This is a genomic window from Paenibacillus sp. JNUCC 34 (assembly GCF_058269055.1).
This window is the reverse complement of record NZ_CM177770.1, coordinates 5,902,501-5,957,500: the sequence shown is the minus strand read 5'-3', so window position 1 is coordinate 5,957,500 and position 55,000 is coordinate 5,902,501. Positions and strand designations below refer to the sequence as shown.

Here is a 55,000-nt window from a genome sequence, read left to right as displayed (position 1 = left end):
CCGGTGCTGGAAGGTTAAGGGGAGTGGTTAGGAGCAATCCGAAGCTATGAACCGAAGCCCCAGTAAACGGCGGCCGTAACTATAACGGTCCTAAGGTAGCGAAATTCCTTGTCAGGTAAATTCTGACCCGCACGAATGGCGTAACGATTTGGGCGCTGTCTCAACGAGAGATCCGGTGAAATTTTAATACCTGTGAAGATGCAGGTTACCCGCGACAAGACGGAAAGACCCCATGGAGCTTTACTGCAGCTTGATATTGGATTTGGGTACGATCTGTACAGGATAGGTGGGAGCCTAAGAAACAGGAGCGCAAGCTTCTGTGGAGGCGCCGTTGGGATACCACCCTGATCGTATCTAGGTTCTAACCTAGTACCGTAAACCGGTGCGGGGACAGTGTCTGGTGGGCAGTTTGACTGGGGCGGTCGCCTCCTAAAGAGTAACGGAGGCGCCCCAAGGTTCCCTCAGAATGGTTGGAAATCATTCGAAGAGTGCAAAGGCATAAGGGAGCTTGACTGCGAGACCTACAAGTCGAGCAGGGACGAAAGTCGGGCTTAGTGATCCGGTGGTACCGCATGGAAGGGCCATCGCTCAACGGATAAAAGCTACCCTGGGGATAACAGGCTTATCTCCCCCAAGAGTCCACATCGACGGGGAGGTTTGGCACCTCGATGTCGGCTCATCGCATCCTGGGGCTGAAGTAGGTCCCAAGGGTTGGGCTGTTCGCCCATTAAAGCGGTACGCGAGCTGGGTTCAGAACGTCGTGAGACAGTTCGGTCCCTATCTGTCGTGGGCGTAGGAAATTTGAGAGGAGCTGTCCTTAGTACGAGAGGACCGGGATGGACGTACCGCTGGTGCACCAGTTGTTCCGCCAGGAGCATGGCTGGGTAGCTACGTACGGAAGGGATAAGCGCTGAAAGCATCTAAGCGTGAAGCCCCCCTCAAGATGAGATTTCCCAACTAGTAAGACCCCTTGAAGACGACGAGGTAGATAGGTTGGAGGTGGAAGTGCAGCAATGCATGGAGCTGACCAATACTAATCGGTCGAGGGCTTATCCTACAAGCTTTATGAAGTGAAGCTTGCATCGAAAGCATACGCTTTGAACTACGGTGTGAGTTACTTCGAAGCACTAATCGCAAATAACGTTTCGTATCTAGTTTTCAAGTGATCAAACACTTGATCCGTTTGGTGGCGATAGCGGAAGGGTTCCACGCGTACCCATCCCGAACACGACCGTTAAGCCTTCCAGCGCCGATGGTACTTGGACCGAAGGGTCCCGGGAGAGTAGGACGTCGCCAAGCGAACAACCGGAAAAATCACTATCGAGCAATCGATAGTGATTTTTTTTATAAGAAATTATAAACATCGGAGAAAACTACAACCTTATCTCGCAAGAAAAACAACCGCTAAGTGCGGTCTGTCTTCATTGAGGTACATCGATGGACGTTTTTCTTCTGTTTATTTCAGGAAGCGCTTCAGTAAGTTTTAATGGATGTTTTCACTTTATTTGGGGGAAAATATGTGATGTGTCCATTCTCAGGAGACAGATTCTCTTGGGTGAGATCGTTTTATGAGACCATATAAAGGACCTATTCTTTTCTTGACAGCCTATAGGGCCTTTGCTAAGATGGCAATAATATATTTTTGAAAATAATTATGAAAATGCCGTCCGGCCTAGTTCTGACAGGATTTTGAAGTCCGCCGGAAGACGACAAAAAGGAGGAATAACCCAGGTGTGGGAAGATAAGTTTAGCAAGGAAGGCTTTACTTTTGACGATGTATTGTTGGTTCCTAGAAAATCAGTGGTACTGCCCAAGGAAGTGGATGTATCGACGAGATTGAGTGAGCAGGTGAAGCTGAACATTCCATTAATGAGTGCGGGAATGGATACAGTTACAGAAGCTCCTTTGGCAATCGCTATTGCCAGAGAAGGTGGAATCGGCATTATTCATAAAAATATGAGCGTAGAACAACAAGCTGAGGAAGTAGATCGGGTTAAGCGCTCTGAAAGCGGCGTAATCACCAATCCGTTCTCCCTGAGAGCGGATCATTTAGTATCCGATGCGGAGAACGTAATGTCTAAATTCCGCATATCGGGTGTTCCAATTGTAGACGAGGGTAACAAACTGATCGGTATTTTGACTAATCGCGATCTTCGCTTTGTGCACGACTACAGCATTGCGATCAGCGAAGTAATGACCAGCGAGAACCTGGTAACAGCACCCGTGGGAACGACACTTGAGGATGCTGAGACCATTTTACAGAAGCATAAAATTGAAAAGCTTCCGCTTGTGGACGATAATAATGTTCTTAAAGGACTTATTACCATTAAAGATATTGAAAAAGCAATTAAATTCCCAAATGCAGCCAAAGACGCGCAAGGACGATTGCTTGTCGGGGCAGCCATCGGCATCTCAAAAGATACATTTGATCGTGCTGAAGCGTTGGTTAAAGCCGGTGTAGATCTGATTACGGTTGATTCCGCACACGGACACCATATCAATATTATCGAAGCTGTACGCAAACTGCGTGAGCTGTATCCGCAGCTGACCATTGTAGCTGGAAACGTAGCAACAGGCGAAGCTACCAGAGAGCTGATTGAAGCCGGTGCTTCTGTCGTTAAGGTGGGTATCGGGCCAGGATCTATTTGTACAACTCGTGTTATTGCTGGTATTGGTGTACCGCAAATTACAGCGATTTACGATTGTGCAGCAGTTGCAAGAAAATATAACATTCCTATTATCGCAGATGGCGGTATCAAATACTCTGGAGAAATCACCAAGGCTATTGCGGCAGGCGCTAGTGCCGTTATGCTCGGTAGTATGTTTGCAGGAACCGAGGAAAGCCCTGGTGAAGCCGAGATCTATCAAGGACGACGCTTTAAGGCTTACCGCGGCATGGGTTCCCTCGCTGCGATGAAACAAGGCAGTAAAGATCGCTACTTCCAGGATGATGACAAGAAGCTTGTTCCGGAAGGAATTGAGGGCCGTGTTGCTTACAAAGGACCTTTGGCTGACACGATCCATCAACTGATTGGAGGCTTGCGTTCCGGTATGGGCTACTGTGGAACAGGAAACCTGGAGCAGCTGACCAATGATACACAGTTCATCCGGATAACTGGCGCCGGTCTTCGTGAAAGCCATCCGCATGATATTCAAATCACGAAGGAAGCACCGAACTACTCTTTATAGAATAAAGATGCTTCACTTCTGTTCCCGAGATGACATAAATAATGAAACATTTCGGTTGTTATAGGAATGCATGAGTTCACATGCAAGTGCTTTTGAATAAACCAATAGGGACGCGATAGTTTAATCGCCGATCGTAAAGAAGGACAAGCCGGTTGAAATGTATCCGGCTTGTCCTTTTTTTGATAACCCCCCTGTGATAGAATAGAACAAGCAAACGATTTATTGAGTTAAGAGGGGAGTTATATCATTTGAAATCTAAGACTGTAAGAAAAAATAAGCGTCCTATCGTACAACGAACTATAGCATCGGTGATGCTTATGAATATACTATGTCTTTCTTCCATTCCTGCTCTGGCACTTGCCGAGCCGGTCACGGTGGCTACCGCCGAGAAGAAGGAAACTACATCAACAGAGGCGAAAGCGACTAAAACAGCAAAAGCAGATAAAGTTCCTTCTATTGATACACTTGGACTGCAAGTAAGATCGGCTGTGCTGATGGAGCCTACGACGGGACAGGTGCTTCTATCGTTAAATGCTGATAACGCACTCCCGCCTGCTAGTATGACAAAAATGATGACGGAATATATTGTCCAGCATGAAATTAAGCAAGGGAATTTAAGCTGGGATACGGTAGTGACCGTACATGAAAATGCGGCTAAGAGTGGTGGTTCTCGTATATTTCTGGCTGTGAATGACCAGCATACGGTGGAAGAACTCTACATTGCTATGGCCGTAGGCTCAGCGAATGATGCAACCGTTGCGCTGGCTGAACATATTGCGGGCTCTGAGCAGGAATTCGTTAAATTAATGAATGAGAACGCGAAACGCATGGGTATGAAAACAGCCTATTTTATCAATGCTACCGGTCTGAGCCGTGCCGACATGCCTGAGAAATATCGTCCGGAAGGTGAAGAGGAAACAGTGATGTCTGCTATGGACACGGCAAAGTTGGTCAAGTTCATCGTGGAAGAACATCCTGAATTTTCGAAATATACAACGATTCAATCGTTCAAGTTCCGTGAACGTGATAGGGATCCAATTATTAACTTAAACTGGATGCTGGAAGCGAATAAAAATGTGCCAAACTTCCGCTCTTTTGCCTATGAGGGACTGGACGGCATGAAAACAGGCTTCACCGAAGAAGCAAAGAACACTTTTGCAGGAACCGCTGAGCGTGACGGTATGCGTCTGATCAGTGTCGTGATGGGAGCCGAGACCAAAGCTTCACGCTTTACCGAAACACGCAAATTACTCGACTACGGCTTTAATAACTTTGAAGTCAAGCAGATTGTTGATGAAAATACAGTTGTTGAGGGATTTGAAACGGTTGACGTAAAAAAGGGTAAAGAAACAGAGGTCAAGCTCGTTACCAACAAACCACTCAGCTTCATGGTACCGAAGGGCTCTGACGGAAGCAGTGTTACGTTTGAAGGTAAAATCGACAATGAGAACCTGACAGCCCCTGTTAAAAAGGGTACCAAAGCAGGAACGGCCACTTACAGCTATAAAATTGAGGGCATGAAAAACGTCCAAAAGGGAACCGTGGATCTCGTAACGTATGAAGATACCGAAAAAGCAGGCTGGTTTAAGCTCTTTTTGCGAGCCATTCAGCAGTTCTTTGTAGACCTGTTCGAATCCATTAAAAATCTTTTCTAATGCATTTTAAAATATAAGAAAGTATAAGAATATATTTCATACTTGTTTTATATTTCTCGCAGGAATGCCGTCGCCCTTTGAAAAGGGTGATGACGTCATTTCTTCTTGAATTCCGAGTAAATGGGTTGCCTATTTGTTACCCGTGGGGTAAAATTACAAGTTAGATTATAGATTTAATGAAAAACAAGATAAGTGACTATTTCGGGAGGCTAGGGACATGGAAACGGGAACAGCTACTGTAAAAAGAGGTATGGCAGAAATGCAAAAAGGCGGCGTCATCATGGACGTCATGAATGCGGAACAGGCAAAAGTCGCTGAAGCAGCTGGGGCTACAGCAGTTATGGCACTGGAGCGCGTGCCTTCCGATATTCGTGCGGCTGGGGGAGTTGCCCGTATGGCCGATCCGACCATCGTTGAAGAAGTAATGAAGGTTGTATCTATTCCGGTTATGGCTAAGGCCCGTATCGGTCATTATGTAGAAGCAAAAGTTCTGGAATCGCTAGGTGTAGACTACCTTGATGAGAGTGAAGTTTTGACACCAGCTGATGAAGTATTCCATATCGACAAGTGGGATTTCACTGTACCTTTTGTCTGCGGTGCTAAAGATCTGGGTGAAGCGCTCCGCCGGATAGGGGAAGGCGCATCCATGATCCGTACAAAAGGCGAGCCAGGAACAGGTAATATCGTTGAAGCTGTACGCCATATGCGTTTCATCAACAGCCAAATCCGTAAGGTACAGAGTATGTCCAAGGACGAGCTGTATGCTGAAGCTAAAAACCTGGGTGTATCTTACGATCTGCTGAAAGTTGTTCAGGAGAATGGTAAACTTCCAGTCGTTAACTTCGCTGCAGGCGGAGTTGCAACTCCTTCGGATGCCGCACTTATGATGCATTTGGGTGCAGATGGAGTATTTGTGGGATCTGGTATTTTCAAATCGGATAACCCTGAGAAATTCGCTCGCGCGATCGTGGAAGCTACGACCCACTTTAATGATTATAAATTGATTGCCGAAGTATCTAAGAACCTGGGTACACCGATGAAAGGCATCGAAATTTCCAAACTGTCCCCATCCGAACGTATGTCGGACCGCGGCTGGTAAGAGAGAAGGATCAGCATGAGAATTGGAGTACTTGCACTTCAGGGAGCGGTTGCTGAACACATCCGCAGTATTACTAAGGCTGGCGCGGAGGGCGTTCCGATCAAACGAATCGAGCAGCTGGAGACGATTGACGGTCTGATTATACCTGGTGGCGAAAGCACGACGATCGGTAAACTGATGCGTAAGTATGGGTTTATCGATGCGATACGTCAATTCTCGGCGAAGGGTAAACCTTTATTCGGTACATGTGCCGGTCTAATTGTGCTGGCTAAAGAGATCGACAGCGGTGAAGAGGCGCATTTAGGGCTGATGGATATCAAAGTTGCCCGGAACGCCTTTGGACGCCAACGGGAGAGCTTTGAGACTGAGCTAGCGGTAAAAGGAATAGAGGAACCTGTTCGCGCCGTATTTATCCGTGCTCCACTCATTATGGAAGTTGGAGAAGGTGTGGATATCCTCTCTGCCTTTAACGATGAGATCGTGACCGCTCGGCAGGGGGCCGTACTTGTGGCTTCCTATCATCCGGAATTGACGGATGATTACCGTCTTCATCAGTATTTTGTAGACATGGTGAAGGATGCTGCCTTGTCAGCAAAATAGTAAATTCGGTTATTGAAAAAGCATCTTGACTCTTTTTTAAGGGTCAAGTTTGTTTTTTTCTTGATTTTTCAATAAAATATATAGAATGAAGTAACAATAATTCGTTACACCGATGGATGTTTTACTTAGGAGGGTTTCCTGTGTTAGACGTGAAAATATTGCGCAGTGATTACAGCCGTGTGGAAGAAGCGCTGAAAAACCGCGGCAAATCACTTGATTTGATTGCGGATTTCCCAAAGCTTGACGCACGCCGCCGTGAGCTGTTGCAGGAGAGCGAAAGTCTGAAGAACCGACGCAATACTGTGTCGGCCGAAGTGGCTAAGCTGAAAAAAAATCGTGAGAATGCAGATGATCTGATTTTGGAAATGCGTGAAGTTTCAGACCGGATTAAAGGCATGGATGAAGAAGTGCGTGAGCTGGAAAGCCAAATTTCCGAGCTCAGTTCGGCGATTCCTAATATTCCTCACGAAAGTGTGCCTGTAGGAGCATCGGAGGAAGAAAATGTAGAGCTTCGTCGCTGGTCCGAGCCTAGAAATTTTGATTTTGAGCCGAAAGCACACTGGGATCTCGCTCAATCTCTCGACATTCTTGATTTTGAAGCTGGTGCCAAGGTAACGGGATCACGCTTTACGTTCTATAAGGGCCTAGGAGCTCGCTTGGAACGTGCACTGATCAACTTCATGATGGATCTTCATAGTGAGCACGGTTATGAAGAGATGCTGCCTCCATATATCGTCAACCGGGACAGCCTGTACGGTACAGGTCAGCTTCCTAAATTTGAAGAGGACCTCTTTAAGCTGGATGACTCTGATTATTATCTCATTCCGACGGCAGAAGTACCTGTAACGAACTATCACCGTGAGGAGATTTTGAACACAGAGGATCTCCCCAAAAGATATGTAGCTTACAGCTCTTGCTTCCGTTCAGAGGCTGGAGCGGCAGGACGCGATACGCGCGGCCTTATTCGTCAGCACCAGTTCAACAAAGTGGAGATGGTGAAGATTGTGCATCCGGATTCATCCTTTGATGAGCTGGAGCGAATGACAGTTGATGCGGAACGCGTTCTTCAGCTGCTGAATCTCCCATACCGTGTGCTTGTATTGTGTACCGGGGATATGGGCTTTGGCTCCATGAAAACATACGATCTAGAGGTATGGCTTCCGGAGAGCGGTGTATATCGTGAAATTTCCTCATGTTCGAATATAGGTGATTTCCAGGCTCGTCGTGCCAACATTCGTTTCCGTCCGGAACCGAAATCGAAACCAGAGTTTGTACACACGTTGAACGGCTCTGGACTCGCTGTGGGTAGAACAGTAGCTGCTATTCTGGAAAATTATCAACAAGCCGACGGCAGTGTTGTCATTCCTGAAGTGCTGCGTCCATATATGAGAAATGTAAGTGTCATTGAACCAAAGAAATAGCTTGCAGTAATAATATTGTTTGTGGTAAAATAATTAATGCACGTGATTAATCATTTTATCACTTGGAGAGGTACCGAAGCGGTCATAACGGGGCGGTCTTGAAAACCGTTAGAGTGCAAGCTCACATGGGTTCGAATCCCATCCTCTCCGCCATACATACACAATAACCGTTTCCTAATTAGGAGACGGTTTTTTTGTTTTTTCAAATGGCTTCACGCACATTTACAGATACGGTACAGCTTTAGCCGTTTTTCTTATTTTTTGTAAAGTATAAAAAGAAACGCATCTCCGCAATTTAAAGACAAGGGGAGGTGTGATATATGAACTCAGAGCTAAATGTTGATCAGGCAGATTTGGTGAATGCGTGGCAGGAAAGATTGCCCACGGTACTGAAGCCTGGCGATCATGCCGAAGTGGCTGCCGATATGGCGAACCCTCATGCTGTTCGGATTCACATTGATGCGGCTGGAAGGCAGGATTATTCCTTCGATTTTGAATGCCGCTACGTGGATTCCAGAGAAGTTGAGGTTAAGCTGGTCGATGTAGAGCGGGCAGGCGTTGTTATTGATGAGCGTAATGAGAACATTCAGGGAATGGCTGGAGATTATACCCGTCATATACACGAGTGTGCGCAGGCACTTCAACAAATAACGAACCCTTAGGCAGTTTACGGCTACATTCTTCGACGAACTTCATAATAGGAGATGAGAAGAGCTGTAGAGCAATGGATTCCGCATGAAACGGAGGGTTAGAAGCTATGAGTAAACCAAAGTCCATACCGGTGCCGGAGGCTCAAAAGCCGCAAAGAAGACGTAAAGATAATGGAGAAGGTGGAGTACAGGAACCGATGACCGGGTCGCACCGAGCCAAAATTCACAAACAATCCGGGCATTATAACCCAGAGGGGTAGTGTTATTCATTTTTATCATGTATTCAGAGGCTTCCTGTCGTAAGGACAGGGGCCTTTTGCTGTTGTTTTTAATCTATTTCAAAAATTTTCATGAAAGGGATGAAACCTATTCCTTAATTTTCCGTATAAAGAACATGTAAGCTTCATCGGGGCCCCACCTTTTGATGAATGAGTGAATATTCGCAATTATTATTTTTTCTTCCATATTTGAAGAAAGGAAAATGAATGTAAAAAATATTTTGCAAATATTCCATAAAGTGTTTCTCATTTTGTCGAAATGGTTTATGATTAAGAGGTCTTGTTATTTTTTATGGTTATGAGGGGAGAGAAAGAGTAATGAATAAAAAGTTTGGAGTGGTGATGCTGTCACTGCTGTTAACTTTGACAGTTGTGCTGTCAGGCTGTGCGAAGAAGCTAGAACCTAAAGAGGCAATGAATACTGCTGCTGCTAACGCTATGCAGATGACGTCTTACGAGATGAAGAGCAGCATCGTTATCGAAGACCTGCAAATGAAGGTGGCAGCTACCGAGGGTAATCCTAACGTTGATCAAGCTCTTACTATGTTGAAGAACGCTGAGTTGACATTGACTGGTATCCACCAAGCAGAGCCTCAACAAACTGAAATGCAAATGGGGATCAATCTGAAGGGCGATATGGCCATGTCTTTCAACATTGATATGGTCATGACCAAAGAGAAGATCTATGTGAAAATTCCAAGCATTCCGATGCTTCCATTCCCTGAGGATGTTGTAGGTAAGTATCTCGTTATGGATTTGAAAGAACTTGCTGAACAAGCTGGGGAAACATTCAATCCGGAAAGTCTGGATGCTCAGAAGTCCCAGAAACTTGCAACCGAACTCCTGAACGCTTTGACCGCTGAATATGATCAAGCGAAATACTTCAAACAAATCGAAACCAAGGATGCTAAGCTTCCAGAGGGTGTAGATGCGAAACAAGTTGTACAATTCTATATTACCAATGAGAACGTTAACGATGCATTGGATATTTTGGTAAATAAAGCTGCTCCGAAGATTGTGGATATCATAGGCAAAGATGAGTACCGTGATATGCTGAGTCTGACTAAAGAAGACATCGAGCAAGCGAAGAAAGAAGTAAGCTCGGTAGATCAAGGTGAGTTCAAGAAAGGTCTGGAAGAACTCCAGAAATACCTGAAAATCAACACGTTTAACATTACCACAGCAATTGACAAGAAAGATTTCCCGGTTTACCAGGATCTTGTAATGAATGTTGACTTCAGTGATCCTGAAACGCAGGATACAGTGAAGCTTGCTATGAAAGGCAGCACGCAATACAGCAAAATCAACGAGAAGCAAACATTCAAAATCGGAATTCCTAATGATGCTGACGTGATTACCATGGAGCAGTTTGAGGAAGCCATGGGCGCTTATTAATTCCTAATTACGATTAAACAAAAACCCGGCCTAAGGGAACTGGCCGGGTTTTTTGCTGTTGTGTAACAGCTTATTTGAATTTTTAGGGAATATTGTGAAAGCCGAAAGTCATTTACCTCTCAGGCGCCGAAAGAACTGAGTTAGAAGGGCTGCACACTCCTCTTGCAGTACACCTTCGATTACTTCGGTACGATGGTTAAAACGCGATTCCTGGAGGAGATTCATGAGTGTACCAGCACAGCCTGCCTTGGGGTCTAACGTGCCGTAAATAAGCTGGGGTACTCTGGATTGGACAATGGCCCCTGCACACATAGGACAAGGCTCCAGGGTAACGTACAGGCGGCAATCAAGCAGCCTCCAGGCGCCAAGGTGACGGCTAGCATCGCGAATGGCAACCATTTCTGCGTGTGCAGTAGCATCAAAGGTAGTTTCGCGTAAGTTGTAACCACGGCCGATGATCTCATCATCATGAACAATTACGGCTCCGATAGGGACTTCACCAAGCTCCTCTGCTTTTCGGGCTTCAGCAATGGCCTCACTCATCCAGTATTCATGATTATAATTATCCACAGTGTGCGGATCAATTAATTTTAAACTCAATGCAATATCTCCTCTCAGTCTAGGACTAAAGTAATTGTTATACAACGAACGTCCATTCGTTTGTTAACATGATGTGGACACTTTTGTGGATAAATAAAAAGTTATGCACAAACTTATGCACATAATCCACAGAAAACATGTGTATTTGTTAGCAATCTGTGGACACTTCTGTGGAAAAAACAGATGTTTTGCTTCTTTATTGTAGAGAAAGAACTTCTCAAGATCAATAAATCCATACTCTTTAACTCACACCACCGATACGTATGCCAAAAATTCTTTTCAAACCACCTAACTCACGTTATCATAAATTATGACAGGCTATACCCAGTTCATTGTCAACGAAGTGCCGAAAGGTGTAGATTAATTTGTCCATCAAGACAAAATTATCATTGATCATGTCCATATCTGTGCTTTTTATTTTGTTGCTTAACATCGCGCTTAATTTTTATACAACACAAGAGAATTTAAGGCAGGACAGTGAGACCAAGATGGTTATGGCTGCTACCCAGATTGCAATCACGGTGGAGCAAACGGAGTACAGTTCCAGGTATGTAGACGGAGTATTTGGGGATCTGCTTCGGGTCGCATCCGTAAATGCTGCTAAAATGCTGGATCCCGACATTGCGAATATAACCAATGAAGATCTTGTTAAACTCAGTGAAGAGCTCGGAGTTACTCATATTTCTCTTTTAGTCGAGACGAGTGATGATATAGTAGTTGCCCGTTCCACCGAAGCTGAAGAAATCGGCTTGTCTACCCGATCATGGGGCTACTGGTACACAGCCTTTCAAGAGCTGGTTAAGTATAAGGAGGTACGTTCGGTCAAGGAAGGACAGACTAATAAGCACTTTTGGTCTGGGCCATTTGAATTTTCGATGGCTATGCCGGAGTTTATTGATAAATGGGGATATTATTATGACGGCAAGCGTAATTACATTATCGATCCCTATATCCGTAGCACGGACATCAAGGATTTTTTCAAAATAACAAGTCCGGACATCGTTATTCAGCAGACCATTAAATCCAACCCTCGCATATTGGAAGTTACGGGCATTAACCCGAATACTTTTGGTAATATTTTTATGGAGAAGGATGGAACCGATAAAATTCACTATAAACTGAGCAACCGCCCCATCAAATTTGGGAAATATGGCTACGGCACTTTAAAGGAAGATCAGGCCGCAGTTAAGCAATCGGTGACGAATAATGAAAATGTAGTTTTTGTCAGTACGGTGAATGGGAAGAAAGTGATGAAAAGTTTTATCCCGATCCAAATCGAAAATAAGGCTCCTTATGTCATCAGTGTGGTTATGGACTATGAAGCCATCTCTTCTGTGATGCGGGAGCAGATGATTAGTCTGGTCGCTATTTCGCTTGTTCTTCTGGAAATTGTTATATTCGGCAGCTATATTGTGGCTGGCTATTTTACAAAACCGATTCAAGCTATACTGGGTACTGTAAATGAGGTTGCCGATGGAAACTTTGAGCGGCGTTTGGAAGTAACGAGCCGGGATGAACTCGGACAGTTGTCCGGGCGAATTAATGCAATGACCCGCAACTTGGGGCATTATACAAGCCAATTGAAACAAATGGTAGATGAAAATCAGTCGGTCAAGGAATATTTGGAATCTGTTATCAATCAGACGGCGGATGCGATTCATACGATGGACATGTATGGAAAAATCACAAGTGTGAACAAGGCGTTTGAACAGTTATATGGTTGGAATAGTCATGAGGTGATTGGCCGGAAACTTGAAATGATACCTGCTGAGATGGAAGATGAGGAGAGAGAGCGGTGGAGACGGCTTAGAGCTGGAGAGCGGCTAGGATCGGTCGAAACCGTTCGGTTGCGTAAGGATGGTAGTGTGATTGAAGTTAGTATCAGCACATCTCCGATACAGGACGAGACGGGAAATATTACGTCGATAGTTAGTGTGTCACGGGATGTGACGGAACGTAACCGGATGGAGGAAATGCTGCGGCGATCTGAGAAACTGACGACAGTCGGACAGCTGGCCGCTGGTGTAGCTCATGAAATCCGCAATCCGCTAACTACGTTGCGCGGCTTTATGCAGCTCCAGCAACAAACCCATAAAGTTAATCCGGATCATATCAGTTTGATGCTGTCCGAGCTGGACCGGATTAACCTAATTGTAAGTGAGTTTCTCATATTGGCTAAGCCGCAGGCGGTCTGCTTTCAGGAAAAGGACCTACAGGTTATTATGAATGATGTAATCTCGCTGCTGGGTAGTCAGGCCCGTTTATACGGGATTGAGTTTAGTTTCAACTACATGAATGAGCCGGCGTTGGTACACTGTGAGGAGAACCAGTTGAAGCAGGTGTTCATCAATGTGCTTAAAAATGCGGTGGAAGCTATGCCGGATGGCGGTTATGTTACGATAGAGATGACAAAACCGTCTTCAGAGCAGGTGGCTGTCCGAATTATCGATAAGGGAGAGGGCATTTCTGAAGATATGATGCCCCATGTCGGTGAACCATTCATTACCAGCAAAGAAACGGGTACAGGTCTTGGACTTATGGTCAGTCAGCGAATTATACAAGGTCATCAAGGCACTCTGGAGATTGAAAGTAAAGAGGGCGTAGGCACAATGGTGACCATCCTGTTGCCGGCTGCTGCTAAAGGTGATCGGGCGTAGCACATAAATTTGAGTATAGATGGAGAGGATGACATCTTGAGGATTAATAAATTCATCAGTGAGACAGGCTTCTGTTCCCGCCGGGAAGCGGACAAGCTTGTGGAGAGTGGCCAGGTCACGATTAACGGAGTAAAGGCCGTGCTGGGCAGCCAGGCGGAGGAAGGCGATGACGTTCGAGTGAACGGTCGACAGCTAAGCGAGAAGAAGGCACAGCATGTTTATATCGCCCTGAACAAGCCTGTGGGCATTACGAGTACTACGGAGTCCCACATCAAGGGGAATATCGTTGATTTTGTAGGCCATACCGAGCGGATCTTTCCGGTTGGCAGGCTGGATAAGGATTCCGAAGGCTTGATTCTGCTTACAAGTGACGGGGATATCGTGAATAAAATACTGCGTTCTGAAGGTAGACATGAGAAGGAATATATCGTTACTGTAGACCGTCCGCTGACGGAGGCTTTTATTAGAGGCATGTCGAGCGGGGTGAAGATACTTGGGGAGATGACACTTCCCTGTACCATCACACGGATGTCGGAGCGGGTGTTTCGTATCATTTTAACCGAGGGTAAAAATCGTCAAATCCGGCGTATGTGCAGCGCTTTTGGTTACGAGGTGAGAAAGCTGCAGCGTATCCGGATTATGAATATCCGACTAGGCAGTCAGAAGACGGGGTCATGGCGTGACCTTTCAGATCTAGAAAAGCAGGAGCTCGGTAAGCTTCTTAACTATACACTGACCTAAATAGCAAACAACCGGCTCTCGGGAACGTCTGCCTGAGAGCCGGTTGTTTTTTTAATTAGATGGATCATCTTTTGATTTGGTCACGTTGGTATACGTATTGTGACTCGAATATTTACGAATAATAGATACTTCCACCCGTCGGTTTTTGGATTTGCCTTCTACGGTTTCGTTGGTCGCTATCGGGTGATACTCTCCGTAACCGACTGACATAAACCGTTTCGGATCAAGTGACGGATTCTCGAGAAGGATCTTCATGAATTGCATCGCCCGGTCAGAACTCAAATCCCAGTTGGATGGATACTTGCTGGTGTTCATCGGGACATCGTCAGTATGACCGGATACGATAATATCGAAGTCCGGGAATTGCTGGAGCATGTTCGACATCTCTTTTGCCAGCTTGCTTGCCTCTGGCTTCACAACCGCTTCGCCTGGAGCAAACAGCGCATTATCCCGGATGGTGATCATCAGCTGTGAATGATTCAGCTTGGTGTTTAATTCGGTACTTAAACCATTGTTTTTAATATAACTATCCAGCTGTTTCTTCAGCTTCTCCAAATCCTCCTGCTCCTGCTTCATAAGTTTTTCGCGTTTCTTATCATCAGATTTCGGGGTTGGGATGGAGTTCATTGCCTTGTTATTACCTTTATCAGCTGGATCATTGCTCGGTTCCGTCTTGCTGTAATCAAGAACCCCGGTTCCGCCAGTCAGGGCAATATTGAATGCATCGCTCATTTCTTGAAACTTTTTAGCGTCCGTCGCGCTCATCGAGTATAGAACCAAGAACAACGCAAACAATAGGGTAAGCAGATCTGCATACGGAAGCAGCCAGGACTCGTCAGCATGCTCTTCGTGGGGCTCGTGTCTAGTCTTTTTGCTCACTAGAACCAGCCTCCCTTTGATTCATTTTAAGGCGCTCAGAAGGGGTCAGGAAGACGGACAGCTTCTGGCTTATGGCAATCGTTGATACACCTGATTGGATAGAGAGAAGCCCTTCCACCATCATCAGGCGAATCTCCACTTCGCGTTTGGACAAACGTTTTAGCTTGTTAGCAATTGGATGGCAGATAACATATCCGGTAAAAATACCGAGCATGGTGGCGATAAAAGCTGCACCGATCGCATGAGCAAGTACTGCCATATCAGTCATATCAGCCAGGGCGGCAATCAGACCGATAACCGCACCCAATACCCCTAGGGATGGTGCGTACATACCAGCTTGGGAAAAGATAAGGGCGCCTGAGCGGTGCCGTTCTTCTGTGGCGTTAATGTCTTCCATTAACACGTCGCTTACAAATTCCTGATCGTTGCCGTCAATAATCATGCGCATCCCGTTACGGAGAAAGGGATCGTTGATTTCCTCGACTTTTGATTCGAGCGCGAGCAATCCCTCGCGGCGGGTAATGGAGGCATACTCCATGAAGAGTGTAATCAAATCTGTTTTATTCATTAGCTTTTGCTTCACGAAGGTCATTTTGATAAGCTTAGGAAACTTTTTAAGCTCCACCAGCGGAAAGCCTATAAACAGTGTAGCAGCGGTTCCGCCCAATATAATGAGATAGGCAGCGGGATTAGCTAATGCAGTAATGGACGCACCCTTTAAAATCATTCCGACCAGTACTGACACAAGACCGAGCAGTAAACCTATGATTGTTGAAATTTCCATAATACACCTCATCCATGAGAAATAAATAACGAATCCATTCGTTCTGAGCCCTTCTGAAGAGACAGCATTGTGCAAATGAGCGCATTACACTATTTATCGTCAGGTTGGCGTTTTTTTTTTAGCTGTAATTTCCGGTATAATAGAAGCAAGGGAAACTTGCAGGTATGAAGTGACAGAAAGGAGTGAGAGAGATGGGTGTTAAGCATGGGCGTGATTACGGTGATATTTTGACAGATTTGACTGAGGCGGTCGGACGTATTCCAGACAGTTACGTTTTTTTTGAAATGGAATCGGAGGATTGGAGCAACCTTAACGATACGGAGAAAAACGAGGTTCATGAGGCACTAGCGGAGGATTTATTTTATGGGCTAGGCACAGAGCCTGTCATATCAGTAGGCAGTGGAGTTGTCATTCACGATCAGACAAACCATCGGATAAATATTTTAATTGGGGAGGAAGAATTGGCGTTTGTAGCTCTCGTCTAGCTGAAGTAATGAAGTAAAGATCAGAGGAATAGAATAGATGAATAATTAGTCCCGCTTTGGTGGGAGAGGTTTTTTTTGGGGAGGAAGATAAAATGCTGTATACACAGCAGGAAGTTGAAACACATCTGGAAAGACTTGAAGGCTGGGAATTGGAGCAGGGACGATGGATTATCCGTAAATATACTTTTCCTGCATTTATGAAAGGGATTGCTTTTGTGGATGAAGTCGCTGCGATCTCGGAGGCATTCGGTCACCATCCCTACATTACAATCGATTACAAAACCGTGACGCTACGTCTGACTTCTTGGGATGAAGGCGGTATTACGGCTGTAGATATCAAAGAGGCACAGCAGTTTAACGAGGCATACGAAAAAAGCCGCTCCAAGGACAATAAGGAGCAGGATTAGCAGCAGCGGATATTTATATAAAAAACACGCTTGGAACGGGAGCGGTCCTGTCCAAGCGTGTTTTTCTGCTTATTATTTTTTCTCAGACAGATAAAGTGCAAGGTTGGCAACTTCCTCAGGTTTAAGTTGATCTTTAAAGGCAGGCATACCTTTACGCCCCTTCGTGATCACGCTAAACAATGCATCAGTGTCCATATGTCCGCCTACTTGCTGGAGAGCTGGTCCTGCTCCGCCCTGGAGCTGATCACCATGACAAGTAATGCAGCTGGCTTTCAACGTAGCTTCAGCCGCCGCCGCGTCCAAAGTTACCTCAGGCATTGTTGGTTTTGCTTCTTCAGCTACTTCTTCTTTCCCTGGAAGCGTAAACATCAGCGCAAGGGCCAACGCACATGCGACGAAGAACAATCCGCCCATAATCCATTTTTGCATCGTCATATCGTCCCTTCTTATGTATACTGCAATTGATTCTATTATAAACGAACATACAAAGACATCATAGCAGTTGTGACAAAAAAAGCAACATAACAACGCTTTCTTTGACTAAAATTACACAAAATTGTGCTATTTTTCATAGTCATAATGGTTTCAGATGGAATTTCCGGAATCGTCTCTGGACATATAAACCATGCAATGAAAAAGAGCTTTGCCAGTCGGAGTCATCCGTTCGTACGTATCCGTAACATGGAAACCGACTTTGGAGTATGTACGGATTGCACGCTCATTCCAAGTTAAGACCTCAAGGTCAATCTCATCCTCAGGACGCCGCTGCCTGGCCACATCCACAATAGACTGCACAAATCGTTTACCCATTCCGAGTCCACACCAATCAGGTCGCATACCAAGACCAATCCGCGTAACGCCTTCCATTGGGAACAACTGTGCGAATCCCCACATCCGCTGTTCTTCATCGAGTATGGATACATACTGCTGCTCGCGGATGTCCGGATCGCCAAACTCGATACCAAGTCCTTTCATTTGCTCCCAGGGGAGCCAGCCGTAGATATTATAAGGAGATGGGTAGGTCCAGCTGCAAATCTCCGCTGCATGATACGAGTCCATTGGAACCGCATAAAACCGTTGTGCCATGGGAAGCAAAGGTCATTCTCCTTTCATGATTTACGAAATAAGAAGAAAACACCCGCTAAAAGAAGGGATGCTTCTCTTCGCGGGTATATTTGTATGATATAAATGATTTCAAATTATTCAGACACGTGGCTTTCGTATGCTGAATCATCCATAATTCGCTTGGCGCCGATATAACGCTCCGCATAATAACTGTCACCCAGTCGGTTGGTCACGACCCCTCTTGAAGTGGAGGAGTGGGCAAATTGATCATCCCCGATATAAATACCTACATGGGATACGCCCTGACCTGATGTATTGAAAAATACGAGGTCCCCCGGGCGAAGGTCTTCGCGGGATACGGCCACACCCATCTCAAATTGGGAGCCTGACTGATGGGGAAGCTTCATTCCCATTGCTGAGAATATGTACATTGTAAATCCAGAACAGTCAAAACCGCTTGTTGACGTACCACCATAGCTGTATCTTGTCCCTAGCACATTATCGATTTCTTGATCCAGCTTACTGTCGGCAAAAGCGCTGCCTAAGCCTGCCGTGAACAGCATCGTAAGGCCTAACACGGTCGCACTGAACTTCTTAAGCATAAATAACTCCTTCCGCTGCCTGCGAGGTTAGCTGTAGGGTTCGGTTGAAGGTCCCCTATGATCCCTTAGTAGCAAGATCAATTCACCCGTGGTTGGATCCCCCGCTTCCATTGCTCTGGAATTTGGCATATGCATTCTATGTATAAAAGCCCTTACAATAATGACAAAGTTATTACATTGAATATTCTATCAGAGGGCCTGTCCACTTGGCAATTGTTTATTGCTGTCTTTTGAATAGAATAGATAGATATCCGTGTCGAATTATTGTCATAAAAAATTTCTCGTAAAGGTGCAAACTTTTTCCCTATTTCACACGTTATAAAAGTATAAAGAAAAAGCCGCGAAGGAGATTGTGGTGAATCTCATTCGGGCTTAAGTAAACTTTTGTTTATGAAATTAATTGTAGTTCACAGCGGCGGATTTGTATTTGCTCGGGCTCATGACCCGCTTGGCGCCAATGTAACGCTTGCCAAAATAGCTGGAGTTGATTGCGGTGATGGTGACACCGCGGGAACTTGAGGAATGTGCAAATTTGCCACCACCTACATAGATCCCTACATGGGATACACCTTTGCCTGAGGTGTTGAAGAATACAAGATCGCCGGCTTTCAGTTGGCTCTTCGGTACTGCAGTCCCAACTTTATACTGGGATGCCGATGAATGCGGCAAAGTCATCCCGAGTTTCTTGAACACATAACTTGTAAATCCAGAGCAATCGAATCCTTTGGTTGTGGTTCCACCCGATTTATAAGAGACGCCAATGACGGGTTTGATTGCGCTGTTTAACTTGGAATCCGCGAAAGCGCTTCCGGTACCTAGCGTAAGGGCGAGAGCCAGACCGAGTGAAACGGCTGTTAGCTTCTTTTTCAAGTGATAAGCTCCTTCCAATGCCTGCGAGGTTAGCTTAAGGGTTCGGCTGAAGGTTAGCCTATGATCCCTCTGTTGCGAGATCAATTCACCCAAGACGGTTCCCCCGTTTCCCGTTGGAACGGGAATTCGGCTTCTTAAGATATGAAAAATTATAAGTACAATGATAGTTCATCCATATGAAATAGTTACAGGAAAGATGACAAAGTTGTTACTAACACATTCGTTATTTTAACAGAGTATTAACTTTTTGGCAATCGAGGAAAGTATATTTGAACAAAAAAATTCCGTTCTTCCTAGTGGAGAACGGAATTTTTTTGTTTTGTTGGCTAGCATTATGCATCTTTTGAGATTAACAGTAACATATAATGCATGAATTTAAGGTGAAAATTGGTTTTTTAATTGGGGATGAGAATTATGAATGGATGATTCAGGTTTCTTATGGATATGTGAACATCTTTTAAATTTGACGACTGTGAGTATGCCATACATGATATTGAGCGGTAACGCTCCACAACTGGAATAGACTACTCACAAAATAGGAGGTCTGCTGAATGATTAATCCGATCAGACCTGACCATAGGAAGGACATACCGCTGAGCAGAAGGAGAAGAGCTATCGCTGTTCCGCCGATCGTAATGGAGATGAGCATAGCCTTTCCGATGTGACGGAGACAGACCATCAGAGCGGATATCATGCCCATGCCAGCTGTTTTGCCGAACTGCATATAAAGAAAGAACAAATGAATGAGATACGCATACAACAGCCAACAGACGAAGTAAGGAGCGATCTTTAGCAACGTAGACGGGTCGCGAATGGCAGCTAATAGTGAAGGTAACATTTTCGGCACCAGCCAATATGCGGGGGTAAAGGTCAGAATCGTCTCAACCACATAAAATAAAGTTACCGGTTTCCATAGCTGACGGATGCCCTTGAAGAAGAACAGACCTCGCTCACCTTTCGTCTCTTGATGGAGATTGTAAAATATACCAGCATGAATAAGAGGAGTCAGAAGCATCCGGATGATCAGCATACAGATGAGTATCCAGGCATAGGTATGAACGTCGTTGCTTTGAGTCAGGGCCCTTTCGCCCTCATAAAAATACAACAGCTTACTAAGCTCATTCGGAGCAGGGTCCGGGAATCGCATCAGAAGCGGAACGACGGCTGATTTGACAAGGCGATACAGGCAATATCCCCACAGAAGGCGATACAGAAACAGAAGAATAATAACATAGAACTGATCTTTCACACTGGTCCAGCCTTTGCCTGCGTAGCTTTTCATGTTCTCCCCCCTTACCATGACAGGCTGCCGAACAGTGTCTCCACCAGCTTGGTGATGCTCAGGTTCCAGCGCGTGACAACTTTCGGATCCATTCCCGCCTTCATATAGTTATTGATGTGTTTGTTCTCGAGCACGATTGAGTATTTCGGATCAACCATTGCCCAGAGTAGTGGAGATTTATGCTTGATTTCATACTGGGTTTTTCCGTTCTTGCCGTCCCACACCTTTTCAACCGTCTTCCCGTCCTCAAATGCAAATCTGATCGGGATGTTGGAGACGGTGCCGCCCTTGCTCACGATGGTCACAATCGTCTTATAGGCGGGGTCTTCCCGGGTTCCGGTATTTTGGGTCTGAATGTTCTCCACAGCGACGTCAGCCATCAGGTTACCGTATACATATTGGTCAAAATAAGGCTGCCACGATTGTTTGGTGATTTGCTCCACAACCTGTAGAAAATCTTTAGTTGTCGGATGTTTGAAGCGGTATTTTTTCGCATAAGTCATCATGATTTTGTCCATCGTCTGTGTGCCGACCAGGCGTTCAATGTCCTGCAGCACCAGCTTGCCGCGTGTGTAGACGTTCAAAGCGTATTTTTCGTGAGATCCGTATTTCCAAGATTCCTGTTTAAGCGGCTCAGGCGAGGATATGGCCGCAGCTTGTGCTGCCGTGTTAGTGGTTAATCCGTATTCCTGCTCCATTACCCGATCCTCGGCATAGGAGGTGAATCCTTCGTCGAGCCAGGCCTCCTCGAACTCATTGTTCGCGATCATGCCGTAAAAATATTGGTGTCCGATTTCATGGATGATCGTGCGCTCTAGCTCGTACCCTGGCGAATCGTCCTTGGCTCCGAAAGCGGTCACCAGCGTCGGATATTCCATACCGCCCGCGCCGTTTCCAGCGTCTGGAGGCACTACAATGGACAACGTAGCGTACGGATAGGAGCCGTACCATTTACCGTAAGAGGATAAAGCTGCTTTGGCAGCATCAAAATAGCGGTCTTTCAGGTCTTTATGCACCGGATCAAGGTAAAGCTTAATGCGGACACCGGGTACACCAGGTGCGGAAAATGCCTCTTCCGCTACGACAAAATTGGGCGAGGTTGCCCAGGCAAAGTCATGAACATCGTCTGCGTAGAATTGGTAGACCTTCTCACCGTTTGATTTTGTGGCCGGTTTAGTCGGAAAACCAGTGGCTGCAACAATATAGTTCTCCGGCACCCGGATACGGACGCTGTAAATGCCGAAGTCAGCATAAAACTCAGAGTTTCCATGGTATTGATGGAGATTCCAACCTTCCTCCGTGCGATCGCGAACTCCCGCAGGCTCGTATACGCTGATTTTCGGAAACCATTGTCCAGCCATTACAAAATCATCAGCTGTACCCATACGTGCAAAGATTTTGGGCATATCGACTTCAAATTCCATATTCAGCGTAATGCTCTCCCCGCCTTTAACAGAACGCGGCAGACGCAGCTTCACCAGGCTTTTGTCCTTCGCGTTGCCATCATCAGGCTGCACAAATTGGAGACGGTTGAGCAGAGATAGCCCTTCAATTGTTTTGATCCCCGTAATCGTCATGGATCCGAATCCGTCCTCAGGCATACGGTCTGATCGAAGTCTGCCACCAGATTCCTTCATAAACGTGGTTTCTTTGGATGCAAAAGCATTAGGGTAAAGATGAAAGTAAAGCTCGTTTACGGCTTTTTCACCAGGATGAGTCCAGGTTATCGTCTGTTTTCCCTTCAATTTGTTTTCGCCCGGCTCAAACCTGACATCCATGTGATATTCAACCAGTCTGTTGCTCAGTGCAGGAGCAGGTACATCGTACTGAGCTTTAGGCGGGGAGAGTGGGGCTTTCTCCACTATCGCAGGCTTGCCCAATTCTGGAGCGAGAACAGGCGCTGAAACATGGATACCCTGCAGAAATAACAGCATTGACCCTCCGAGGAGACCGAGGGCGAGCAGGGATGAAAGAAAGACTTTGGCGCGTGGTGGGACCATATCGAACAACCTCCCGTTGACAAGCATCTATAGCATGTATATGTTTGCTTTTAGGCGATTATTAGTTAAAATAAAATTATTGGGACTAGTTATTTAGAAGAATGAGCAAGGCGGAGGTCTCTTCCGTCCTTATATAGGAGGTTTTGCTGTAATGGAGAATGAGGAACAAACAGGTAAGAAGCAGATTGCCCTTAACATCATAAGCAGTAAAAGCAAGCACAAAGGGTTCGGAGCAGGCTCCATTGATCTGAACAGTGTATCTCCGGTCATCATTGACGGCGGAGTAGCAAAAATTGAGATTGGTGCAATGCACGCGAAGAGCAAGGTGGAACGTGGCATTAAGTTCTCTACCAACCGGGAGGATGTGCCTAACGGCCGTCAGCTGTGGATTGTATGGGTAGCTGTAGATCGTACAGCTGAGGGACAGCACTATGGCGGTATGACCGCATGTGAGATGTGGATCGATCAGGAAGCGAAGCGGGGCTGGAAAATCCTCGCTGACCATGTGAATAAGCTGGATGCGGCATTGAAGCGCAAAATAATTCTTGATGGGTTGGGTAACGTGGAGAAACAAGCACTGAAGGATCTGCTGATCTCCAAAAACGAGGAATGGTGGAATGCCTCTTCTGACGAGTTTAAACAGGCGCTCGATACAGAATCGGAATAATAAATTGAGGAAGCCCGGTGCGGATAAGATCCGTCCGGGCTTTTATTTAAGGGATAAGAAAAGTATAAGCTTTGGAGTAAGCTACATCTTTAGCTCGCAAGAATAACTACCGCTAAGTGCGGTCTGTATTCTAAAAGGGGAGCTTGTACGTAAACGTTTTATTCTTATCAAGCAAAGGGTGACTCCAATTAAAGGTCAACTTCTGATTTTTAAATCCGGTGTATGTCAGACCGTCGCCGACATAGCCGACTTCATTTGGAGGATATTCTTCAATCAGCTTCTTTGCCTCATCATCCAGCTGCAGGTTTTGATAAATCAGAATGGATTGCTTGGCTGTAGGATGAACAATAAATAGCGTTGCTTCTTTATAAGGGCGGACTAGTAGAAACTCCGGCTCGATTGCTTCCACAACGAAATCATCCTTTACACCGGTAATGGCCTCAAGATTATACGTTTTGACTACCTTCCCAGTAGGGTGGACAAGCTGCAGGGTGCTGCCGTTCATGATCACTACATTTCCTTTATAGTCGTCTATATTCGGTTTCGTATTGCGGCCGCTAAAGTTAGCGTAATTGGTGCTGCCTGCGTTAACAATCTTTCCGTTATAAATGAGGACACGAGTGTGAGACTCATGAATATGCGGTTCGCCGTAAGAGTTGTTTATATCCACCACGTAGCTGGAGGGATTAATCTTACGGGGGTTGATACTGAGCAGATCAATATGCTCTATTGAAGCCTTGCCGGCTTTCTTCGGGACACTACCGGCTTGGCCAGTTAGTATTGTACCGTCATCACGGCTTAACCAGAAGATCATGCCGCCGACAGCTCCGGAAGCATATTGTTTGCTTCCTTGAAGCGAAACCTTGGATTTACCGTTCCACTTTACTGGGATTCCAAAGCTTTTGGCCAGGAGTGAAGTTGGAACATACGTGACGCCATGTCTCACTACCGGGGTAGCTTCAAGGGCAATGGCCGTTCCCTTGGCATTTACCGCTTTGGACTGACCGGGAGCAATACGGACAGACTCCAAGGGACTGTTAATATACACATATTTCTTGTTAGGTGTCAGTGTAATTTTAAGATCGAGATACTCTGACAGCTCCTTGAGTGGAACAAATACAACTCCGTTTTTCTTAAACGGGGCATTTTTCAGTTCCAAATCCCAGGATGTTTTTTGGCTTTCTTTCTGGGTCGCTGCTGCAGAAGCCGCTTGTGCTGAACCTGAAAGGACACCAGATAAAGGCGTGAGACCAAGCGTCAGAGCCAGCACTGCAGCCCAGGCTATTTTATATGACTGTGTTGATTTCATTATATACACCTCCACAAGTGATATATACTAGACGCCTCCTGAATGGGAAAAGTTTCATATTTGAAGTTTGAAGTAGTGCCCCTGAGATCGATTTCTGCTTTCTTAGGAATCTTCGGATGGCGCGATTTCACCATATACAACGCTGCCTTTATACATGACAGCTTTCCTTGGAGATCTCCTCGCCACAGCTTCTGCGGCGCAGCTTGCTGCCACAAGCACACAGCTTGCTTCATCACCAACCGCAGGCCATATGCGGGTTCCGTTACGATCTAGTGGCAGTACGCCATCTGTAATGAAGCTTAGTGCCTCAGCAAGCTTACGTTCGCTTCTCCAGCCGTAGCATTCTGCAAAGATGCTTGCACGCTCTAAATTATCTCCAGTACCAAACGGCGACCAGTGATCTGTAATGCTGTCTTGTCCAATAACAACCTTCGCTCCTCGCTCATAGAGTAGTGGCAGGGGCATTGTCATCGTTCCTATCGGAACTGTTGTAGCAAGTGTGATCTCTAGTTCAGCAAAAAGATCTGCTATATCACTAACAAGCGAAGCAGGTACTGCAGCTAGACCAAAGCCATGACTAATCGTCACTCTTCCTTGCCAACCAATTTCTCGAGTAAGGGCGGCTAAGCGTCGCATCGTAAATATCCCCAGATGACCGGCATCATGCAAGTGCATATCAATATCTGCATTTGCATCAACCGCTAGCTGTACCATCGCATCGAGCGAAGCTTCGATATTCCCATCCACGGTAGCAGGATCGAGTCCACCGACCAGATGTGCACCTGATCTCAATGCTTCGCGTACAAGTGGAACTGAATCTGAGCGCAAAAGCCCGTGTTGAGGAAATGCGACAATTTCACATGTACATTTATCTTGATAAGACTCTAATGCTTGCAAGGTAGCTTCTAAATTGCGCAGGCCGGTAGTCGGTTCAATATTACAATGGGTACGCACATGTGTGGAGCCATTTTTCAGGACTAGTTCTAGAAGTCGTTCCGCACGTTCCTTCGCCGTTGGAAGCAGGGTAGAGAGCAGTACTTTTTCCTCTTCAATCCGTGAAAAGACTCCATTCGGTGCTGGACGAACAGCTTGCCACGGACCGCCATAGTACGTTTTATCCAAGTGGATGTGCATTTCTCTAAAAGCAGGTAGCAGAAGCTGTGCATGAGCATCATAGCAAGGGAGTTCGGAGTGAAAAGGAGTCTTGGCTGTTACAATCTCAGCGAACTTGCCTGCGTTAATTCTCACATGGCATCTTTCGGTTAAAGTGGATACGATCTCTTCGCCTTCAAAAGCATAACCGTTCTCAAGGAGTAGGTTAGTAATCCAGTATTCCGTATGCATAAATATCCCGCCTTTGTTTATGTAATTCGTGAATCGGTCACATTTATATTCGAGTATTCTTTGAGTAGATTCAGTAGGTTGTCTACATTGCCCTTTCCTGCTTCCTTAATGAGCTGTTTATTCAATTAGTTGCTCTCCTTTTGTGATTCACAGACTTATGTTAGCATAGCACCATATATATGAAAATTAGGAAGAGCATATAATAAACTCGAAATTGCTTTCGTGTGACGGTTTGATAATACCATTCCACCAGCTGAAGGGAGATTCGTTCATGAATAAACAGTTTATTACATTAGTCGTTAGTTTGCTGGTCGTCTCCATGTTCTCGGTAGATGCACAGGTAGCGGAAAAAGGGTACGGCAAAGAGGTTGGTACGACCGTTATGTCTTACAACATTCATCATGGGGTCGGTATAGATGGAGAGCTAAGCCTGAACAGAATTGCAGATGTCATTCGTGATTCCGGTGCAGAAATTGTAGGCCTTCAGGAAGTGGACCGGTTTTACGGAACTCGGAGTGACTTTAAAGACCAAGCGAAGGAGTTAGCGAGCCTAGTCGGGTATCACTATGCCTTCGGTGCTAATCTTGATTTCGATCCGTGGGAAGGACAGACGAATAATAGGCAGTACGGCACGGCCATCCTTAGTAAATATCCTATCCTTCATTCAGAGAATATTCTGCTCAGCAGCTTCGGAAAAGAGCAGCGAGGCGTCCTGCATGCTGTTGTGAACATACGGGGTATTCATGTGGATGTGTACAACACTCATCTTGGGCTGGATGTCCCGAGTCGTATGGCTCAGGTACAGGAAATAATGGATCTAGCTTCTGCCTCAAACGGTCCGGCTTTATTGACGGGGGATTTTAATGCGGAGCCTGACAGTGAGGAGATTCAGCTGCTGTTAAATAACGGCTTATTCGTAAACAGCTTTCAGGGGATTGATGATGCATACACGTTCCCAGTACTTAATCCGTCTGAAATTATCGATTACATTCTGATGTCTCCTGCTGTTCAGCATGCTAACCAGCGTGTAATACATACGGAGGCTTCCGATCATCTGCCGATCGCAACCGATGTAATATTCAAACGGTAGAAATCACAGCGCTCTGTAGAAGTTTGGGATCAACCATATGAATCGATTCCGCAGTTATAGCAAAAGAAACCCCTTGTCTCTTGGAGCTGAGAGACAGGGGGTTTTTGTGTGCATGGAACTTGTCAGGATGAAGATGGCGTTTTGTCTTTGCCCATCAGGATCGTCAGTCCGAGAATCGTTACGAGAATCGTTGCACCCATATCGGAAATAATGGCGATCCATAAGGTAAGAAGGCCGGGAATCGTCAGCAGCAGGGCAATGGCCTTCAGCGATAACGAAATGCCAATATTCCAGCGGATAATGCGATTTACCCTTCTCGCCGTCCGGATTGCGTTCGGAAGCTTGCCAAGGTGATCCTGCATCAACACCACATCAGCGGTCTCGATGGCACTGTCTGTTCCTTTTCCCATAGCAATCCCTAAATCCGCTGCCGCAAGCGCAGGAGCATCGTTGATGCCGTCTCCGACCATACCGGTCTTTTGTTTGCGTGCCAGCTCTTTAATCTTGGCAACTTTCTCCTCAGGGAGCAAACTTGCAAAATAGCTTGTAACACCCGACTGATTGGCTATGGATCGAGCAGATTGCTCGTGGTCTCCTGTAAGCATGACGGTGTTTGTGATGCCGGCTTCATGCAGCTGGGAGATAACTTTGGGTGTTTCTGCACGGATTTCGTCGGCCAAACCGAACAGACCGAGTACAGAATGCTCGTCAGCCGCTACGATAATCGTATATCCCTGCTCTTTCAGCTTTCGGATATCTTCGCGTACAGCGGACATGGCGCTCTCTTGCTCACCGTGTACATAACGGAGCACATCCTCGCTGCCAACCCAATACAGATTTCCGCCAACCTCAGCACGCACGCCTTCTCCTGGCAGCACCGTGGTCTGCAGTGGCTCTGTAAATGTCTTTTTCGGCTGCTTGGCAGCCAAGTGTTTCATGACTGCTTTCGCCAGCGGATGTAAGGAGGACTGTTCTATAGAGCCAGTGATGGCATAAAATTTCTCCTCATCATATACCGTTTCAGCGTATACAGCAGGCTCGCCGCGTGTTAGCGTACCAGTCTTATCAAAAGCGATGGCTTCAAGCCGCCCGAGCTGCTCCATATGAACGCCGCCTTTGACCAAAATCCCGTTGCGGGCGGACCGGGTCATACCGCTGACCAGTGCAATCGGGGATGAGAGTACCAAAGAACAAGGACAGCCGACAATGAGGATGGAGAGACCCTGGTACACCCATGTCATCCAAGGCTGGCCAAATAGAGGTGGGATTAGGGCGACAGCCAAAGCAATGATCATGATTGCTGGCGTGTAATATTTGGCGAACTTGTCGATGAACAGCTCAGTCGGAGTTTTGCTATCCTGTGCTTCTTGGACCAGATGCATAATCTTAGCGAGGGAAGAGTCCTCGTAGGCTTTGGTGACCTCTATGTTCAGCAGGCCATCAGTACTGATGCTGCCGCCGAACACGGTATCGCCTTCCCGCTTCGTCACCGGCACAGACTCACCGGTAATGGCGGCCTCATTGACCGCTCCGGTGCCTTGTGAAATGACTCCGTCGGAAGGAATCTTTTCTCCTGGACGGACACGTACAATGTCGCCTGGAGAAAGACTCGTAATCGGCACACGCACGGTCTGACCGTCCTTGAGCAATTCCGCCTCTTTTGGGGCAGCGGCAAGCAGAGCTTCCATCGACTGGCGGGCACGATTCATGCCGTAGCCTTCGAGCATCTCGTTAAGACCGAACAAGATGGCTACAAGCGTCGCTTCTCGCCATTCCCCGATGATCACGGCACCGACCAGTGCCACCGTCATAAGCGTATCCATATTAAATTTGAACTTCGTCAAGTTTCGGAGTCCTCGCAGGAACGTGGTATAACCGCTCAGAATCATGGCCGCAGCATACAAGGTAATAATGACGGGAGCCGGTACATTGTTTTCCAAAACAAACGTAAGAAGATAAAAGATAGCCGAAATCGAAAGCACCCATTTCATGGTTCGGCCTGAGCTGTGGCTATGGTCGTGTCCATGGCCTTCACTGTGATCGTGACCGTGATCATGTTGATGAGCGTGGGCGCTGTGGTCGTGACTATGTCCATGTGGGTGGGCAGCGCCTGAAGCTGTGGCGGCACTATGATCTGCCATGTAAATAATACGGGCCCCGTCGCTTTTTAAAATGCCTTCCACACGGCGTAGGTCCACATTCGGTGAAAGAGTCAGCTTTCCGCTGTTATAGCTCAGTTTTGCATTCTGACCATGTTCAAGCTTCTGAATTTCTTCCTGCATTTCACGTGTGCAGTTTGGACAGGAAAGACCCTGGATGCGGTATTCTTTCTGGTCCTCATCTTTTTCTTTGCCGTTCTGTGCGGATTCGTTATAAGTGCTCATGCTTACACCTTCTCCTTCTGATGCTCCAGTGTCATATGAAGCAGGGTGCGGATATGATCGTCCTTTAAGGAATAAAACACATTTTTACCTTCTTTGCGTGATTTGGCGATATGCTTATTCTTCAATGTTCGAAGATGGTGGGAGGCCGTTGCGGTGGAGCTCCCAAGCACCTCCGCTACATCGCATACGCACAGCTCGCCACCCCGGTCCAGCATATATGTGACCTTAACCCGAGTAGGGTCAGCGAGAGCCTTGAAAATTTCGGTCATGCCGATGATGTCATCTTCGGATATAGCCTGCTTCAGCTGCGATACCGTCTCGGCAGTAGGGCAAAATGTTTCGCAAATATCTTGTGTCTCGTCAAAGGATATCAGATCCGTTTTGGCAGTCACCCTCATTACCTCCCATTGTAGTTCCATGAAACCTCGCTATTCGGATTCCCAGACCATTATATTCAAACGATAGTTTGATTGTTATCTTGAATATAACCCAAAATCATTCGTTATTCAAACGTTGGTTTGATTGTTGTTGCTAAGTGCGGTCTGTCTACTTTGAAGTACGTCGATAGTCGTTTTTCTTATCGACCACGGACACATACGGGTTCCCTTGGATATAAAAACGCCAAGGCTTAGCCGCATACTCTTCCGCATAAGGAATGTTAATACGTGGTCCCTGAACGATCGAAAAGTTAGAGGTTTCTTCGCCTAATTCAAGATATAGCGGTCCATCCATATGGTTCAGCTGGCAGCCGTTCAGACTTTTATCGATACGGAGAGCACGGCATAGCTTACCAGGCCCATTGCTCAGATTGGCAGCTTTGCCAGCAGGAAGCTTACCGCGGTATAGCTGCATTAGCTCCGCGTCGCGGGCTGTCAAAGGCTCTACGGCCCGAATCAGGACCGCATGCGGATCATCTTCGTCACCGGTGACCACATTGACGCAGTGATACATGCCGTAGATTAGATACACATAACATGCGCCACCTGCCTGGAACATCATCTCCGTTCGGGGTGTTCGTCTGGCGCCAAATGCGTGAGAGTCTTCTTTGCCTCCGTAACTTTCTGTTTCCACGATTTTGCACCGAATATCGCCGTCCTCGGTACAGCGGACCAGCGTCTGTCCAAGAAGTTTGGGCGCGGCTTCAAGGGCGGTGGCGGTATAAATAGAAGACGGCAGAGGCCAGCCATAGAGCTGTGAGTTATCTTTTTTATTTGAATTCATCAGGAAGTACCTTTCTTTGTTAAGTACGAATCTCATATAGAATCTTTATATATAGTATAAACAAATTCGAGCATACCTCTTCGAGTGGCACGTAAGCCGTAAACAAGAAAATGCTTCCATTCCTATACCGTCACACTTATACTAGTACCTGAAATAGTGCCAGAATCACATACTCTGGAAGTTATACGATGTATGCTTAGGGCGAGCATACCATGCTCACATATAATAAGTAATCCGTAGTCCCGGTACATAAGCAGTATACAGGATGAACCAGTCCTTCATCCCTGCTATCGAATCCAAAAGTATGTGCTATCAAACAAGGAGGTAAGATGATGGTTTGTAAGATCTGCGGACATGAGAATGTGGACGCCAAGTTTTGTGAGAAATGTGGGTCCAAGCTTGAATATGAAGTAGAGGGAAGGGTTGCAGTTCAGCCGGATGAACACCAAGAGATACATAGTTCAGAGAACACGACAACAACATTTCCTAAGGAAGTAGAGACGGTTAAATTTAAAGCCCCAGCGGGTAACCCGCATACTGCCTTCTCGGCTCCGCCGCCGAAAGAGCATTCTTCGTCTGGACAAGCGGAAAGTGAATCTTCACAGCTTAAACCGTATCTGGATAGTGCCAAGCAGAACTCAAAAATTTATTTCAATTATTTTGTTACCGGTTTGAAAAGCCCGCTCCGCGTCGCTCAAAAAACAGGCAGTGAGCAGTTGTTGAACGGAATCATATCTATGGTCATTTTCGCCATATTACTCCCATTAATGCTGTACTTGTCGCTCGGATCAGCTCGCGGGTATATGAGAAGTCCGTTCGTGGACATTGTGCTGAAACCCGTGTTTTGGCTGACCCTGTTTATATTTTTGATTGCCGTATACACATTCGGAGCCGTAAAGCTTTCAACGAATCGGAGGGTAGGCCTGAAGGAAGTTATTGCCCGTTTCGGTACGCTGCTTATTCCGTTTATCGTCATTGTTCTAGCTGCTTTTCTCTTTCTGTTAATGGGAATTGGGATCGGCAAACTGTTTATAGCTATCGCGTTGTTAGGCACGATCTTTACAATTCCTGCATTGATTACGCTGAGCTACAAGCGGGAGTCGCCCGGTGGAATTGACACACTGTATTCCATTCTGCTGATTTATGTCGCTGTATTCCTTACGATATTTATTTTGGGTGACTCGGTAGGATCCATGTTGGGGTCATCTAATTTCTTCGGGTTTTAAAATAATGAGAGGAATTTATACGACATGAGATTTTGTACAGAATGTGGTACAGCATTATCTGAGCAGGCTCAGTTCTGCAAAGAATGCGGTGCCTTGGTGAGACCAGCGGCCGGAGAAAAGAAGTCTCAAGAGGAAGAGATAGATCCCCAACCGCAAGGCGGCTCTTCTTTGACTTCGGCTCAGGGTGAGAGCGCGGTCGCGGTTTCCATCGGAACGACTGCTGGTTTATCCCGTGAAGCTGAAGTTGCATCCACATCTGTACGGATGAGCCGGAAGCAGAAAGTATTAATTTTGTCAGTCGTACTCTTGTTGGTAGCTCTTTTTGGAGGCTATAAAGTCGGAGAGTATTTCACATCCGAGGAACGGCTCATCGAACGGTTCGAGAAAGCACTGGAGTCCAAAGATCATAAAGCTGTTGCCCAGCTGCTAACCTCTAAGAACAAGGATCTGGTTATCGACGAGAAGTCGATCTCAGGTTTCATGAATTATCTGGACCAGCATCCGGGTGAACATGAAGAGATCATCAACACGCTGAAAGAGCAGACAGCTGCAGCAGAATCCGCTGAGGAAGCTCAATTAATAGATGTATTTGGCAATCTCGGCTTGAACAGTATCGTTAATCTAGAGAAGAGCGGTAAAGTGCTTTTTTATGATAACTATACACTCACCATCGATGGCGTATACATCAGCGTAGAGACGAATTATGCAGGTACGGTGTTGACTGTGAACGGGCAGCAGGCGGCCGTAGCCAATGCTCCAGATTATAAGACCAAGCTAGGCCCTTATGTACCTGGGTTATACCAACTGGAGGCCAGATTCAATAACGAGTTTATCGATCTGCAGGAGGCTAAAGAGGTACAGCTGCTTTATCCGAAAGAATCCTATAGTGCATATTTTGGCTTGGACGGTGAGGTTGTCAGATGGGATACCCGCTTTTCAGAACAGGCCGATTTGAATGGGCGCTTGTATATTAACGGCAAGAAGGTAGAGGTGAACCCTTTTGACAACCCAGAATTTGGGCCAGTCACTATGGATGGCTCAATGACCTTGGCCGTGGAGGCCGATTTTCCATGGGGGACGATGAAAAGCGCTGAAGTACCGATAAAGGATAATTATATCGATCTTGATTTTACAATGCAGGAGAGCTTCCAAAAGACGATCAAGGATACGATTATCAAGCATGCGAAGGAGAATCTGGACGCTTTTGCATCCGGGGATGCAGGCAAGCTCACGGTTTCAACAGATAAGTATAAAACTGTGTTTCAAAACGTCATTGATCAGTTTAAAGATAGCGGCTACGCTTACAAGGCCAATTATGTAGGTACGGTATTTGATATCGGTTCCTTTGATCTCGACCTTCAGGGCGGTAAATGGTATTTGACACTCATCACGAAGCCTTTGATTGAAGCAGCCACCTATATCGAAGGTGCATCACCAATCCTTGAAATGCAGGAGGCTTATAGCGAAACAGGCCTGCTGTATGATGAGAATCAGGGCATCTGGAAAGTGGATTTCATTGCCAACACTTGGGGATTCAAGACAGAGGATCTCCAGGAATATAAAGAAGACAAGTCAGTGACTTATGAATCGACTTGGAATAAGACTGCAGAAGAGGATCCACCTGCCGAAAGTATTATTAAGGTTACAGACGGCAAGCTCTAGGTTTACAAGCTGCTGAGCACGAATGAGCAGTAATGAAGTGAAGATAAGCCCTGCATGGATCCGAAATCCGAATGCAGGGCTTGTTTTTATTCGTACTATAAACTCAAGGCACAGCAGGGGAGTGAGGAAGCGTGTTACTCCACCCACCAACGCTTGAAGTCAGACCACCATGATCGTTCTTCCTGCTTCACGGTGTCCTCGGGCTTTACAGATTTTTGCTTACCACCATGTGCGTTACAGTATTCCACGGGTTCAGTTCCCTTGATAAATACTTCGAGCGATTTCTCCGGACATTCCGAATCGGCCAGTTTGCCAGTTTTGGGATCAATATAGGCGCTGACGACATTTTCCGGGATGGGAAAAATTTTTGGAGGTACACTTTCCAGTGCCTTTTCCGTAAACTGTGCAAAAATTGGTGCCGCCCGTCGTGAGTCAGTCGAATTAATCTGTCTTCCTTTGTCATATCCGACCCAGACAGCAGTCGACAATTCCGGAGTATAACCCACGAGCCAGGCATCGGTATCTGTTGTCCCGGTCTTACCAGCGACAGGACGCTTCATTAATGAGGAGACCCGTCTGCCGGTGCCTCCCGTCTCGAAGACGCCTTCCATCATACGGGTCAATACGTAAGCGGCCGCAGGTTCTACGACCTGTTCACTCTTTTCCTCCGGTGCGATATAGAGATTCCTACCGGCAGCATCCGTTATACGGAGCACGGCTACAGGTGGAATGCGCTGTCCGTTGCTTGCAAGAACCCCAAAAGCAGATGCCATCTCCAGCGGACTAATGGGTGATGTTCCGAGAGCGAGAGAAGGTACTGGCTCGAGGGAGCTTGTAATGCCCATTTTCCTGGCCATTTTCGTCACTTCTTCAGGGCCGATCTGCAAGATTGTATTTACTGCATATACATTGTCGGAAGCGGCGATTGCCTGGCGCATGTTAATTTCACCGAGATATTTGTCTCCGAAATTACTTGGCTGGTATGTTTTTCGGTTGTTATCGTAATGGAACAGGGTCGGTTGGCTGTTGAACATCGAAATTCCCGTCATTTGGCGGGAGGCGATAGCCGTCAAATACATGATCGGTTTGAATGTTGAACCTGGCTGGCGTGTTTTGGCAAGGGCGTGATTGTATTGATTTTCGCGATAGTTCTTCCCCCCAACCATGGCTTTGATATGACCGTTGCGAGGATCTATCGATACAAGGGCTGTCTCCAGTTCGCTTTTGCTGTCCATCTCTTTTTCTACGGCATCTTCTGCTGCCTTTTGGGCTTTAGGATCAAGGGTGGTGTAGATGTTCAATCCGCCTTGTTCAAGCTGCTCCTCCGTGATGCTAAGCTGCTTGGTGACAAGGCCGCGTATATAATCCCGGAAAAAAGAAGCGATCACCTTGTTCTGCTGACGGTCCTGCGGCTGCAGCGCTACTGTTTCGGAAGCGGCCTTATCAGCTTCGGCACGTGTAATAAACCCGGTTTCGACCATGGAGTTCAGCACGATTTTTTGCCGGTTAATCGCATTTTCCATATGGTTGTAAGGTGAGTAGTAGGTGGGACCCTTTGGAATTCCAGCAAGCATGGCACTTTCAGCGAGACTTAGATCTTTTGCCGGTTTGTCAAAATACATCCGCGCCGCCGATTCTATGCCGTATGCCCCGTGTCCGTAATAAATTTCGTTCAAGTACATTTCCAGAATTTCATCTTTATCGTATTTCATCTCAAGCTGGGCCGTGAACTTGGCTTCTTTGAGCTTCCGGACCAGTGTCTTCTCATGGGATAAATATAGATTTCTGGCAAGCTGTTGAGTTAGCGTGCTTGCACCTTGTTTGCTGTTCATATGTTCGAGATTAACGAGCACGGCGCGAGCCATGCCTTTGAGGTCGAATCCCGGATGGTCGTAGAATTTGCGATCTTCCACAGCCAGTGTAGCTTTAATGAGCAGAGGTGAGATGTCTTCTAGTACGACTCGTTCAGGAGGGTGACCGGAAGAGGAGAACGTGGCGATCACATCGCCGCGGCTGTCCAGCAGCCGGGAATAGCGCTGAGTTTCGGCAACAGGCAGTGGCGTGATGTACAAATAGGCCAGCATAACACCGCCAGCGATAAGCGAAAGCCCAAGGAGTCCGAATAGAAAAACGGTGAGCCGGAATAGCGGTTTTTTACGTTTATTCGGTTTATGATTGTGTCCCGCCATACGAATACCCCTCTCATCCTTTTGCTATACATTATGGGGTCCTGTGAGTAAGGATATTCATAGATCGGGTATGGTTTTTTGCGGTCCGAACGGGATGCTGGATAATTTGGTTGCATTTTGGGCTTGTTTTAATATAATCTTATTTGTTTGGTAAAATAGAAAAAGTGTGAAACTGATACTAGAGGCATCTCGCCCGAATAAAGTTTTACGGCTTGGATCTGGACGGCTGAACATTTATTCTAGCGGAAAGAAGGTAGAGACGATGGAATTATGGTATACGGAGAAACAAACGCCGACTTTTGGCATTACGGCGAAAATTCGGGAAACGTTTGTACATGAGAAGACGGAGTTTCAACAGCTGGATATGATCGATACCGAAGAATTTGGACGCATGCTTGTCCTGGATGGAATGGTCATGACTACGATTAAGGACGAATTCGTCTATCATGAGATGGTCGCTCACCCCGCACTGAACACGCATCCGAATCCGAAAAAAGTGCTCGTTGTGGGCGGCGGAGACGGCGGCGTTATTCGCGAAGTGATTAAGCATCCAGGAGTAGAAAAAGCCGTACTCGTCGAAATCGACGGGAAAGTTATTGAATACTCGAAGCAGTACCTGCCAGAGATTGCCGGTAAGCTTGACGATCCGAAGGTAGAAGTACTGGTTAACGATGGATATATGCATATTTTGGAACATAAGAACGAATATGATGTCATTATGGTCGATTCTACAGAACCTGTAGGTCCCGCTGCACCTTTGTTTGAGCGCGGTTTCTACCAAGGCATCTATGAGGCGCTTAAGGAAGACGGTATTTTTGTTGCGCAGACCGACAACCCTTGGTTCAAAGCGGACCTGATTCAGCAGGTAAACAAAGACGTGAAGGAAATTTTCCCGATCGTACGTGTGTATGGTGCCAACATTCCAACCTACCCAAGTGGTCTGTGGACTTTCACCATGGGCAGCAAAAAGTATGATCCGCTTGAAGTCGATGAGTCGGCTATTGATGAGATGGATACGAAGTATTACTCACCTCGCCTGCACAAAGCAGCTTTCGTGCTGCCTAAATTTGTAGAAGACTTGGTGAAGTAAGGGGGCGTACTCAAATGAAACTAGATCAAGCCTATTCCGGTAATGTGTTTATTTTGAGCTCCGAAGATTATGAGGGATCGAAAGCCGTTATTTACGGCATGCCGATGGACTTTACGGTCAGCTACCGTCCCGGCTCTCGTTTCGGCCCTGCCCGTATCCGCCAGGCATCTGTTGGTCTGGAAGAATACAGCCCTTATCTGGATAAGAGCATCGAAGATATGACGTATTTCGATGCAGGCGACCTGATGCTGCCTTTCGGCAACGCAGGACGCAGTCTTGATGTGATCGCCGATTATGTAGGCAAGCTGCTGGACGACGATAAATTTCCGATCGGTCTCGGCGGCGAGCATCTGGTCACTTGGCCGATCATCCAGAAGATGCATGCCAAGTATCCGGATCTCATTCTGATCCATATCGATGCGCATGCTGACTTGCGTGAACATTATGAGGGAGAGCCCTTATCCCATTCCACGCCGGTCCGCAAAGCTGCTGAGATCATGGGCGGGAAGAATATTTACCAGTTCGGTATCCGTTCTGGTTCCCGTGAGGAGTTCCAGTTCGGACATAAGAACATCAATTTCCACCCGTTTGAGGTAGCTGCTCCACTGAAAGAAGCTCTGCCACAAATGGGGAATCGTCCCGTATACGTGACGATTGACATTGATGTTCTGGACCCTTCTGCAGCACCTGGTACGGGTACCGCTGAAGCAGGCGGCATTACATCGAAGGAACTGCTGGAAGCTGTACATCTGATCGCGAACTCCGATGTGAACGTTGTCGGCTGCGATCTGGTCGAAGTGGCGCCGATCTATGATCCGACCGAACAGACCCAGATTGTCGCAGCGAAGCTGATTCGTGAGATGTTGTTGGGGTTTGTAAAGTAATTTCGACCCTCCCAAACCCTCCCTGCCAGGGAGGGCCCCGAGGACTCCGCCCTCTGGACACCCGGAATTTTGGCGGAAGGAGTGGGGCGGCGGATATGAGCTAGGGTAGTGCGTGTGCTCGGCCCTTCCTCGGCTTCCCTTCGGGATCGCCATCGGGGGCCTTTCATGCGGGGTTGCGGTTGCCTTGGATCGCTTTCGCTGCCTCGGCTGAATATAGAATCTTTTGCGATCCGATCCCTTATTATTGCGGGATCGGATCGTGAATTGAAAAAACAAGCATCCCTATTCCTGAGCCTAGCGGCTATCGGGGGATGCTTGTTTTTTCGTATTTTCAGACCTTTAGAACAGTGAATGAGTTTCGTTTTTTTAAAAGTACCTGGTTAGCCTCTCAAATCAGCCCGGCAGGTCATGCTTTTTATCCTCGGCATGAACCGGAGGGAAGAAAGCTTTGTCCTCCTCGTTATCGCGTACGACTTTTTGCAGAACGATGGAGGCGGAGATAGCCCATAACGTACAGCCGGCGTAGTACCCTTTTTCCACCAAAGGCCAATCGGCGTTCCAGAGCGCTACCAGAATGAAGCCGAGTGCAAGCAGGAACGAAGCCCAGGCCAAGGCGGTAAAAGCGAAGGTGTTCCGTTTACGCGGTCCTGCTTCTCCATATAAATCCTTGTCTTCCTCATTATCGCGTACGACCTTTTGCAGGACGATGGCTGCGGAAATAACCCATAGCGTACAGGCTGCGTAATATCCCTTCTCCACGAGCTCCCAACTCGCATTAAACAGAGCGACCAATACAAAGCTCAAAGCGAGGACAAAAGATAACCAAGCCAATGCGGTAAAAGCAAAGGTGTTTCTTTTTCGCCTGTGCAAAAAAATCCCCCTCCACAGATCATTTGAATTAGAATACACGAACTAATAAATACGTTTAACAACGGACTAGTGATATTAAGTCCGCCGTTTAGGCTGGCTGTTTTAAACTTGGATATAGTATAAGGAGTTGGAATGATATTGTAAATATATGTTTTTTGCCCTAATTAATGGAGGTCAAGCTGGAGTGGAGAGAAACAATGGGCACAGAAATACAGTAATTGAAAGCAGTTTGCAAATTTACATCACGACCCTAATGCAATATATAGATTTACAGTATACTTTATATCAATATATGGTTAGTCAAAGGTCATTCTATGAAAATTTGCAAAAATCCTCAATTGAATTGCCGTGCCATACTGGATATAGTAATACAATAGGTAAGGAAAAGAGGAGCATATCATGTCACACCGAAAACAAGCGACAATCCGTCTTCAGAGCCTTCATGAAGGAGAGAATACGGTGCAGCAGCTTCCGGCAGAGGTATTTGCCAAGGGGAGCGCTTTATATGTTCGCTACGAAGAACCAAAGATGGGGCCGTACCAAGGAGAGACCCGCACGACTGTGAAGCTGACCGAGGACGAACTGAAGATTATACGTCACGGTGAAGTGCAATCGGAGCAGGCTTTCGGGCTTGGGCAGAAACTGCCAGGCTATTACCGTTCCCCTTTCACCTCATTTAATTTGTCTACGCACACCCAGCGTCTGAGCATCGATCTCAGCGGCATGTCCGGCAGCGCTTCGTGGGCGTATGATTTATATGTGTTCGATGAGTTTTCGGGACACTTTTCTATCAGTTTGACTATTCAGGAGGCTCATGAATCATGACATTGAATCCACTCGATCACATTAATCAGCTTGTTGCCGAGGCGGTGGCTGATGCAGCGGTAGCGGCAGGGCTGGTGTCCCGCGAAGAACTGCCTGCCATTACACTGGAAGTACCGAAGGACAAGTCGCACGGCGATTTGGCCACGAACGCAGCGATGCAGCTGACTCGGATTGCGAAGAAGAACCCACGCCAGATCGCGGAAGCTATTCTGGAGCATCTGGATACTGGCAAAGCATCGATTGAAAAAGCGGAAATTGCGGGTCCGGGTTTTATTAACTTTACGTTGAACAAAAGCTATCTTTATCCCGTAATTGGACTTATTCAACAAGAGGGAGAGAACTACGGACGCGTAAAGACAGGCCAAGGTCAAAAAATCCAGATGGAGTTTGTCAGTGCCAACCCGACGGGAAGCCTTCATTTGGGACATGCCCGTGGAGCCGCAGTCGGTGATGCGCTTTGCAATGTGCTCGATTTTGCAGGCTATGATATTACCCGTGAATACTACATTAATGATGCCGGTAACCAGGTGGTTAACTTGTGCAAGTCGATCGAAGCGCGCTATCTGCAGGAGCTGGGGCAAGAAGTTGAAATGCCGGAGGACGGCTATCATGGAGAAGACATCAAAGGATTTGCCAAGGAACTGGTTGCTGAAAAAGGCGATTCCCTGCTATCCCTATCACCGGAGGAGCGGACGGCCTTTTTCCGTCAATACGGATTGGAGAAAGAACTTGGCAAGATCAAACGCGATCTGAGTCGTTTCCGCGTTCATTTTGACGAATGGTTCAGTGAAACGTCTCTCTATGAGAACGGGTTGGTTGTGCAGGTTCTTGAAGAGCTGAGAAGCAAGGGCGAGGCGTACGATCAGGACGGAGCAACTTGGCTGCGTACGACGGAATACGGTGACGACAAGGATCGCGTACTTGTGAAAAATGATGGCACATACACCTATTTGACCCCGGATATCGCTTATCACCGCAATAAATATGAGCGCGGCTATGACCGTGTGATGAATATCTGGGGTGCGGACCATCATGGATATATTCCACGTATGAAGGCCGCCATGGAGGCTTTGGGCAACGACCCGGCTAAGCTGGTTGTATTGATCGCCCAGATGGTAAGTCTGTTCCAGGACGGCGAAAAGGTGAAAATGTCCAAGCGTACCGGCAAGGCCGTAACGATGGAAGATTTGATGGATGAAGTAGGTGTCGATGCGATCCGCTACTTCTTCACGATGCGCAGCATGGATTCGCACCTTGATTTTGACATGGATTTGGCTGTTTCGACATCCAATGAAAATCCGGTGTTTTATGTGCAGTACGCCCATGCGCGGATTTGCAGCGTGTTCCGCCAAGCTGAAGAACAGGGAATTAACCTACTTCCTCTGAAGGATGTCAACCTCAGCTTCCTTACAGCGGAGCATGAATATGACATCTTGCGCAAAATCGGCGAACTTCCTCAAGAAGTATCGCTTGCCGCTGAGAACTATGCGCCGCACCGCCTCATCCGCTATGTGTATGAACTGGCTTCGCTGTTCCACAGTTATTACAGAGCTGAGCGCGTGATCACAGAGGATGCGGAGCAGACTCAAGCGAGGTTTGCGCTTCTCGGGGCCGTTCGCACCGTTCTGGCGAATGTGCTGCGTCTGGTGGGCGTATCTGCCCCAGAACGGATGTAACAGTTAATCGTCTCTACGCCAGTTAGGGTGCGTAGTAACGGAATGAGACAACCGTATTCTACCGATTCAATCTTAACAGCCGCTTACCCGTTATAGGCAAGCGGCTGTTTGCTATGGCATGAAACGGTACTTCCGATTCCATGAGATTAAAGCTTTAATCCTTCACGGAGGAATTTTAGTGTATGAACTTCGCCACTATCAGACATCGTTCGACCTTTTCGAAGACGTAGTGGAATCGAGGTTCGTCGCAGCAGTGACTTAATTGTGGCGGGTTTGGTGTCGGGTTTTTGCGCCAGTAGCAGGGCGATGGTGCCGCTGATATGGGAGGTTGCCATAGAAGTGCCGCTCATTTCATGATATTTACCATGCAGCCAGGCTGATACAATTCTGTCGCCTGGAGCATAAATATCAACATACTGCCCCCGGTTGCTGAAAGGCGGAATTCTACGGTTCCGGTCCGTTGCGCCTACCGAGATGGTCTGCGGATAACGGGCCGGGTAATCCACGGAACGACGCTTACCGTCGTTGCCTGAGGAAGCTACAATAATGACGCCGGACTGGTAGGCTTTAGAAACGATATCAAGTAGGGCTCGGCTGCGGGTTTGCATACCGAAGCTCATATTGATAATCTCAACACCGGTGTTCACACACCAGTCAATGCCCATGACAATATCCGACACAAAAGCGGATCCGTTGTGGTCGAACGCTTTTACAGGATACACTATCGATCTAGGGGCGACCCCGATCATTCCCTGGGTGCTATTAGCTGCTGCGATGGTACCGGAGATGTGTGTGCCGTGGCCGTTGTCATCATAGGGCAGCATACCTCGATTGACCAGATTGACCCCTCTAGTCACGGAATGTTGGAGGTCAGGATGGCTGAAGTCCACACCGGTATCGATAACCCCGATCTTGATACGATGCCCGGTTGAGATCGACCAGGCTTGGGGAGCCCTGATCTGTTTGACTCCCCAAGGTACTCCCGGACCGGAGCCAATGCTACCTTGTATGGCATGAATGCATACCCGGCTATCTTCCTCCACGGTTATATCATGCTTGAATTCTGATTCCATACGGGCTGTAAGGGAAGATGAGGCGATAATCGAGTGAGTGAGTGAAGAATAACTGACATTCTGCAAATGTGAGGCGGATCCGGACAGCTCATTCCATTCATGAACGCAGTCGAAGTAGACTTTAGGATCATGAAACGTCAGGATCCTCCGGTCCTCTTTCCAGCCGTGCTGCAGAGGGTCCGTCTCCAAAAGCAATGATTGCATGATCCGGGTATAGTTCATGCCTGGCAATCCCCCTTCGATGAACCGTTGCTGCAGTATTGTATGACTGGAGGAGGTTGCCCGAATGGGATACTGCCTTTTTTTCAGGGAAATAGGCCCTGTTCGGCGTGTCAAACGCTAATGGCGAACATAATATAAACGGAGAGAACATTGGGGTTCTTTCATCTATCCCGTGAGGAGTCGATCCTTGGGGCGGATACAGTCAGAAGGCGGAGAGTTGCTCTCCGTCTTTTTCCAAATACATGAAATTATAAATTTGAATTTTATACTTGGCTTATTTTTCTCGTAGAAACTCCGTCGCCCTTAGAATAGGATGACGAAATCGTTTCTACTTGCGTGGGCAGTGAAGTGATAAAAACTTGATTTTTGAGTCTAAATAGGTTTTACTTAGTTTTGATAATGGATATGTTGAGATAATGATGGTATGCAAGGTGAAGATTGCGTGAGAGGAAGTGTACGTTAGTGAGTAATCCGCTCAATTTAAAAATCGATCCAGAAAAGATTCAGGAAATCCCGATGGTGGACCTGGCTTTTATGGTACTCAAAGCGGCTAATACGCCGTATTACTACCGTGACCTGATGAGCGAGGTGGCCAAGCTTCGCGGTTTTACGGAACAAGAAATTAACGAAACGATTGCTCAGTTATATACCGAGATCAATATCGATGGGCGTTTTGCCTGCGTTGGCACCAACTTGTGGGGCTTGAAGCGTTGGTACCCTCTTGAGCGCTCCGACGATCCCGTGGCGAATGCGAAGCGTCCGCGCATCATTAATGATGAGGACGACGATGATGATGATTTCGCAGACGAAGAAGAAACATATAGCGTGGATGATGCGGAAGAAGATTACGACAACGTCGATGAAGAATCAGACGATGATATCTATTCCGATGATGACGATGCCGATGAAGAAGTAGACGAAGAAGTAGTCCTTGACGACGATGATATGGACGATGAGGATTCTGAGGACGAGGAAGAAGACGGCTCGGATGCCGCTGAGAACGACGACGATTTGGACCGATAAATAAATGGTTTCTCATGCTTTAGTTTTTTGCCTCCATATTGGAGCGATTTGGGGCTGGTTCTTCTCTTGACAAGGAGACAAGGCACAGAGTAAACTATTGCTTGGGCTTATGATTTAAGTGTTTAAATATGATTAATTTATAAAAGTGCCCCGTTACTTTTCGGGGTCACTTTTTTTGTTTGTATTAGGGAATTGTTGTAATAGTGTACGCAGCACCATTTGTGGATTTCAAGTAGCCCCGTGGGTTAACGGCACGTGATATAGGGTTATTTGCTGTTAGCTGACAGGCCGGCTTGATTCACCGGAAAGCTGTCATATGTTAATCGGTCGGCTCGCTTTTTTACTATAGAAGCGGGCACCGTTCATTTTTATTGCTGTTTGATGATGAATCAGAAGTAAAAAGGTTACCATAAACATCATATGTCGCCTGATTTTTTCGAATTTATTTAGGAGGGTTTTTACTGTGACAAAGTATATTTTCGTAACAGGCGGGGTTGTGTCTTCCTTGGGTAAAGGGATTACCGCGGCTTCGCTCGGCAGACTGCTGAAGAACAGAGGGCTAAAGGTAACGATCCAGAAATTTGATCCTTACATTAATATAGATCCGGGTACGATGAGCCCTTATCAGCACGGCGAAGTGTTCGTAACGGATGACGGCGCGGAGACGGACTTGGACCTTGGGCACTATGAGCGTTTTATTGATATCAATCTGTCGAAGAACAGCAACGTCACGACCGGTAAAATATATTCCTCCGTTATTAGCAAGGAGCGCCGTGGAGAGTATTTGGGCGGCACCGTTCAAGTTATCCCGCACATTACGAATGAAATCAAGGAGCGTGTGTTCCGCGCTGGACGCGAGGCAGGCTCTGACGTCGTAATTACGGAAATCGGAGGTACTGTAGGCGACATCGAAAGCCTTCCGTTCCTTGAGGCGATCCGCCAAATTAAGAGCGAAGTGGGCCGCGATAACGTGATGTACATTCACGTAACGCTCATCCCGTACATCAAAGCAGCCGGCGAAGTGAAGACGAAGCCAACCCAACACAGCGTAAAAGAACTTCGCAGCATCGGTATTCAGCCAAACGTTATCGTATGCCGGACCGAGCATGAGCTTTCTACTGAGATGAAAGCCAAAATCGCTCTGTTCTGCGACATTGACGCGAATGCGGTTGTAGAATGCCGAGATGCATCCACACTGTACGAAGTCCCTCTGAATTTGCGTGAGGAAGGTCTTGACGAGATCGTAGTAAATCACTTGAAGCTGAACACACCGGAGCCGGATATGACCGAGTGGGAAGCGCTCGTGAACCGCGTATCCAAGCTGGAGAAGAGCGTTGAAATTGCAATTGTAGGTAAATACGTTGCCCTTCACGATGCTTACCTTAGTGTGGTTGAGTCTTTGTCACATGCCGGATTCGATGCTAATGCTGAAGTGAAGGTCCGCTGGGTTAACGCGGAAGAAATTACCGAGAGCAATGTAGACCAGGTGCTCGGCGGAATCGGTGGTATCCTCGTACCAGGCGGCTTCGGCGACCGTGGTATTGAAGGAAAAATCACAGCAATCCGTTACGCTCGTGAGCGGAACATTCCTTTCTTCGGTATTTGTCTTGGCATGCAGGTATCCGTTATCGAGTATGCACGCTCTGTCGTTGGTCTGGAAGGTGCTAATAGCTCCGAGATCAACCCGGCAACAGAATATCCAGTCATCGACCTTCTGCCGGAGCAAAAGGACGTGGAGGATTTGGGCGGCACCATGCGTCTTGGCTTGTATCCTTGCAAGCTGGCACCGGATTCCCTGGCTATGTCTTGCTACGATGATGAACTGGTTTATGAAAGACACCGTCACCGGTATGAGTTCAACAACCAATACCGTGAAGATATTGAAAAAGCGGGCCTGCGCATTTCCGGTACGTCTCCTGACGGAAGATTGGTGGAAATTGTGGAGCTTCCAGGACATCCTTGGTTCCTTGCAGTTCAATTCCATCCGGAATTCACGTCCCGTCCGAACCGTCCACAGCCGCTGTTCCGTGAGTTTGTAAAAGCTTCGATTCAGTATCAGTCTTAATACGCAAATCCTCCCTCATGTAGGGAGGATTTTTTGTATTGCCAAAGAAATGAACTGTCCATAAAATGCAATTTCAAGTTCTTTGCGATAAGCATAAAGAAAAACATTGTTTTTTTAAGTACTTTTCAGATGTAAGGAAGGAATTCGCTATCATCAGGCGAATACAAATAATGGTTAGTTAAGGGAAAGTTAGGAACTTTTATTTCGTTTGATATATATAACGCTGATCATTGATGGGGAGGTAGTTGCATGGACAAAAATAAAGTATTGATTGTGGACGATCAGAACGGGATTCGTATTTTGCTGATGGAGGTTTTTAGTAGCGAAGGTTATGAGACTTACCAGGCCGCCAACGGCAAGATAGCGCTCGACATTGTGAGGAAGCATGAACCTGATTTAGTACTTCTCGATATGAAAATTCCTGGAATGGACGGACTTGAAATTTTGAAGCATATCAAACAGATGAATCCGGATATAAAAGTGATTATGATGACCGCGTACGGTGAGCTAGATATGATTAAGGAAGCGACAGACCTCGGGGCTCTGATGCATTTCACCAAACCTTTCGATATTGATGAAATGCGTCTGGCTGTCAACATGCAGCTCAAAAATAAAACGAACACATGCAGTTAAGCATTGAATTCTGCGTTATGGCAGAATTCTTTTTTTGCCTTTTGTGAGAGGGTGCACAGCTTTTTGCTATTTGCTTGTTTAGTATTTATTACGCGATGTGGTATAATACTAACGTATAAGAACGTCGGCTATATATACTAGACATATCGACTATAGGAGGATGGATCATGCCATTAGTATCAATGAAAGACATGCTTAACAAAGCTCTCGAAGGAAAGTATGCAGTTGGTCAATACAACATCAATAACCTCGAGTGGACACATGCGATTCTTGAAGCGGCAGAAGAAGAGAAGTCGCCGGTAATTCTTGGTGTATCTGAAGGTGCAGCGCGTTACATGGGCGGTTTTAATACGGTTGTAAAAATGGTACAAGGCCTCATCGAAGACTTGAAAATTACTGTACCTGTAGCTATCCATTTGGACCATGGTTCAAGTGTTGAGAAATGTAAGGAAGCTATCGACGCAGGATTTACTTCTGTTATGATCGATGACTCCCACAGCCCAATCGACACCAACATTGCAACAACGAAGCAAGTGGTTGAGTATGCACATGCTAAAGGTGTTTCCGTTGAAGCAGAAGTTGGAATGGTTGGCGGTCAGGAAGATGACGTTATCGGTGATGTTATGTATGCGAAGTTGGACGACTGCGTACGTATCGTGAACGAGACGGGTATCGACACTCTGGCACCTGCATTGGGTTCTGTACATGGACCATACAAAGGCGAGCCTAACCTTGGCTTTAAAGAAATGGAAGAAATCCGTAATGCACTCAGCCTGCCGCTCGTTCTTCATGGCGGAACAGGTATCCCGACTCATGATATCAAGAAAGCTATCTCCCTTGGTACTTCTAAGATCAACGTGAACACTGAGAACCAAATTGAATTCTCGAAAGCTGTTCGTGAAGTGCTTGCTGCGAAGCCAGAAGCTTACGATCCGCGTACATTCCTCAAACCAGGCCGTGAAGCAATCAAACAAACGGTTATTGGTAAAATCCGCGAGTTTGGATCCAACAACAAAGCATAATTGATTTTTGCGATGCGCCTTTTTGGCACTGCAAAAATAATATAAATGAGGACAGCCCTCTGTGGGCTGTCCACTTCCATAGTTTAGAATGGAAAGCACACCGCTAAGCCGGTGTTTTTCCATTTTAATTGTGGGTAGCCATAATTCTGCTGTTTTTTATTCTTCTCTCAAAAACGAAAGTCATCCTATGACGGTGAAACTGTGTGTGTCGCTTGTTATTAACCCAAAATACTGCCAATCATGACCACTATCGGCTGCGAAGTAATGTAGGGGGACCCTTAAGCTTATGGAAAAATTGATGATCAGCGGTGGACGTCCACTGCAAGGTACGGTGACAATCAGTGGTGCCAAAAACAGTGCGATTGCATTAATACCTGCAGCGATTCTGGCGGAAACAGAAGTTGTGTTGGACAACTTGCCACTTTTGAGTGATGTAGCTGTGTATTCTGAAATATTGGAAGAGTTGGGTGGACAAGTTTCATGGGAAGGTAATCAGATGAAAATCGATCCTTCTAGAATCAAATCCATTCCGATGCCAAACGGGCCTGTTAAGAAGCTTCGCGCTTCGTATTATATGATGGGCGCAATGCTTGGAAGATTTAAAGAAGCCGTTATCGGTCTGCCGGGCGGCTGTAACTTTGAACCTCGTCCTATCGACCAGCATATCAAAGGATTTGAAGCGCTTGGAGCGACCGTGACTAATGAGCATGGCGCTATTCATCTGCACGCGAAAGAGCTGCGGGGCGCAAAAATTTACCTGGACGTAAGTAGTGTCGGGGCGACGATTAACATTATGCTGGCGGCTGCGAAAGCCAAAGGCTCCACAATTATCGAAAATGCGGCGAAAGAGCCTGAAATCATAGATGTTGCTACTTTGTTAAATTCTATGGGAGCTGTCATTAAGGGCGCCGGTACGGAAACGATCCGGATCGAAGGCGTCACCCATATGCATGGCTGCCGTCATTCCATTATTCCCGACCGGATTCAAGCCGGAACTTATATGATTGCCGCAGCAGCTACTCGCGGTGATGTTGTGATTGATAATGTCATTCCTAAACATTTGGAGGCTCTCACAGCCAAGCTGTTGGAGATGGGCGTCGGTATTGAAGAGCTGGATGAAAGCATCCGGGTCATTGGCAAGGAACGCTATGAGCATGTTGATGTGAAGGCACTCGTATATCCCGGATTTGCAACGGATCTTCAGTCTCCGATGACCAGCTTGCTGACGCAGGCGGAGGGTGTCAGTGTGCTTAGCGATTTTGTATACAGTAATCGGTTCAAGCATGTACCGGAATTGGTGCGTATGGGAGCGAAAATTCGTGTTGAAGGACGCTCTGCTATTATCGATGGCGGGAAGCTGAATGCTGCCAAAGTAAAGGCAACCGATCTTCGTGCAGGCGCGGCACTTGTCATTGCGGGATTGACTGTTCCGGAAGGTGTTACAGAAGTCAGTGGCGTGGAGTTTATTGACCGAGGTTATGACCATCTGGTCACCAATCTTCGTCTGCTTGGCGCTGATGTATGGCGGGAGACAGAAGATTAATTAGGATAACATAACCCTCTTAGGGAGTAACAGAGGAAGCCCTTTTTAAGAATTCACAAAAAAGGTTACTTGGTCTGCATATCTCCCTCTGAATTGGGTAATCCTATCCTAGTGATGCAATCATAGACTTATAGACTTGAAGCGGCTGGAAAGCCTTACCCAGAATTAAAAATTGAATAGGTGGTTATTGAATGGATTTACAAATTTCTGATTTGGAAGGCATGAAGCTGACGGATCTGTATAAACTGGCCAAAAAATACCAGATACCGTATTATGGTCAGCTAAAGAAGAAAGAACTAATATTCGCTATTCTCCGGGCACAGGCGGAACAAAGCGGCCTGATGTTTATGGAAGGTGTCCTCGAAGTTTTACCAGAGGGATACGGTTTCTTGAGACCGATCAACTATCTTCCGAGCACGGAGGATATCTACATTTCTGCATCCCAGATACGCAAGTTTGATTTGAGAACAGGAGACTTGGTCTCCGGTAAGTGCAGAACTCCTAAAGAGAACGAACGGTACTTTGGTCTGTTGCAGGTAAATGCGGTTAATGGTGAGAATCCTGCAATTGCAGCGGAACGCTTGCATTTCCCGGCCCTGACTCCTCTTTATCCGCAAGATAAGCTAGTGTTAGAAACATCCCCTAATCAGTTGTCCACTCGAATTATGGACTTACTTGCTCCTGTAGGCTTAGGACAACGCGGTTTGATCGTAGCTCCGCCAAAAGCGGGAAAGACGCTCCTCTTAAAAGAAATTGCCAACAGTATTTCAACCAATCATCCCGAAATCGAACTGTTTGTACTGCTCATTGACGAACGTCCTGAAGAAGTAACCGACATGCAGCGCTCTGTAAAGGGTGAAGTGGTTGCATCGACATTCGACGAGCTACCAGAGAACCATATTAAGGTTGCGGAACTCGTTCTGGAGCGCGCATTGCGGCTGGTTGAACATAAGAAGGATGTTGTCATTTTGCTGGATAGCATTACACGGTTGGCACGGGCATATAACCTTGTCATTCCACCCTCTGGCAGAACACTCAGCGGCGGTATTGATCCGGCAGCATTTCATCGGCCGAAGCGGTTCTTTGGTTCGGCGCGTAACGTGGAGGAAGGCGGTAGTCTGACGATTTTGGCGACGGCTCTAGTTGACACAGGTTCAAGAATGGACGATATCATCTATGAAGAGTTCAAAGGAACCGGTAATATGGAGCTGCACCTGGACCGCAGATTTGCGGAACGTCGTATTTTCCCTGCGATCGACATTCGGCGCTCTGGCACACGACGTGAAGAAGTGCTTCTAAGTAAGGAAGAATTGGATACTATTTGGGCTATCCGTAAAAATATGAACGACTCCGCTGATTTTGTGGAAGGTTTCCTCAAGAAAATGCGGGATAGCAAGACCAACGCCGAGTTCCTCGCTTCATTCGATGTGAACGGGGGCAACGGTTCTGCAGCACCAAGTCAACCGGCAAGACGCACAACGCGTCCTTCGACGGCCTCAGTTACACAAGGCTAAAAGCAAGGCTTGAGAATCAACCTTAGAATAGGAGAACGACATGTATTTGGTTTATGCAGATGAGCAAGGAAATGTCTATGATCATTCCGAACTGTTCGGGCTTGCCCGCAGTGGGGATATGATTGTTGAGATACTGGAAGATGAATTGATTCCGCTGCCGGAAGGCGCAACCCTGGTAGGTCTGCCGAACACTCGTGCTATCGGAATGGATCCGGAAACGGGGGAAATGTCCGCGCTACCTGGGAACGAAACAGCCGTCGGTGCTCTTTTGCCTCAAGGTTATACACGTCTGTGTCTTCCTGGATACGTAAAGACGGATAAAGAATATAAGCTTCCGCTGTTCGGTTATTCTGCTGTCGTGTGGAAGGACGGAGCCTTCTATACAGCTGCCCGTTTAACAGATGATCCTGAGAAGTGGAATCCCGTTAACTGTGATTTGGGAGAGCTGGAGCTGGGCGTTAAGAAATTGACCGAAAAATACCCGGAGAACCGTCTCTATGAACATCTGTCTAATTGTGCGCTCGGTTATGAATGTTTGACGGCATCCAACACATTTCTGAACCGCTGGGAGGGTGCTGTACCGGTATCCTATTCCTGTAATGCAGGATGTTTCGGATGTATTTCAGAGCAGCCGGATGACAGTGGCTTTGTATCACCTCAGACCCGGATGAACTTCCGCCCCCGTACGGATGAACTGGTTCAAATTATGCTGGAGCACTTGAAGACACCGGAGTCCATTATCAGCTTCGGGCAGGGTTGTGAAGGTGAGCCTTCCACACAAGCGAAGATCATCATTGAAGCGATGCGCGAAGTACGGTCCATCACAGATATGGGTTACATCAACATCAATACTAACGCCGGGTTGACCGATTTTATCCGCGGCATCGTGGATGCTGGCCTTGATTTGATGCGTGTCAGCACGATCAGTGCACTGGATGATCACTACAATGCCTACTATAAGCCCCGTGGCTACAACCTGGCTAATGTGGAAAAATCACTGCGGTATGCGACTGATCAGGGGGTATATACGTCCATCAACTATCTTATCTTCCCAGGTGTCACAGACCGTGAGGAAGAGGTTGAGGCCATGATCGAGTTTGTCCGCCGCACAGGTCTTCGTCTGATTCAGCTTCGGAACTTGAATATAGATCCGGAGAGTTATCTTGGGCTAATTCCGCCTGCGCAAGGAGAAATCCTTGGGATGAAGCAAACGATTGAGATTATGCAGGAAGAGCTGCCTGATGTGGTTATTGGCTCGTACACGCATGTACCACCTCCTGGAATGAGGCGTCCGAAGAAGAAGCCGACCGTTATCTAGAAAATGGCGATAAGAATGACCAATCTATTTGAGAATCATCATATTACAATCCAGCTGATAAAGTGGGGGCTTACCATGCTTCTGGCGTCGTTTTATATGGGCTATTGCACAAATAATGTCCCCGTGATATACTTTTTTTATGTGTCCATTTAACTCTGAGTCCGCATGAGGCTCAGGGCGGAAAGAGGTGAAAGTCTAATGAAACAAGATATTCAACCGAAATATCATGTTACCACGGTAACTTGCGCGTGCGGTAACACGTTTGAAACAGGTTCCGTAAAGCCGGACCTTCGCGTGGAAATCTGCTCCAACTGCCATCCGTTCTTCACTGGTAAGCAGAAGTTCTTGGATGTTGGTGGCCGTGTCGATAGATTTAAAAAGAAATACGGTATCTAATAATCAGACCCTTCGCCTTGTGCGGAGGGTTTTCGATTTAATGGAACGCTCGCCAAGTTCTTCCCTCAGGTTGCAATTTGGACATGCATGCGATATACTTAATTTCGCCGTGCTAGACGGGGAGGTAGCGGTGCCCTGTAACTCGCAATCCGCTGTAGCGAGGTTGAATTCCTGTTAGAGGTATTGTCGATGTGAGGCTGGTCCCTGCGCTCGATGTTGACGGCTGGGTCCTCCGCAATGAGCACCTGTGAACCTGGTCAGGTCCGGAAGGAAGCAGCCATAAGCAGGTCCGCTTTTGTGCCGGAGGAGTGCCTAACCCGAGTTGTTGCTCAGGATTGCCGCTCGGATCGCAATTATCAATAACAGGTGCACGGTACATTCATACCGAGTACACAAGCATCTCTGTCATTTTGGACAGGGGTGCTTTTTTCATGAATAATGTCCTTGATTTTTTCCTTGGTAAACGTTTTGCTGGGCTAGGGAAATTAGTATAGAATGTAGTATAATAAGAAAAACTTTATCGACGTATATGGCCTGGCCAGATTGGGTTATGCGTAAGTTTATTCTTGTGATATAAGGGAGTTTATGCTTTCTTGTATTCTAAAAAAGCGGCATTAAGCCGCGGAAGTGGAAGTTGAAAGAGGGTAAAGCAGAGTGGAACATATTGCGTTATATCGTGCCTGGAGGCCCCAGTCGTTCCGCGACATGGTAGGCCAGCGGCATATTATCCAAACCCTGCAGAACGCTATCCGCGAGCAGCGGGTCTCCCATGCCTACCTGTTCAGCGGTCCGCGGGGTACAGGTAAGACCAGTGCTGCTAAAATTTTGGCTAAAGCCGTGAACTGTGAGAATGGACCGGCAGAGGAACCCTGCAACGAATGTGAAGTATGCAAGCGGATAACGTCTGGGGCTGTAATGGACGTTCAGGAAATTGACGCGGCATCAAACCGCGGCGTTGAGGAAATCCGCGATTTGCGGGAAAAAGTGAAGTACGCACCTACCGAGGTACGGCGCAAGGTTTACATTATTGATGAAGTACACATGCTTACCACGGAGGCGTTTAATGCATTGCTGAAGACGCTGGAAGAACCCCCGGCGCATGTGATGTTTATATTGGCTACTACCGAGCCGCATAAATTGCCGGCCACCATCATATCACGGTGTCAGCGCTTCGATTTCCGGAGGGTTTCTCTGGAAGAGCAGAGTGAGCGCTTGGAGCGCATATGCTTGGAAGAGGGCATTACTGCTGAGCCGGCTGCCCTGCAGTATATTTCAAGATTGTCAGACGGTGGAATGCGTGATGCACTTAGCATTTTAGACCAAATTGCATCCTTTACCGGAGGCAAGGTGTCCTATCAGCAGGTTATGGACATGACAGGAGGCATCCCCTCGGAGCAGTTTGGCCGTCTGGCCGCTGCCATAAAACAGGGAGATGCAGGACTTGTGCTGCAAATGGTAGAACAGTTTATGCAGGAAGGCAAAAGTGCCGACAAATGCATGGAAAACTTGCTGTATTACTTCCGTGATCTGCTCATGATCAAAATGGTCCCAGGAGCAGATAAGCTGACGGATCGTGTACTGAATCCGGCTGATTTCAAGGAGATGGCAGAGGCTTTCTCCAAGGAAGAGCTTTTCCGGATGATTGATACGCTCAACCGCTACCAAAGCGAGATGAAATACGCATCACAGCCACAGACGTTGTTTGAAGTGGCGCTGCTTAAGTTATGCGGAATACCGCAAGGCGGCGATGATGCGGTTGAACAAGGTGCTTCTGCGGGAAGATCGGCTGATGCCGATGAACTAAACCGATTGAAGCAGCAGGTAGTTTCTCTTGAGAAAAAGCTTGAGCGTATTTTGCAGAAAGGCGTTCCGGCAGCCGAAGGCCGTGATGCTTCCAAACCAACACGGACCCCTGCTCCGAAAATGGCATCGACAGCTAAGAAGCCGCAGCATATGGATCAGTATGTAGCGGCAAAAACCAGTGAGCCATTTTTGAATGTGCAGCGGCAGTGGGGTCAGATCCTACAGAGCGTGAAGGAGGAGAAGGTCACCGTTCATGCCTGGTTTGTGGATGGAGAGCCTGTATCCGTATGGGAAGATAACGTTCTGGTCGCCTTCAAGAATAACATCCACCGCGAAACAACCGAGAAGCCTGCTAACAAACAGGTGATTGAGGGAGTGCTGGAGTCTCAGTTCGGTAATCCGTATCGTCTGGTGACTATGATGTTGCGCGATTGGAGCGATGCCGTTGAAGGCGCTGGTAAGCCTCCAGCCGAGGAATTAAAGCTGGAGCATGAAGAAGCCGAAGCCGGCGGAGAGAAGCCATGGATTGATGAGGCGATCCAGCTATTTGGTGAAGACCTCGTTGTCATAAAAGATTAGCACGCTTTTTCGTGCATTCCACAAAGGAGAGATGAACCCATGAATAATATGAACCAAATGATGAAGCAGGTAAAAAAAATGCAGGAGCAAATGCTGAAGGCGCAGGAAGAACTCGCTACGAAATCGGTAGAAGGGTCTTCTGGCGGCGGTGTAGTTACCGTACAAGTCAGCGGTCACAAGCAAGTTACATCTATTAACATCAAGCCCGAAGCAGTAGATCCAGACGACGTTGAAATGCTACAGGATCTCGTTATGACAGCAGTAAATGACGCGCTCACTAAAGCTGAGGAACTTGCTAACACCGATATGGGTAAATTTACGGGCGGTATGAAAATTCCGGGCTTGTTCTAATCTATAGGCAGAAGGAGTAGTTTACATTTGTACTATCCCGAACCGATCGCGAAGCTGATCGATGCATTTACCAGGTTGCCGGGTGTGGGGCCGAAAACGGCTGCCCGCCTGGCTTTTCACGTCCTTAATATGAAAGAAGACGACGTCATTGATTTTGCCAAAGCTCTGGTCAGTGTGAAACGCAATCTTCATTACTGCTCGGTCTGCTGCAATATCACCGATACCGATCCCTGCCGTGTCTGTCAGGATAAGACCCGGGATCCATCCGTCATCTGTGTGGTACAGGATGCCAAGGATCTGGTGGCGATGGAGCGAACTAAGGAGTTTGACGGGTACTATCATGTGCTTCATGGAGCAATCTC

Annotated in this window: 48 protein-coding genes, 1 tRNA gene, 2 rRNA genes, 1 other RNA gene and 2 riboswitches (2 of these 54 running past the window's edge); of the genes, 35 read left to right on the top strand and 17 right to left on the bottom strand. The window is 46.9% G+C overall.

Annotation, left to right across the window (positions count from 1 at the left end):
- The 11 genes from AC2TF5_RS27500 to AC2TF5_RS27450 all read left to right on the top strand — a co-directional run.
- Window positions 1–1,057 (top strand): 23S ribosomal RNA (locus AC2TF5_RS27500); it begins 1,872 nt to the left of the window's first position.
- A gap of 125 nt (window positions 1,058–1,182) precedes the next feature.
- Window positions 1,183–1,299, top strand: a 5S ribosomal RNA gene (gene rrf, locus AC2TF5_RS27495).
- Between the two features lie 432 nt (window positions 1,300–1,731).
- The gene (guaB, locus tag AC2TF5_RS27490) at window positions 1,732–3,189 is read left to right on the top strand and encodes an IMP dehydrogenase (protein WP_491300213.1); all 1,458 of its coding nucleotides are present in this window, start codon (window positions 1,732–1,734) and stop codon (window positions 3,187–3,189) included.
- Window positions 3,190–3,500: 311 nt separating this feature from the next.
- The gene (locus AC2TF5_RS27485; protein ID WP_491303027.1) at window positions 3,501–4,844 is read left to right on the top strand and encodes a D-alanyl-D-alanine carboxypeptidase family protein; all 1,344 of its coding nucleotides are present in this window, start codon (window positions 3,501–3,503) and stop codon (window positions 4,842–4,844) included.
- Window positions 4,845–5,061: 217 nt separating this feature from the next.
- On the top strand, window positions 5,062–5,943 hold the full coding sequence (gene pdxS / locus AC2TF5_RS27480; RefSeq protein WP_491300212.1) for a pyridoxal 5'-phosphate synthase lyase subunit PdxS: 882 nt from the start codon (window positions 5,062–5,064) through the stop codon (window positions 5,941–5,943).
- Between the two features lie 15 nt (window positions 5,944–5,958).
- Window positions 5,959–6,543 carry a pyridoxal 5'-phosphate synthase glutaminase subunit PdxT gene (gene pdxT, locus AC2TF5_RS27475; RefSeq protein WP_491300211.1) on the top strand — a complete coding sequence of 195 codons (585 nt, stop codon included), beginning with the start codon at window positions 5,959–5,961 and terminating at the stop codon, window positions 6,541–6,543.
- 140 nt (window positions 6,544–6,683) lie between these two features.
- Window positions 6,684–7,964, top strand: a complete 1,281-nt coding sequence (serS, locus tag AC2TF5_RS27470; RefSeq protein ID WP_491300210.1) for a serine--tRNA ligase — start codon at window positions 6,684–6,686, stop codon at window positions 7,962–7,964.
- A 64-nt stretch (window positions 7,965–8,028) separates the two neighbouring features.
- Window positions 8,029–8,117 (top strand) — tRNA-Ser (locus AC2TF5_RS27465).
- 167 nt (window positions 8,118–8,284) lie between these two features.
- Complete coding sequence (locus AC2TF5_RS27460) at window positions 8,285–8,626, top strand: hypothetical protein (RefSeq protein ID WP_491300209.1); 342 nt, start codon at window positions 8,285–8,287, stop codon at window positions 8,624–8,626.
- Between the two features lie 95 nt (window positions 8,627–8,721).
- On the top strand, window positions 8,722–8,874 hold the full coding sequence (locus tag AC2TF5_RS27455; protein WP_241931417.1) for a small acid-soluble spore protein P: 153 nt from the start codon (window positions 8,722–8,724) through the stop codon (window positions 8,872–8,874).
- Window positions 8,875–9,210: 336 nt separating this feature from the next.
- Window positions 9,211–10,287: a DUF6612 family protein gene (locus AC2TF5_RS27450; RefSeq protein WP_491300208.1), complete on the top strand. Its 1,077-nt coding sequence runs from the start codon at window positions 9,211–9,213 to the stop codon at window positions 10,285–10,287.
- Window positions 10,288–10,395: 108 nt separating this feature from the next.
- Here AC2TF5_RS27450 and tadA read toward each other — a convergent pair whose 3' ends face one another.
- On the bottom strand, window positions 10,396–10,830 hold the full coding sequence (gene tadA / locus AC2TF5_RS27445) for a tRNA adenosine(34) deaminase TadA (protein ID WP_491303026.1): 435 nt from the start codon (window positions 10,828–10,830) through the stop codon (window positions 10,396–10,398).
- A gap of 422 nt (window positions 10,831–11,252) precedes the next feature.
- On the opposite strand from tadA, the gene AC2TF5_RS27440 reads away from it, so the two are divergent.
- Both AC2TF5_RS27440 and rluF read left to right on the top strand, forming a co-directional pair.
- Complete coding sequence (locus tag AC2TF5_RS27440; protein WP_491300207.1) at window positions 11,253–13,544, top strand: PAS domain S-box protein; 2,292 nt, start codon at window positions 11,253–11,255, stop codon at window positions 13,542–13,544.
- Window positions 13,545–13,580: 36 nt separating this feature from the next.
- Window positions 13,581–14,285: a 23S rRNA pseudouridine(2604) synthase RluF gene (gene rluF / locus AC2TF5_RS27435; protein ID WP_491300206.1), complete on the top strand. Its 705-nt coding sequence runs from the start codon at window positions 13,581–13,583 to the stop codon at window positions 14,283–14,285.
- Window positions 14,286–14,336: 51 nt separating this feature from the next.
- Here rluF and motB read toward each other — a convergent pair whose 3' ends face one another.
- Together motB and motA are read right to left on the bottom strand one after the other, a co-directional pair.
- Window positions 14,337–15,164: a flagellar motor protein MotB gene (gene motB / locus AC2TF5_RS27430; protein WP_491300205.1), complete on the bottom strand. Its 828-nt coding sequence runs from the start codon at window positions 15,162–15,164 to the stop codon at window positions 14,337–14,339.
- A complete protein-coding gene (motA, locus tag AC2TF5_RS27425; protein ID WP_491300204.1) occupies window positions 15,148–15,948 on the bottom strand; it encodes a flagellar motor stator protein MotA in 801 nt (266 codons plus the stop codon). Before motA ends, motB begins: the two co-directional genes overlap by 17 nt.
- Window positions 15,949–16,139: 191 nt before the next feature.
- On the opposite strand from motA, the gene AC2TF5_RS27420 reads away from it, so the two are divergent.
- A complete protein-coding gene (locus AC2TF5_RS27420) occupies window positions 16,140–16,433 on the top strand; it encodes a hypothetical protein (protein WP_491300203.1) in 294 nt (97 codons plus the stop codon).
- Window positions 16,434–16,525: 92 nt separating this feature from the next.
- Window positions 16,526–16,840, top strand: a complete 315-nt coding sequence (locus AC2TF5_RS27415) for a 4a-hydroxytetrahydrobiopterin dehydratase (RefSeq protein WP_208916667.1) — start codon at window positions 16,526–16,528, stop codon at window positions 16,838–16,840.
- 72 nt (window positions 16,841–16,912) lie between these two features.
- Here AC2TF5_RS27415 and AC2TF5_RS27410 read toward each other — a convergent pair whose 3' ends face one another.
- From AC2TF5_RS27410 to AC2TF5_RS27385, 6 genes are all read right to left on the bottom strand, one after another.
- A complete protein-coding gene (locus AC2TF5_RS27410) occupies window positions 16,913–17,269 on the bottom strand; it encodes a c-type cytochrome (protein WP_491303025.1) in 357 nt (118 codons plus the stop codon).
- 156 nt (window positions 17,270–17,425) lie between these two features.
- The gene (locus AC2TF5_RS27405; RefSeq protein WP_491303024.1) at window positions 17,426–17,926 is read right to left on the bottom strand and encodes a GNAT family N-acetyltransferase; all 501 of its coding nucleotides are present in this window, start codon (window positions 17,924–17,926) and stop codon (window positions 17,426–17,428) included.
- Between the two features lie 113 nt (window positions 17,927–18,039).
- Entirely contained in the window at window positions 18,040–18,507 is a 468-nt protein-coding gene (locus tag AC2TF5_RS27400) for a C40 family peptidase (RefSeq protein ID WP_491300202.1), read from the bottom strand.
- 1 nt (window position 18,508) lies between these two features.
- Window positions 18,509–18,645: riboswitch (cyclic di-AMP (ydaO/yuaA leader) on the bottom strand.
- A 258-nt stretch (window positions 18,646–18,903) separates the two neighbouring features.
- Window positions 18,904–19,377, bottom strand: coding sequence for a C40 family peptidase (locus AC2TF5_RS27395; protein WP_491300201.1), 474 nt, complete (start codon window positions 19,375–19,377; stop codon window positions 18,904–18,906).
- 3 nt (window positions 19,378–19,380) lie between these two features.
- Window positions 19,381–19,519, bottom strand: a riboswitch (cyclic di-AMP (ydaO/yuaA leader).
- Window positions 19,520–19,834: 315 nt separating this feature from the next.
- Window positions 19,835–20,659, bottom strand: a complete 825-nt coding sequence (locus tag AC2TF5_RS27390) for a hypothetical protein (RefSeq protein ID WP_491300200.1) — start codon at window positions 20,657–20,659, stop codon at window positions 19,835–19,837.
- An 11-nt stretch (window positions 20,660–20,670) separates the two neighbouring features.
- Window positions 20,671–22,659, bottom strand: a complete 1,989-nt coding sequence (locus tag AC2TF5_RS27385) for a M1 family metallopeptidase (protein ID WP_491300199.1) — start codon at window positions 22,657–22,659, stop codon at window positions 20,671–20,673.
- A gap of 151 nt (window positions 22,660–22,810) precedes the next feature.
- Here AC2TF5_RS27385 and AC2TF5_RS27380 point away from each other — a divergent pair, with 151 nt between their 5' ends.
- On the top strand, window positions 22,811–23,326 hold the full coding sequence (locus tag AC2TF5_RS27380) for a YwhD family protein (protein ID WP_491300198.1): 516 nt from the start codon (window positions 22,811–22,813) through the stop codon (window positions 23,324–23,326).
- Window positions 23,327–23,456: 130 nt separating this feature from the next.
- On the opposite strand, the gene AC2TF5_RS27375 is transcribed toward AC2TF5_RS27380, so the two are convergent.
- Together AC2TF5_RS27375 and AC2TF5_RS27370 are read right to left on the bottom strand one after the other, a co-directional pair.
- Window positions 23,457–24,635 carry a copper amine oxidase N-terminal domain-containing protein gene (locus AC2TF5_RS27375; RefSeq protein WP_491300197.1) on the bottom strand — a complete coding sequence of 393 codons (1,179 nt, stop codon included), beginning with the start codon at window positions 24,633–24,635 and terminating at the stop codon, window positions 23,457–23,459.
- Between the two features lie 102 nt (window positions 24,636–24,737).
- Window positions 24,738–25,979: an amidohydrolase gene (locus AC2TF5_RS27370; RefSeq protein WP_491300196.1), complete on the bottom strand. Its 1,242-nt coding sequence runs from the start codon at window positions 25,977–25,979 to the stop codon at window positions 24,738–24,740.
- A gap of 271 nt (window positions 25,980–26,250) precedes the next feature.
- Here AC2TF5_RS27370 and AC2TF5_RS27365 point away from each other — a divergent pair, with 271 nt between their 5' ends.
- Window positions 26,251–27,069 carry an endonuclease/exonuclease/phosphatase family protein gene (locus AC2TF5_RS27365; protein ID WP_491300195.1) on the top strand — a complete coding sequence of 273 codons (819 nt, stop codon included), beginning with the start codon at window positions 26,251–26,253 and terminating at the stop codon, window positions 27,067–27,069.
- A gap of 122 nt (window positions 27,070–27,191) precedes the next feature.
- Here the strand turns inward: AC2TF5_RS27365 and AC2TF5_RS27360 are convergent, their stop codons facing one another.
- The 3 genes from AC2TF5_RS27360 to AC2TF5_RS27350 all read right to left on the bottom strand — a co-directional run bounded on the left by AC2TF5_RS27360 (window position 27,192) and on the right by AC2TF5_RS27350 (window position 30,674).
- Window positions 27,192–29,453 carry a heavy metal translocating P-type ATPase gene (locus AC2TF5_RS27360; protein WP_491300194.1) on the bottom strand — a complete coding sequence of 754 codons (2,262 nt, stop codon included), beginning with the start codon at window positions 29,451–29,453 and terminating at the stop codon, window positions 27,192–27,194.
- A 2-nt stretch (window positions 29,454–29,455) separates the two neighbouring features.
- Complete coding sequence (locus AC2TF5_RS27355; protein WP_491303023.1) at window positions 29,456–29,851, bottom strand: ArsR/SmtB family transcription factor; 396 nt, start codon at window positions 29,849–29,851, stop codon at window positions 29,456–29,458.
- A gap of 148 nt (window positions 29,852–29,999) precedes the next feature.
- Window positions 30,000–30,674 (bottom strand): DNA-3-methyladenine glycosylase, encoded by a 675-nt coding sequence (locus AC2TF5_RS27350; RefSeq protein ID WP_491300193.1) that lies wholly within the window; start codon window positions 30,672–30,674, stop codon window positions 30,000–30,002.
- Between the two features lie 329 nt (window positions 30,675–31,003).
- Between AC2TF5_RS27350 and AC2TF5_RS27345 the strand changes: the two genes are divergently transcribed.
- Window positions 31,004–31,900, top strand: a complete 897-nt coding sequence (locus tag AC2TF5_RS27345; RefSeq protein ID WP_491300192.1) for a DUF6574 domain-containing protein — start codon at window positions 31,004–31,006, stop codon at window positions 31,898–31,900.
- 24 nt (window positions 31,901–31,924) lie between these two features.
- On the top strand, window positions 31,925–33,562 hold the full coding sequence (locus AC2TF5_RS27340; RefSeq protein WP_491300191.1) for a zinc ribbon domain-containing protein: 1,638 nt from the start codon (window positions 31,925–31,927) through the stop codon (window positions 33,560–33,562).
- A 134-nt stretch (window positions 33,563–33,696) separates the two neighbouring features.
- Here AC2TF5_RS27340 and AC2TF5_RS27335 read toward each other — a convergent pair whose 3' ends face one another.
- On the bottom strand, window positions 33,697–35,751 hold the full coding sequence (locus AC2TF5_RS27335) for a transglycosylase domain-containing protein (protein ID WP_491300190.1): 2,055 nt from the start codon (window positions 35,749–35,751) through the stop codon (window positions 33,697–33,699).
- Window positions 35,752–36,013: 262 nt separating this feature from the next.
- Here AC2TF5_RS27335 and speE point away from each other — a divergent pair, with 262 nt between their 5' ends.
- Window positions 36,014–36,841, top strand: coding sequence for a polyamine aminopropyltransferase (speE, locus tag AC2TF5_RS27330; RefSeq protein ID WP_208916639.1), 828 nt, complete (start codon window positions 36,014–36,016; stop codon window positions 36,839–36,841).
- A 14-nt stretch (window positions 36,842–36,855) separates the two neighbouring features.
- Complete coding sequence (speB, locus tag AC2TF5_RS27325; RefSeq protein ID WP_491300189.1) at window positions 36,856–37,725, top strand: agmatinase; 870 nt, start codon at window positions 36,856–36,858, stop codon at window positions 37,723–37,725.
- Window positions 37,726–38,118: 393 nt separating this feature from the next.
- On the opposite strand, the gene AC2TF5_RS27320 is transcribed toward speB, so the two are convergent.
- Entirely contained in the window at window positions 38,119–38,595 is a 477-nt protein-coding gene (locus AC2TF5_RS27320) for a YiaA/YiaB family inner membrane protein (RefSeq protein WP_491300188.1), read from the bottom strand.
- Window positions 38,596–38,994: 399 nt separating this feature from the next.
- Between AC2TF5_RS27320 and AC2TF5_RS27315 the strand changes: the two genes are divergently transcribed.
- Both AC2TF5_RS27315 and argS read left to right on the top strand, forming a co-directional pair.
- Complete coding sequence (locus tag AC2TF5_RS27315; RefSeq protein ID WP_491300187.1) at window positions 38,995–39,420, top strand: YwiB family protein; 426 nt, start codon at window positions 38,995–38,997, stop codon at window positions 39,418–39,420.
- Window positions 39,417–41,096: an arginine--tRNA ligase gene (argS, locus tag AC2TF5_RS27310; protein WP_491300186.1), complete on the top strand. Its 1,680-nt coding sequence runs from the start codon at window positions 39,417–39,419 to the stop codon at window positions 41,094–41,096. The genes AC2TF5_RS27315 and argS overlap by 4 nt, the downstream gene beginning before the upstream one ends.
- A 146-nt stretch (window positions 41,097–41,242) precedes the next feature.
- Here argS and AC2TF5_RS27305 read toward each other — a convergent pair whose 3' ends face one another.
- The gene (locus tag AC2TF5_RS27305; RefSeq protein WP_491300185.1) at window positions 41,243–42,391 is read right to left on the bottom strand and encodes a S8 family peptidase; all 1,149 of its coding nucleotides are present in this window, start codon (window positions 42,389–42,391) and stop codon (window positions 41,243–41,245) included.
- 462 nt (window positions 42,392–42,853) lie between these two features.
- Here AC2TF5_RS27305 and rpoE point away from each other — a divergent pair, with 462 nt between their 5' ends.
- From rpoE to recR, 12 genes are all read left to right on the top strand, one after another.
- Window positions 42,854–43,414, top strand: a complete 561-nt coding sequence (gene rpoE / locus AC2TF5_RS27300) for a DNA-directed RNA polymerase subunit delta (protein WP_491300184.1) — start codon at window positions 42,854–42,856, stop codon at window positions 43,412–43,414.
- 463 nt (window positions 43,415–43,877) lie between these two features.
- On the top strand, window positions 43,878–45,479 hold the full coding sequence (gene pyrG / locus AC2TF5_RS27295; protein WP_491300183.1) for a CTP synthase: 1,602 nt from the start codon (window positions 43,878–43,880) through the stop codon (window positions 45,477–45,479).
- A gap of 249 nt (window positions 45,480–45,728) precedes the next feature.
- The gene (locus AC2TF5_RS27290) at window positions 45,729–46,112 is read left to right on the top strand and encodes a response regulator (RefSeq protein ID WP_491300182.1); all 384 of its coding nucleotides are present in this window, start codon (window positions 45,729–45,731) and stop codon (window positions 46,110–46,112) included.
- A gap of 167 nt (window positions 46,113–46,279) precedes the next feature.
- A complete protein-coding gene (gene fba, locus AC2TF5_RS27285; RefSeq protein WP_491300181.1) occupies window positions 46,280–47,134 on the top strand; it encodes a class II fructose-1,6-bisphosphate aldolase in 855 nt (284 codons plus the stop codon).
- Between the two features lie 286 nt (window positions 47,135–47,420).
- Window positions 47,421–48,677, top strand: coding sequence for a UDP-N-acetylglucosamine 1-carboxyvinyltransferase (gene murA / locus AC2TF5_RS27280; RefSeq protein WP_491300180.1), 1,257 nt, complete (start codon window positions 47,421–47,423; stop codon window positions 48,675–48,677).
- 191 nt (window positions 48,678–48,868) lie between these two features.
- A complete protein-coding gene (gene rho, locus AC2TF5_RS27275) occupies window positions 48,869–50,191 on the top strand; it encodes a transcription termination factor Rho (RefSeq protein WP_491300179.1) in 1,323 nt (440 codons plus the stop codon).
- Between the two features lie 40 nt (window positions 50,192–50,231).
- Window positions 50,232–51,509: a radical SAM family protein gene (locus AC2TF5_RS27270; RefSeq protein WP_491300178.1), complete on the top strand. Its 1,278-nt coding sequence runs from the start codon at window positions 50,232–50,234 to the stop codon at window positions 51,507–51,509.
- Between the two features lie 198 nt (window positions 51,510–51,707).
- Window positions 51,708–51,905: a 50S ribosomal protein L31 gene (gene rpmE, locus AC2TF5_RS27265; RefSeq protein ID WP_491300177.1), complete on the top strand. Its 198-nt coding sequence runs from the start codon at window positions 51,708–51,710 to the stop codon at window positions 51,903–51,905.
- 107 nt (window positions 51,906–52,012) lie between these two features.
- Window positions 52,013–52,279: signal recognition particle sRNA large type (ffs, locus tag AC2TF5_RS27260), an RNA gene on the top strand.
- Window positions 52,280–52,559: 280 nt separating this feature from the next.
- On the top strand, window positions 52,560–54,287 hold the full coding sequence (dnaX, locus tag AC2TF5_RS27255) for a DNA polymerase III subunit gamma/tau (RefSeq protein ID WP_491300176.1): 1,728 nt from the start codon (window positions 52,560–52,562) through the stop codon (window positions 54,285–54,287).
- Window positions 54,288–54,326: 39 nt separating this feature from the next.
- A complete protein-coding gene (locus AC2TF5_RS27250) occupies window positions 54,327–54,638 on the top strand; it encodes a YbaB/EbfC family nucleoid-associated protein (RefSeq protein WP_241931448.1) in 312 nt (103 codons plus the stop codon).
- Window positions 54,639–54,665: 27 nt separating this feature from the next.
- A protein-coding gene (recR, locus tag AC2TF5_RS27245) for a recombination mediator RecR (protein WP_208916604.1) crosses the window boundary here: on the top strand, window positions 54,666–55,000 show its 5' portion. The gene runs 262 nt beyond the window's last position; only the first 335 of its 597 coding nucleotides appear in the window; the start codon lies at window positions 54,666–54,668; its stop codon lies beyond the right edge, outside the window.

Bases quoted from the DNA above. Each gene is read 5' to 3' on its own strand.
- AC2TF5_RS27420 (WP_491300203.1), top strand. From the start codon at position 16,140: ATGGGTGTTAAGCATGGGCGTGATTACGGTGATATTTTGACAGATTTG.
- AC2TF5_RS27380 (WP_491300198.1), top strand. From the start codon at position 22,811: ATGGAGAATGAGGAACAAACAGGTAAGAAGCAGATTGCCCTTAACATC.
- murA (WP_491300180.1), top strand. From the start codon at position 47,421: ATGGAAAAATTGATGATCAGCGGTGGACGTCCACTGCAAGGTACGGTG.
- AC2TF5_RS27390 (WP_491300200.1), bottom strand. From the start codon at position 20,659: ATGAAAAGCTACGCAGGCAAAGGCTGGACCAGTGTGAAAGATCAGTTC.
- motA (WP_491300204.1), bottom strand. From the start codon at position 15,948: ATGGAAATTTCAACAATCATAGGTTTACTGCTCGGTCTTGTGTCAGTA.
- AC2TF5_RS27340 (WP_491300191.1), top strand. From the start codon at position 31,925: ATGAGATTTTGTACAGAATGTGGTACAGCATTATCTGAGCAGGCTCAG.
- AC2TF5_RS27415 (WP_208916667.1), top strand. From the start codon at position 16,526: ATGCTGTATACACAGCAGGAAGTTGAAACACATCTGGAAAGACTTGAA.
- pdxS (WP_491300212.1), top strand. From the start codon at position 5,062: ATGGAAACGGGAACAGCTACTGTAAAAAGAGGTATGGCAGAAATGCAA.
- rho (WP_491300179.1), top strand. From the start codon at position 48,869: ATGGATTTACAAATTTCTGATTTGGAAGGCATGAAGCTGACGGATCTG.
- AC2TF5_RS27375 (WP_491300197.1), bottom strand. From the start codon at position 24,635: ATGAAATCAACACAGTCATATAAAATAGCCTGGGCTGCAGTGCTGGCT.
- AC2TF5_RS27450 (WP_491300208.1), top strand. From the start codon at position 9,211: ATGAATAAAAAGTTTGGAGTGGTGATGCTGTCACTGCTGTTAACTTTG.
- AC2TF5_RS27410 (WP_491303025.1), bottom strand. From the start codon at position 17,269: ATGCAAAAATGGATTATGGGCGGATTGTTCTTCGTCGCATGTGCGTTG.
- AC2TF5_RS27405 (WP_491303024.1), bottom strand. From the start codon at position 17,926: ATGGCACAACGGTTTTATGCGGTTCCAATGGACTCGTATCATGCAGCG.
- AC2TF5_RS27400 (WP_491300202.1), bottom strand. From the start codon at position 18,507: ATGCTTAAGAAGTTCAGTGCGACCGTGTTAGGCCTTACGATGCTGTTC.
- AC2TF5_RS27350 (WP_491300193.1), bottom strand. From the start codon at position 30,674: ATGAATTCAAATAAAAAAGATAACTCACAGCTCTATGGCTGGCCTCTG.
- AC2TF5_RS27345 (WP_491300192.1), top strand. From the start codon at position 31,004: ATGATGGTTTGTAAGATCTGCGGACATGAGAATGTGGACGCCAAGTTT.
- AC2TF5_RS27385 (WP_491300199.1), bottom strand. From the start codon at position 22,659: ATGGTCCCACCACGCGCCAAAGTCTTTCTTTCATCCCTGCTCGCCCTC.
- AC2TF5_RS27460 (WP_491300209.1), top strand. From the start codon at position 8,285: ATGAACTCAGAGCTAAATGTTGATCAGGCAGATTTGGTGAATGCGTGG.
- AC2TF5_RS27290 (WP_491300182.1), top strand. From the start codon at position 45,729: ATGGACAAAAATAAAGTATTGATTGTGGACGATCAGAACGGGATTCGT.
- pdxT (WP_491300211.1), top strand. From the start codon at position 5,959: ATGAGAATTGGAGTACTTGCACTTCAGGGAGCGGTTGCTGAACACATC.
- AC2TF5_RS27335 (WP_491300190.1), bottom strand. From the start codon at position 35,751: ATGGCGGGACACAATCATAAACCGAATAAACGTAAAAAACCGCTATTC.
- AC2TF5_RS27485 (WP_491303027.1), top strand. From the start codon at position 3,501: ATGCTTATGAATATACTATGTCTTTCTTCCATTCCTGCTCTGGCACTT.
- AC2TF5_RS27365 (WP_491300195.1), top strand. From the start codon at position 26,251: ATGAATAAACAGTTTATTACATTAGTCGTTAGTTTGCTGGTCGTCTCC.
- AC2TF5_RS27270 (WP_491300178.1), top strand. From the start codon at position 50,232: ATGTATTTGGTTTATGCAGATGAGCAAGGAAATGTCTATGATCATTCC.
- AC2TF5_RS27250 (WP_241931448.1), top strand. From the start codon at position 54,327: ATGAATAATATGAACCAAATGATGAAGCAGGTAAAAAAAATGCAGGAG.
- tadA (WP_491303026.1), bottom strand. From the start codon at position 10,830: ATGAGTGAGGCCATTGCTGAAGCCCGAAAAGCAGAGGAGCTTGGTGAA.
- speE (WP_208916639.1), top strand. From the start codon at position 36,014: ATGGAATTATGGTATACGGAGAAACAAACGCCGACTTTTGGCATTACG.
- AC2TF5_RS27455 (WP_241931417.1), top strand. From the start codon at position 8,722: ATGAGTAAACCAAAGTCCATACCGGTGCCGGAGGCTCAAAAGCCGCAA.
- speB (WP_491300189.1), top strand. From the start codon at position 36,856: ATGAAACTAGATCAAGCCTATTCCGGTAATGTGTTTATTTTGAGCTCC.
- rpmE (WP_491300177.1), top strand. From the start codon at position 51,708: ATGAAACAAGATATTCAACCGAAATATCATGTTACCACGGTAACTTGC.
- argS (WP_491300186.1), top strand. From the start codon at position 39,417: ATGACATTGAATCCACTCGATCACATTAATCAGCTTGTTGCCGAGGCG.
- AC2TF5_RS27360 (WP_491300194.1), bottom strand. From the start codon at position 29,453: ATGAGCACTTATAACGAATCCGCACAGAACGGCAAAGAAAAAGATGAG.
- AC2TF5_RS27315 (WP_491300187.1), top strand. From the start codon at position 38,995: ATGTCACACCGAAAACAAGCGACAATCCGTCTTCAGAGCCTTCATGAA.
- AC2TF5_RS27370 (WP_491300196.1), bottom strand. From the start codon at position 25,979: ATGCATACGGAATACTGGATTACTAACCTACTCCTTGAGAACGGTTAT.
- AC2TF5_RS27305 (WP_491300185.1), bottom strand. From the start codon at position 42,391: ATGAACTATACCCGGATCATGCAATCATTGCTTTTGGAGACGGACCCT.
- fba (WP_491300181.1), top strand. From the start codon at position 46,280: ATGCCATTAGTATCAATGAAAGACATGCTTAACAAAGCTCTCGAAGGA.
- AC2TF5_RS27355 (WP_491303023.1), bottom strand. From the start codon at position 29,851: ATGAGGGTGACTGCCAAAACGGATCTGATATCCTTTGACGAGACACAA.